Source organism: Weissella confusa (assembly GCF_004766315.1).
In the GTDB taxonomy this organism is placed as follows: Bacteria; Bacillota; Bacilli; order Lactobacillales; family Lactobacillaceae; genus Weissella; species Weissella confusa_A.
In genome coordinates this window covers 1-57,671 of the sequence record NZ_PVSN01000049.1, presented here as the reverse complement: position 1 = coordinate 57,671, position 57,671 = coordinate 1, and the positions used below count along the sequence as shown (strand labels likewise).

The following is a 57,671-nucleotide window of genomic DNA, read 5'->3' as shown; positions in this document are numbered from 1 at the left end:
GAGAATCCTAGCGAACCAGGTACGCCAGAGAACCCAACGTTACCTTACGTGCCAGGTTACACGCCGGAAGGACCAGATGGTGAGCCGCTAACACCGGCTGATCCAAGCAACCCATCTTCAGGCTACCTACCACCAAACCCAACAAATCCGGGTGAGGATACGGTGATTACCTATGTCCCAGCTGATCAAGTTGGTTCGGTAACGTATGTGGATCAGACAACTGGTACGACGTTATCAGTCGATCCATTGGCTGGTAAGTCAGATGAACCGGGCACATATGCAACCGCTGACCGTATTAAGCAATATGAGGCGATGGGATATGTACTGGTATCGGATGAATATACAACGGACTTTACGTTTGATAGTGACACAGCTAAGTCACAGTACTTCACGGTAACGTTGAAGCAAGTCACGGTGGTTGTGACGCCTGATGATCCAAAGAATCCAAGTGACCCAATCTTTACGCCGGGTGATCCGGTGGACCCAAGTGATCCATCAAGCCCAACGTATCCTGAGGAACCTGGTACGCCAGGTGATCCAATTAATCCAAACAACCCAAGCGGACCAACTTGGCCAGCGACGCCAACGTATCCAGATGGTGTGACGGCGCAAGATTTGAACAAGACGGTCACACGTACGATTACGTATGTTTACGAAGATGGTTCTGAAGCTGCGACAACAGTGACGGACAATGTCGTCTTCGAACTTACCGCTACGGTTAACGCCGTGACGGGTGAGGTCACATATGGTGAGTGGACGGCAGTCGGCGATGATGTCGATTGGCAACAAGTTGATTCACCGATGATTGTCGGCTACATGGCAGACAAGGCTTCGGTTGAATTTGTAGATGTTACCGGCGCAACTGAGTCAACATCAGTGGTTGTGACGTATACGGCGGTTGGTCAGTGGGTACCACATTTCCCACCGGGAACTGAAGATGTCCCAAGTGACCCAATCAACTATCCAAACAACCCAGATGATCCAACGAATCCAGCGGATCCTGGTCCGGATAATCCGGCCGACCCTGGAACGACGGATAATCCAACCTTGCCATACGTGCCTGGCTTTACGCCACAAGGACCGGATGGTGAGCCGTTGGAGCCAGTTAACCCAAGCAATCCAAGCGAGGGATACTGGCCACCGGTTATTCCGGATGATCCTAAGCAGAGTCAAGACATTACCTATACGGCTAATGAACAAACTGCGCGAATTGTCTTCATTGATGATACAACCGGCACGACATTGGCAACTGATGATATCGATTGTGTCTCGGATGAGAAGTCGACGTATACGACGGCGGACCGTTTGGCTGCTTACTACGCCCAAGGTTACACGTTGGTCAGTGACGATTATCCAGCCGACTTTGCGTTTGACCGTGTCGATGGTAATGTTGAGACGTTCGAGGTTCACTTGAAGCACGCTGCGATTACAGTGACGCCAGATGATCCAAAGAACCCATCAACGCCAATTTACACACCGGGTGACCCGGTTGATCCAAGTGACCCATCGAGTCCAACGTATCCAGCGGAACCAGGTACGCCTGGTGATCCAATTGATCCGGATAATCCAAGTGGTCCAACTTGGCCAGCGGTGCCAACGTACCCAGATGGCGTGACGACGACCGACTTGAATGAGACGGTCAACCGTACGATTACGTATGTCGACGAGGCAGGTAATAAGGTCTTTGATGATGCAACGGACAAAGTTAGCTTCACACGCACGGCGACAGTTGATGCGGTAACGGGTGAAGTCACATATGGTGAGTGGGTTGCAACTGGCGATGACACAACGTTTGACGCGGTGAACTCACCAGTTAAGACTGGCTACTACGCTGATAAGGAAGTGGTTGCTGAAACCACTGGTTTGACGGCAACGACGGGGGATGAAAACATCCAAGTTGTCTACAAGCCAATGGGACAATGGGTACCATCATTCCCAGCCGGTACGGAAAACGTGCCATCTGATCCAACGACGTATCCAAATGACCCAGCTCATGCGGATACACCACTTGAACCAGGTGGTACGAATCCAAATGTACCAGGCACGCCAGATAATCCAACCATGCCATATGTACCAGGCTTTACGCCACAAGGTCCAGATGGCACGCCACTTGAACCGGTAACGCCAGGTTCACCAGAAGGTGGTTATTGGCCACCAGCAACACCAACCGATAACCCAGGTGGTGATACGGTTGTGACTTATGTTGCGGATGAACAAAAGGCAACGATTACGTACCACGATGTGACGACTGATACTGATTTGTCGGTTGATACGATTGATGGTCATTCTGATGAAACCAGTTCATACACGACAGCACAACGTATTGCGATGTATGAGCAACAAGGTTACCGTTTGGTCGCTGATGGTTATCCAGGTACGAAATTCACGTTCGATCGTGATACGGCAACTGATCAAGCGTACATCGTACAACTTGAGCGTATCACGCAAACGATTACGCCAGATGATCCAAAGACGCCAAGTTCACCAATCTTTACGCCGGGTGATCCGGTGGACCCAAGTGATCCATCGAGCCCAACGTATCCTGAGCAACCTGGTACGCCAGGTGAACCAATTGATCCAGATAATCCAAGTGGCCCAACTTGGCCAGCAACGCCGACTTATCCAGCCGGTTTGGAGCATGATGATTTGAATCAAACGGTCACGCGTGAGGTAACTTATGTTTACGATCGTAATGGTGCGACCGCTGCGACGACGGCGACGGAAACGTTGACGTTTACCCGTACGGCGACACTTGATACGGTCAGTGGCGAAATCACATATGGTGATTGGATTGCAACTGATAGTGATACCACCTTTGATGAGGTGACATCACCAACGATTGCTGGTTACACGGCTAACCGTGCATCAGTTGCTGAAGCGACCGGCGTTGCAGCAATGGATGACGATACGTCAATCGAAGTCCGTTACGTTGCGAACGAGCAACATGCAACGATTACGTATATTGATGACAACACGCAACAAACGATTGTCATGGATGACATTACCGGACAATCTGATGGCACGACGAGCTACACGACGGCTGACCGGATTGCGGCTTTGCAAGCGCAAGGTTATAGCCTTGTGAGTGATGGTTGGCCAGCTGACTTCGTGTTCGACACGGATGATGAGACGACGCAAGCCTTCGAGGTGCACTTGAAGCACGCGACGATTACGGTTGATCCAGATGATCCGAAGACGCCAAGTTCACCGGTTTACACGCCAGGTGACCCGGTTGATCCGGATGACCCAGATGGCCCAACGTATCCAGCCGAACCTGGTACGCCAGGTGATCCGATTGATCCAAACAACCCAAGTGGCCCAACTTGGCTAGCAACACCAACTTATCCGGATGGTTTGAAGACGACTGATTTGAATGAGTCAGTTGACCGTACCATTACGTATGTTTACGAAGATAATAGTGAAGCTGCAAAGACGGTGACGGATAACGTTCAGTTCACCCGCACCGCCGAGTATGACGTGGTGACGGGAACTGTGACTTACGGTGATTGGGTTGCGACGAACGGCGATACAACCTTTGATGCGGTCGAATCACCAGTGATTCCCGGCTACTATGCTGATTTGACGCAAGTTGACGAAACAGCTGGTTTGACGGCGAATAGTGGGGATGAAAACGTTAAGGTCACGTATAAGCAAATGGGACAATGGGTACCATCATTCCCAGCTAATACACCAAGTGTGCCAACGGATCCAATCACGTATCCAAATGATCCGGACGATCCAACGAAGCCGCTTGAACCGGGTGCGCCAGATTATCCAGTGGTGCCATACGTGCCAGGCTTTACGCCAGAAGGACCGGATGGTCCATTGCAACCAGTTGATCCAACTGATCCAAGCAAGGGTTATGTGCCACCGGCAACGCCGACGGACAATCCAGGTGAAGATACAACGATTAATTACGTTGCCAATGAGCAAACGGCCACGATTACGTTTATCGATGACACGACGAAGACGAATTTGGCAGTCGACACAATTAAGGGTGTTTCTGATGCAACGTCAACGTATACCACGGCCGAGCGTATTCAAGCTTACTTGGCGCAAGGTTACACGTTCGTTTCTGATGGTTATCCAGGTACGGACTTCACGTTTGACCGTGATGACAGTGAGACGCAAGCGTATGAAGTGCACTTGAAGCACGCGAAGATTACGATTACACCAAATGATCCGAAGACGCCGAGTCAGCCGATTTACAACCCAGGCGATCCGGTTGATCCAAGTGACCCAGATAGCCCAACGTACCCAGAAGAACCAGGCAATCCAGGTGACCCAATTGATCCGGATAACCCAAGTGGTCCAACTTGGCCAGCAACGCCTACGTACCCAGCTGGTTTAACTGAAACTGATTTGAATGAATCAGTGACGCAAACTATCACGTACGTGTATGCTGATGGCCAAGAGGCAAGTAATCCAAAGACGGACACGGTAACGTTTAGCCGTACGGCAACGCTTGATCCGGTCACAGGTGCGGTAACGTATGGTGAGTGGATTGCAGCAAATAGCGATACCACGTTTGATGCGGTCGAGTCTCCAGTGATTACCGGGTATGTTGCGGATAAGCAAACGGTCGCTGAAGTGACGGGCATTCAGGCAACTGATGCTGACACTGATCCAGTTGTGACTTACACGGCGATGGGACAATGGGTACCATCATATCCAGCTGGTACCCCTGATGTACCAACGGATCCGATTACGTATCCAAATGACCCAGCTGACCCAACGCAACCAGCTGATCCAACGGCACCAAATTATCCGGTCATTCCGGATGTGCCAGGCTTTACGCCACAAGGACCAGATGGCCCATTGCAACCAGTTGATCCAAGTGACCTAAGTAAGGGTTACGTGCCACCAGCAACGCCAACTGATCCAACACAAGATACGACGATTACGTATGTTGCTAATGAGCAGCAAGCGACGATTACGTATATTGATAAGACGACTGGCAAGCAATTGGCAATGGATACGATTACGGGACACTCTGATGAGACGTCAACGTACACAACGGCAGACAAGCTTGCAGCCTACGAGGCAGCGGGTTATGTCTTGGTTTCAGATGGTTATCCAGGTACAAACTTTACCCTCGATCGTGAAGATGATTATGACCAAGCGTATGAGGTCTATTTGGAACACGCTGTGATTACAGTTGATCCAAATGATCCAAAGACGCCAAGTTCACCAATCTTCACGCCAGGTGGTCCAGTTGATCCGGATGACCCAACGAGCCCAACTTATCCAGTTAACCCTGGTGACACACCAACGCCAACGTACCCAGGTGGTTTGGAAGAAGCTGATTTGAATGAATCGGTTAAACAAACTATCACATACAAGTACGCTAACGGTGAAACAGCAGCTGATGATGCGACCGATACGGTCACGTTCAGCCGTACGGCCAAGGTTGATGCGGTAACGGGTGCAGTGACTTACGGTGATTGGGTTGCCGCTAATGGCGATACGACCTTTGATGCAGTGGACTCACCAGTGATTACGGGTTATGTGGCGGATAAGCAGACGGTTGCTACGGTGACGGGTATCGGTGCTAAGGATGCGGACACGACGGTTAATGTTGTGTACAACAAGATGGGACAATGGGTACCATCGTTCCCAGCCGATACAACAAATGTTCCGAGCGACCCAATGACGTATCCAAATGATCCAGATGACCCAACGAAGACGGCTGATCCAAATTCACCAGGTTATCCGGTCATCCCATATGTACCTGGCTTTACGCCACAAGGTCCAGATGGTACGCCACTGCAACCGGTTGATCCAAAGAACCCAAGCAAGGGTTACTTGCCGCCAGCTGTGCCAGGTGATCCAACGACTGATACGACCATTGTTTACAAGGTTGATCGTCAACACGCCAAGGTTAACTTCATTGATCAAAACACGAAGCAAGTGCTCCATGTTGAGCAGTTGTCTGGCGATAGTTACAGCAAGTCGACATACACGACGGCTGATCAAATCGCTTACTACGTGGCTCAAGGTTATGTCCTTGTGCGTGACGGTTATCCTGCTGGTGGTATGACATTCGATTCAGATTCAATGTTGAACCAAACGTTTGTGGTCACATTGGCGCACGGTACAAAGACGGTTGATCCAAATAACCCAGGTGTACCAGGTACGCCAATTGATCCAAACAATCCAGATGGTCCAAAGTGGCCAGCCGGTGTTGATGAAGATCACTTGAAGACGGCAACGACGCGTACGATTATCTTCCGCACAATCGTCGATACGAAGACACAAATTGTGACGTACACGCGTACGGCGACGGTCGATACGGTTACTGGCGAAGTGACGTATGGCCCATGGACGGCGCCAGATGGTTCACATGTACCGGACGTGGCTGTACCGGGTATGCCGGGCTACGTGGCTGATCGCAACCTCGTGCCAGGAGTGGATATTCCGGTCGGTACACCAGACTTCACTGAGTATGTCACGTACACGATTGTGCCGGAGCAACCGGCAGTTGAAGTTGAGCCAAATGAACCGGGCGGACCGGCACAAACTGTTCAAACAGTAACGCCTGAGACGCCGGCGATTGTACCTGAGGTATTGACGCCACATTCATTGGCCTACACGGCAGTTCAATCAGCAACGGCTGCACCTGAAAGTGCCGCTTCGTTGGCTTACACAGCTGAACAGAGCGCAGCTGAGTCGGTAACGGCCCAACATTCAGGCGTCTTGCCATACACTGGTTCGGACGAGCAAGAAGGTGCTAAGGCAACTGGTTTGGCCATGTTGTTTGGTTTGTTCCTTGGTTTGTTCAAGCGTCGTAAGCGCGAGGATGAAACTGAAGAAACAAGCAAGAAGCACGACGATAAGTAACGGAAACGCCTTCACGGGAAATGACCTGTGAAGGCGTTTTTGTATGATTAGTTCAAAAATTCCCCATGTTTACTTGGTATACTGTAAACAAAGCCTTTAGTAGGGGGAGTGTAATGCAACATTTATTTTTAATGGAGTTCTTTGGACGTGGTCAAAGTGGCCGATCATATGCTGTTACAGAGCGTGTGCGTCTATTTAAGAATCTAAACAAAGATGTCAAACTAGTCACATTTGACTACAATCCGCAGTATGAAGAAATTTGGCGTGAAGCTGCACCGGATGTTATGGCACACCACGTTAACATGATGGATTACTTTCAAGGGGAGGCCGTTGCAGGCGGTGTCCGTGTTGAACGATTGCATGATGCCCGTCAGGTGACGATTGTTGATAAGGTCTTTAATCAACATGATGAACTAGTGGGTGAAATCTATTATGGTCTCGATAACAAGAGTGTTTCACGACGTGGTGCCATTTTGTATAACCGTGATGGGTCAGAACGCATGCGTTTGCTGTACGTTCAAAACAAGGTTACCCAAGTCTTGTTGTGGGACGGCGGTATGCTTCATGTATTGTCGTTCGAAGCAATGGTGAAATATTTCTTGGATAAGTTGACCGCTGAAGAGCCAAGCATCATGTATGCTGATGTGTTAGAGGAAACGATGACGCAGGCGTATGGTAGTGTCGAAAATGCCGAAGTGAAGGTAGCGTATATTCACGCCGATCATCACGTGGCCCATCATCAAACTTTGGTTGGGTTCCGTAATTTATTACGTGCTAAGAAGTTCGATTGGATTGTGACGGGAACGCAGACCCAAGCAATCGATTTGCGAACAGAGTGGGGTGCCCAAACGGTTGATATTGCACCGGCTTCAGTGACGGTGCCGGATGCGGTGACTGATTTGGCTGATCGACGCGCAATGTCGTTTGTCGTCGTGACCCGTTTTGACCGTATTAAGCGCGTAGAAGATATGATTGCAGCAGCGGTTAAGGCACACAAACAAAATCGTGATATTAATTTGCAACTGTACGGTACGGTTTCTGACCAAGCTTATTACACGCAATTGCAACAACAAATTGCAGATGCCCACGCAGCTGGCTATATTACGTTTAACGGGGCCACAACTGATGCAATCGGCACATTTGCAACGGGGCAGGTTACAATTTTCACGTCACGAACAGAAGGTTTTGGTCGCACGATTTTGGAAGCCGAAGCAGCTGGTACGCCAGTGATTTCATATGACATTGATTATGGTCCGCGTGCAATTATTGGCAAAGCTGGTAAATTGGTTGCAGATGGGGATGTGAACGCACTGGCTAATGCGATTGTGATGGCGTTGGCGGATAAACGTTGGCGTGAAAAGGCGAGTGAAGCTGGCCGTGAACAAGCGCGTGAGTACGATGCGGAACATGTTCAGGCGAAGTGGTTAGATTTGATTACAAAATTGGAGGCGACGCATGAAAATCATGTTGATTGATGACAAGACTACTGATGTCGTCACAAAGTTAAAAGACCTCAAGCGTCGTTATCATCATGTTCAGGTAGTGAACATGACGGAGAATGAGTCATATCGGAATGGTTTTCCGGGTGAATATTTGATGTATCGTATTGCCGGAATTCGATTGCGCCCAGCGACGTATTTGAATGATTTGGCGTTTAATCCAGATTATGCGATGTCATACAACAAGTATGGTGAAATCAGTGTGACTGACATGGGTAATGAAGTTGCGACGTTACAACTGGTGGACTGGCAAAAGCAAACCGTACGTGCGGTGAAGTACATTGCGCGCGGCTTTAATTGGCAGTTTGATTTGGTTGGTGAAAAGGCGGATGTGGTGAAGCGTTGGATTCGTGATGATAAGCAACGCACGATTATGATCCGCATGCAATTGTCGAACGGCAAGTTGTTGAAGAAGCTATACAACTATGAAGGTGACAGCCAACAGCCGATTAGCATGACGTTCATGTATGATGGCAAGTTGTTTGACGATGAGAACAGTTGTTTGACGGCGTTCTTCGAAGATGTGTTTGACGATCAAAACATCGAGATTATTCGTTATACAGGTCAATAGAATACGCTAGCGTGGGAGATTTTTCCTGCGCTTTTATTTTGCGTTTAGTGTCGTCGCTTGCGCGCCGAGGCGTGGTGGTTGGTTAGGCTGGCGGTGCTCCGTCCTACAATATAAGCTGGTGGCGACGGAGTCCCATTCTCACTAAGCCTCAGTGTGTTTCATCGCCTTTCGGCTCGAAATCCACTGATGCTAAGTGATAATTGGTGCTCCTTCCTTCGCTTGGGCACCGGCTAATATCGCAGGAGCTCCGCACCACCAGTCTAACCAACCACCACGCCAGCAGTCGAGATATTCTAGTCTGTTGAAGATGATCATCTTGCTTTAAGTGAATGGTTGCTTTTAGATCGAAAGTATAACAAGATGGAGAAAGAGGCGCGTGAGTTATAAAGCGGGGGAATTTATGGGAAATACAGTTAAGCTGATGTTTGGGAAGATACCTGAAACTGTTGGGATGAGTTATCGGCGATTCATCGATTGGTAGCGTCAGAATAAACGACGGAACAGGTACGGTTTCTGCAAGCTATGACAGATGTGACATCTGATGGACAGACTGCAAACGTGATGAATATTCAGGAAGCGCTGGACTGGAATTTCAATGAAATCGTTGAGGTCCAACAATACCTGATTAAGATGCGGGTCATTCAGCCTGTTAACGCAGGTGAAGTCAGATTCGCTTTGCCGAATACAAAAGAATATTTTGCTCTCGTTGAACATCCAGAAGATTATGTGGATATTTGGCGTCGATGAAAACAAAACGACCACTAGGAGGATGCAGTAGTGCATTGCCTAGTGGTCTTTTTTTCTATTGATTGTCACGAACGAAGTCGGTGAAAATTTTGACGGCTGGATTTGGGTTTTGGTTGTTTGTGGCCAGCATGATTTCGTAGCGGTGTGAGGTGTTTTCGAGGGGCTTGAACACGACACCGTTGGTACTGAAGAGTGAGTTTTCAGGGAAGAAGGCGATTAGTTTATTCAAGCGAATCAACATTAGCAACAATTCCAAACTCTGAATACGGGTGATGCTATTGAATTCATAACCATCTTGACGGGCATTATCGGTTAAGCCATGGGGCTCAGTGATGCTGGCGTCGGATGATACGAATATGACATCGCGGTTGGCGAGTGCATCGTTGGGCACGACGTCATATTGACTAATATCGTCATCCTCGGCAACAGCAACCATCATATTACCTTCTTCAAGCGTTGTCGTTTCAATTTGCTCAAAGTCACTGATAGAGTTGAGCGCGTAATTACGCGAAAACAGAATATCAATGGTTTGAGACAACAAAGCTTGGTTATTATCACGGAAATTATCTTGCGAAATCGTGATATCAATTTCAGGATGTTCCGCCATAAACTGATGCAACAACGGTGACATGAGTTGCGTTTCGTAGTAAGTGGTGAAACCAATCGATAAGGTCTGCTTATCAGTCGAACCGATTGCGTACGCTAGCTGAACGGCTTGTTCATAGTTGTTCACGAGTTGCTTGGCGTGATTGTAAAACTGACGACCAGCTGACGTGACGGTGACGCGATTTTTCTGACGGATGAACAACGGGGTGCCGATTTCATCTTCCAGATTTTTCATTTGTTTACTAATGGCAGTTTGCGAAACGAAATTTTTTTGAGCCGCAGCAGTGAAACTGGCTAGATCAACGGCATCAACAAAGTAGGTAAGGCGTTCAAGACTCATATCAATCTCCTGGTGTAACTTTTGGTTGGGGTAACAAACTTTTTGACTGTGTTCATTTATTCACAAGCGTCTATACTTAATTGTGTTGATAAGTGATGTTTGTAACAAGCAGAACTTCTAGTTAGATTATTTTATACCGAAATTAAAGAGGTAACAACCATGAGTAAGGTTATTTTAGCAAGTGAAGCTGTAAACTTGATTAAAGATAATGACACACTTGCAGTAAGTGGATTTGGACTTGCTGGTGTCGCAGAGGAACTTTTAATCGCCCTTGAAGAGCGATATGCAACTGAGTCACACCCACAAGGTTTGACGGCAATGCACTCAAGTGCGGTTGGTAACCGTGACCAAAAGGGAATGAGCCACTTGGCCGCCCCTGGTTTGTTGAAGCGTTGGATTGGTGGTATTGCTGCGGCTTCTCCACGCATCGCTGAAGCTATTAACAACAATGAGTTGGAAGCTTACAACTTGCCACAAGGTGTCATCACCCGTATGTACCACGACATTGCAACGAAGGGTCCTGGTGTCATCACGAAGATTGGTTTGGGAACGTTCGTTGATCCAGATTTTGAAGGTGCCAAGATGAACGCCAAGACGACTGAAGATATCGTGAAGAAGATTTCTTTGGACGGTGACGAGTGGTTGCGTTACCCAACGTTCCCAATCAACGTTGCGTTGATTCGTGGTACGTACGCCGACGAAAACGGTAACTTGACGCTTGATAAGGAAGGTTTGGACATGGAAGTGCAAGCCATTGCGCAAGCAGCCCACAACTCAGGTGGTATTGTTATCGCCCAAGTTGAAGCGGTAACGGAAAACAACACGTTACACCCTAAGAAGGTTAAGGTGCCTGGTATCTTGGTTGACTACATTGTTGTGGCCCAACCAGAGAACCAATTCCAAACGGAAAACACGTTGTACAACCCAGCATTTTCTGGTGAAGTACGTGTGCCATTGAAGTCAGTACCAGCTTTGCCTTTGGATACAAAGAAGGTTATCGCGCGTCGTGCAGCGATGGAATTGCGTTCAGGTGCCATCTTGAACTTGGGTGTCGGTATTCCAGTTAACGTGTCAGCGGTTGCAGCTGAAGAAGGTGTAAGCAACGACTTCGTTTTGACAACTGAAGCTGGTTCAGTTGGTGGTGTGCCTGCCGGTTTGAAGGACTTTGGTCACGCCTACAACTCACAAGCAACGGTTGATATGGATGCTCAATTCGACTTCTACGATGGTGGTGGAATTGACCTATCAGTACTTGGTTTGGCACAAACTGATGCAATGGGTAACGTCAACGTTTCAAAGTTCAACGGTCGTGTGGCAGGTGCTGGTGGTTTCATCGACATCTCACAAACGGCTAAGAAGTTGGTCTTTGCAGGAACGTTCACGGCTGCTGGTTTGAAGGAACACGTTGAAGATGGCAAGTTGGTCATCGACGAAGAAGGTCGTTTCCCTAAGTTTGTGGCTAATGTTGAGCAAATCACATTCTCAGGTAAGTACGCGGCAGCCAACCAACAACCGGTTGTTTACGTGACTGAGCGTGCTGTCTTCGAATTGACGGCTTACGGTTTGATGTTGACTGAAATTGCACCAGGTATGGACTTGGACAAGGACATCTTGGCACACATGGACTTCAAGCCACTTATCAGTGAAGACTTGAAGCAAATGGACGCTGGTTTGTTTGCTGAAGAATGGGGCGGATTGTCAGCCCTAGTTAACCAATAAGAAAAAATACGAAAGAAAAAGAGGACTATTAATTATGGCTACTGTTGCAGAAATTCTAGGAACGAAGTACCCACTTATTCAAGGATCAATGGCGCGTATCTCACGTCACGAATTGGTTATCGCCGTATCAAACGCCGGTGGATTGGGTGTTTTGACGTCAGCTGGTTTTGACAAGGAAGGTTTGCGCGAGGAAATCCGCAAGGTTAAGGCCGGAACTGACAAGCCATTCGCTGTTAACTTGATGTTGATGATGAAGAACATCCCCGAGATGGTTGAAGTTATCATCGAAGAAGAAGTGCCATTCGTGATGACTGGTGCGGGTACGCCAAAGGCATACATGCCTGCTTTGACTGAAGCTGGTATCAAGGTTATCCCAGTTATCCCTTCAGTTAAGTTGGCTAAGAAGATGGAAGATTTGGGTGCCGTAGCCGTTGTTGCTGAAGGTATGGAATCAGGTGGTCACGTTGGTGAGACAACAACGATGGCATTGGTGCCACAAGTTGCGTCAGCTGTTAACATCCCAGTTATCGCTGCCGGTGGTATCGGTGACGGACGTGGTGTTGCCGCTGCTTACGCTTTGGGTGCCCAAGGTATCCAAGCTGGTACGATCTTCTTGACGGCTGACGAAACGCCAGTGCCAGATGCCTTCAAGCAAGCCGTTTTGGATGCCGATGACACGGCTACGACGGTTACGGGTCGTCGTTCAGGTGCCCCAGTTCGTTCAATCAAGAACCCTATGATTGCTAAGTACCTTGAGCTTGAGTACTCAGGTGCTTCACGTGACGCCTTGGAAGAGTTGTCATTGGGATCATTGTCAAAGGCTGTCTTTGAGGGTGACGTTGAAAACGGTTCAGTTATGGCCGGTGAGATTTCAGGTATGGTTAACAGCAAGCGTTCAGTAAAGGACATCATTGAAGGATTGTTCAACGAAGCTGAAGAAGTGGTTAACAACTTGAAGATTACTTACTAATTAAATATCAGGTTCCCTGGTTGGGAACTGAGGAGTTAGGAATATGACAAACAAAACAATTAATCGTTGGGCAGTGCTAATTGCCTCTGCAGTGGTTTTGCTATGTACAGGTGCTATTTATGCCTTCAGTGTGTTGGCTGGTCCACTAAGTGCCGAAAAGGGTTGGTCGATGGAAGCTATTATGACGGCTTTCGCAATCAACTCAGCAATTGGACCCATCCCAATGATCCTAGGTGGTTTCTTAACAGATAAAGGATTGGCTAAGTGGTCAATCGTCTTGGGTGGTGTCCTATTTGCAGTCGGCTTCTTCTTGACTGGCTTTGCGACGAGCACAACGATGCTTTACTTGTCATACGGTGTATTAGCAGGTCTTGGACAAGGGTTTGCATACTCAGGTGCGTTGAGTAACAGTATCAAGCTTTTCCCTGATAAGAAGGGCTTGGCTTCTGGTATTATCACGGCCGGCATGGGTGGTGCCGCAATTATCGCCGCACCGATTGCGAACGCAATTATCGAATCTTCAAATGTCATGAACGCTTTCCTTTACTTGGGATTGGCGTACGTTGTGATCATCATTTTGGCTGGTTTTTTCATTAAAACTGCGCCAAAGGATTACGCACCAGCCGGTTGGTCACCAGCTGAACAAGCCGGTGCACCAAAGATGGTAAACAAGAACTGGACACAAATGTTGGCCACGCCAGCGTTTTACTTGATTTTCTTCATGCTATTTACAGGTGCATTTGCTGGTTTGATGATTGCGTCAAACGCTTCAACAATCGGTCAACGCATGTTTGGTTTGACGGCTGCGACGGCCGCAGGTTATGTCAGCTTGTACTCATTGAGCAACACGCTTGGTCGTGTGTTGTGGGGCACGATTTCTGACAAGATTGGTCGTAACAGGACCCTTTACATCATTATGATTGTGGTTATCGCAGCCTTTGCGTTGATCCTTGGTATGAACTCACAAATTGGCTTCGCTATCGGTATCATCGCGCTAGGTTTGACGTTCGGTGGTGTGATGGGTGTCTTCCCACCAATGGTGATGGAAAACTTTGGTCCCATCAATCAAGGTGTTAACTACGGTATCACATTCGTGGGTTACTCAGTTGCAGCTTTCTTCGCACCAAAGGTTGCCGTTGGTATGGCTGGTCAATCAGGTGATTTCTCAAAGGCATTCTACGTTGCCATTGTGATTGCGCTGGTTGGTATCGTCTTGAACTTCGCTTACGTACAGCTTAAGAAGCGTGCAAACTAAATAATTATTTCGAAAAGGATCCTCGCTGGTTACGAGGGTCCTTTTTTGGTGCTCATCACACTTACTTATAGTCATAAATAAAAATCTTTTGTTTCGGTGTAAACTAATAAAAGGTAAAAAGTAGAAGGGGTTGGAGACATGAGTAAGGAACATGATAAGCAAACGCTGGCGCAGCGTAATAATTTGATTCGTGCCGCCGTGATGGGAGCCAACGATGGGATTCTGTCAGTATCAGGAATCGTTATTGGTGTGGCCGGCGCGACGACGAATTCATTCGCGATTTTCATTGCCGGTTTCGCTGGGGCGTTGGCGGGAACGGTGTCGATGGCAATGGGAGAATATACATCAGTTCACTCACAAAATGATGCGCAAGTGAAGGCGGAGAAGGTGCAAGAGGCAGCGCTTAAAACGCAATACGATACTGAATTTGAATTTGTAAAGAACAAGTATGCCGCGCAAGGAATTTCTGATGAATTGGCAACGCAAGCAACCAAAGAAATGATGGCTAACGATGCGTTGGGGACGACGGTACGTGAACGCTATGGCTTCAGTTTGCACCACGAGGTTTCGGCGATTGGGGCGGCAATGGCATCGATGATTGCCTTTCCGTTGGGATCATTGTTGCCAATGTTGGCAATTACGTTGTTCCCAGTAAAAGAGCGTGTCATTGCGACGGGGATTGCCGTGCTGATTGCGTTGGCGATTACCGGGTATTCAGCTGCTCATTTGTCTGGGGCCAACGAAAAGCGAGCGACGATTCGCAACATCGTGGCGGGTATTTTCACAATGGTCGTGACGTACTATATCGGAACGTTAATCGGACACTAAGGGGGATTGCATCATGAATAATAAGGTAAAAACCCATCAAACGATGGAAGAACGCTTGAATGCGATTCGTGCCGGTGTGCTTGGTTCGAACGACGGTATTTTGACAGTTGTTGGCGTGTTGTTCTCGGTTGGAGCAGCGACGAGCAATCAATTTACAATCTTTATTGCTGGTTTGGCTGACCTGTTGGCGTGTGCGTTGTCGATGGCGTCTGGCGAATATGCGTCAGTGTCATCACAAGCGGATGCTGAAAAGGTGGTTGTGGATCGTGAAACACAACGATTGCGCGTGAACCCAGCTGGGGTAGCGGAAGATATTCGCGCGTTTTACGTTTCACGTGGGGTAACGACTGAAACTGCCGGTAAGATTGCGGATGAGTTGATGGCCAAGGCGCCGTTGGAAACGATTTTGGCCACGAAGTACGATGTTCAATTGGGCCACTATGTGAGTCCATGGTCAGCGGCCGTTTCATCTTTGATTTGTGCGGCCATTGGTGGGGCGTTCCCATTGTTGGCGATGATTTTAGCCACACCGCGCTGGGAGTTCTTGGCCACGATTTGCGCGACGGTGGTTGCCGTTGCGTTGACTGGGTATCTAAGTGCCGTGATTGGGAAGGGATTTCCGATCAAAGCGATTAAGCGTAACGTCGTTATCGGACTTTTAACGATTGCTATACACTATGGCATTGGCATGTTCTTCTAAAGTTAGGTAAAATAAACATTAAGTAAGACTGAGTTTAGGCTCGGTCTTTTTTGTTAATTGGCTTTAATTTGGTAAGCTGGAAGGTAACAACAGGAGTGAGGAGCGCACTTGATATGGCAACGACACGATATGGACTTTTGGGCTACCCAGCCCGTCATTCAAAATCACCAGCAATGCATAATGCCGCGTTTAAACAGGCGGGCATTGATGCGCAATACGATGCCTATGAAGTCGCACCAAATGCGTTGGCGGCGACGTTTAAAAGCTTAATTGCATCCGGCGTGGCGGGCTTCAATGTGACGATGCCGTTTAAGGAAGCAATTATGTTGTACTTGGATGACCTGACGCCATTAGCTCGTCGCCTTTCAGCGGTCAACACCGTCGTGATTCGCGATGGCAAAACGATTGGTGATTCAACCGACGGCGCTGGCTTTTGGCGGACGTTACGTGAGCCAGCTGATCAAGTAATTTTGATTGGGACTGGTGGGGCAGCCCGCGCCATTATGGCGACGGCACCAAAGTCGGTAACGTTGCACGTGTTCAACCGTCAAAGCGACCGTTTCCCGGAAAAAGCTGCGATGGTCAATGATTTGGCAGGCGTTGAATTGCATGATTTGGATGAAATTGGGATGTATTTGCCATATGCTGATTTGATTGTGAACGCGACGAACGTGGGGATGCAGTCAGATATCTCGATTCTATCAACTGAACAATTCTATGAAACCCAACCAGATGTCCAAGTGGTTGATATTATCTATAAGAAAGAGCCAACGCCATTCGTGGCTGCAGCCCGTGCAGCCGGACGTCAAGCAGATGATGGCCTTGCCATGTTGATTGGTCAGGGTGCATTGAGTTTTGAACAATGGACCGGTCAATTACCTGATATCAACGTCATGAAGCAGGCGATTATGCCGGCTGAAGAAGGAGAAGAGTAACCATGATTTTAGTCATGAAGAATGTGCAAGCTGCGCAACAGGCTCTCGCAGCAGCGACAGCAGCCGGCTTGAAAAATGTGTACGCACACGAGGAACGCGTGGGCTTTGCGACGATTAAAACGTTGGCAGAAGTCCCATTTGTGAATGAGGCTGATGTTGCTGAAGTGATTGAAAAGCACCCAGCGGCGTTGAAAAGTTCGCGTCTTTTCCACCCGGCTGATACGGTCATTACGACTGCGCATTCAGTAATTGGTGGTGGCAATTTTGTCTTGATGGCGGGGCCAGATTCGATTGAGTCAGCTGACCACGTTTTGGCGATGGGCGCAGCTGTGCAAGAAGCAGGTGCAACGTTGCTTCGTGGTGGGTCATACAAGCCACGTACAAGTCCATATAGCTTCCAAGGATTAGGTGAGGCCGGGTTGCAAATGCACCGCCAAGCAGCTGATGCCTTGGGGATGGACATGATTACTGAAATTATGGATACGCGTGATGTTGAAATTGTTGGACAATATACCGATATTTTCCAAGTTGGCACGCGCAATATGCAGAATTTCAGCTTATTGAAGGCGCTTGGGCAACAAAGTAAGCCCGTCGCATTGAAGCGCGGTATGAGCGCCTTGATTGATGAGCTTTTAAGTGCGGCTGAATATATCGCGTCAGAAGGTAATGACCAAATTATCTTGATTGAGCGCGGCATTCGCACGTTTGATAACAAATACACGCGTAATACCATGGATGTGAGTGCCATTCCGGTTTTGCAAGAATTAACACATTATCCGGTTTTGGCCGATCCATCACACGCAGCCGGTGTTGCACACCACGTGACATCAGTTGGCTTGGCAGCGGTGGCGGCTGGCGCACAAGGGTTGATGGTCGAAATTCACAATCGCCCAGAAGCGGCCTTTGTTGATGGTGCGCAAGCTTTGACGCCAGCACAATTTGCTGAATTAGCCGACAAGGCGCGCGCGATTCACGAAATTGTAAGGGGATAATATGATTCAAGTAACATTACCTGACAAGCAATATCGCATTGAAATTCAAGCTGGTTTGCGCCATGCAATTGGTGAACAAGTTGCTCGGGTTTGGTCAAAGCGTAAGGTACTGTTGGTGTCAGATGAAAATGTCGCCACTTATTATTTGGCTGTGACGGCGCAAAATTTGACGTTGAATGGATTTGAGGTTGTACCAGCGGTCTTGCCGGCGGGTGAACAAACGAAATCCTTGGAGGCGGTCAACTATCTAGTTGGTGTGATGGCTGAAAATGGCTTTACGCGTCAAGATGGGGTGATTGCGCTCGGCGGTGGCGTCATCGGTGATGTGGCCGGTTTTGTGGCGTCAGTTTATATGCGTGGCATTGCCTTTATTCAAGTGGCGACGTCGCTGACGGCTCAAGTTGATTCAAGTGTTGGTGGCAAGAACGCCATTAACATGGATGATGTGAAAAATATTATGGGGACTTTTTACCAACCAGATTTGGTGATCATCGACCCAGAATATTTGGACACATTGGACGACCGTGACCTAGTTGAAGGTTATGCCGAAGTCGTCAAGACGTCAGCTTTGGCTGGTGGCGAGTTCTGGCAATGGACTGGTCGCATGAAGACGGTCGCCGACGTGCGTGCCAATGCACAATGGCTGATTGAACAATCCGTGCAATATAAGGCTGATATTGTGATGGCCGATGAAAAAGAGGGTGGCGTGCGCAAGGTGTTGAACTTCGGTCACACCTTTGGTCACGCCATCGAGTTGATGGCTCATGGGTCATTGCGCCACGGTGAAGCGGTCGCTGCTGGTATGGTCGCTATTTCGGACCGCTTTGAGCGTGACGGGATTACAGAACCAGGTTTGACTGATGCGTTGGTTGAGCGTTTGGCACCCGTTGGTCTACAAGTCTTTTCACCATTGATTGGTAAAGGTGACTTTTACGACCATTTGAAGAATGATAAGAAAAATCAATCTGGCACATTGCAGTTGGTCGCCATTGCGGCACCGGGCAAGCCAGTGATTGTTAAAAAAGAGTTAGCAGCAATGAAAGAATTCGTGGAAGGAAACCCAGAATAATGCGTTATATGACGGCGGGTGAGAGTCACGGCCCGGAAGAAGTGGCAATTATTGAGGGCATTCCAGCTGGTTTGCACTTGACCCAAGAAGATATTAATACGGAACTAGCACGACGCCAGCACGCAGCTGGTCGTGGGCAACGCCAAGTGATTGAGACTGATACGGTCACGATTATGGGTGGGGTACGCCACCAGGTGACATTGGGATCACCGATTGCGTTGAACGTGCACAATGATGACCACAATCACTGGACAAAGATTATGGATCCCAACACGCCAGCTGACGAAGAAAACAGCAAGCGTAAGGTGATGCGCCCACGCCCAGGTCACGCTGATTTGGTTGGGGGGATGAAGTATCGTCACTCGGCCGATTTGCGAAATGTGTTGGAGCGTTCATCAGCGCGTGAAACGGTCATGCGTGTTGCGGTTGGAGCGGTTGCAAAGCGTTTGTTGGCTGAATTAGGTATTGATGTGCACGGGTTTGTGTTAAACATCGGGCCAGTCCGCGCTGATGCGGGTCAAATTGCTCAGTATAAGACGTTGGCCGAATTGCGTGCCGTGACTGAGAGTTTCCCAACACGTACGTTGGACGCCGAAACGGATGAAAAGATGCGCACGTTGTTGGATGACACGAAGCGTGATTACAACACGGTTGGTGGTACAGTCCAAGTTATCGCAACCGGCGTACCAGTTGGCTTGGGGTCATATGTTTCCGCTGATACAAAGTTGGATGCCAAGATTGCGCGCGCCATTATTGGCATTAACGCGTTCAAGGGCGTTGAATTTGGTGGCGGGTTTGAGAACGCTGAAAAGTTCGGCTCAGAAGTGATGGACGAAATCTACTGGAGCGAAGAACGTGGTTTCTACCGCGGGTCTAACAACCTCGGCGGGTTCGAAGGTGGGATGACCAACGGTGAACCAGTGGTGGTGAAGGGCGTTGTGAAGCCAATTCCAACGCTTTATCGACCAATGCAAAGTGTCGATATCGATACCCACGAAGACCATCGTGCGTCAGTGGAACGCTCTGATACAACGGCGGTTACCGCAGCTGCCGTAATCGCGGAGCACATGGTTGCCATTGAGTTGGCCACTGCCATTTTGGATAAATTTGATACAGATAATATGGATCGTTTGAAGGAGCAATTAGCGGCGTACCGTGCCGAAATTAAAAACTTCTAAGTCGCCCCGAAAGGAGTAAGTTATGACTAACCGACAATTAAAAACTGCAGCAACCGGCATTAATGGCCAGTTAACGGTACCGGGGGACAAGAGTATTTCACACCGTGCGGTTATGTTGGGGAGTATTGCAACTGGGGAGACGACGATTTACGGACTGCTCGATTCGGATGATGTCCGAAATACATTGGGCGCCATGCAGCAGTTGGGGGTAACCGTCGATTGGTATGATGACCGTGTCGTTGTGCACGGCCGACCACTTACGACGTTGACGGAGCCCGACGAACCGCTTGATATGGGGAATTCAGGTACTAGTACGCGCTTGTTGATGGGATTGTTGGCGAATCAGCCATTCCCGATGACGTTTGTTGGGGATGCTAGTTTGAGCACTCGTCCATTGGCGCGCGTGATTGATCCATTGACGAAAATGGGGGCCCGTTTTGTGTCGACGAATCACCGTTTGCCGGTGACGACGATGCCTGGCTTTGGCTTGCATGGGATTCACTACCGTTTGCCAGTGGCATCTGCGCAAGTGAAGAGTGCTTTGATTTTAGCTGGCTTGCAAGCTGAAGGCGAAACGGTGATTACCGAACCGTTGGCGACGCGTGACCACACTGAACGGATGTTGCAAAAGTTTGGCGTAGCAGTTACCCGTGATGGCCAAGATATTATCGTGACGCCGAACACAACTTTGACTGGGACAACGATTAACGTGCCTGGTGATATTTCATCGGCTGCGTTTTGGATTGTGGCCGCATTGTTGGTGCCAAATAGTGAGTTGCGCTTGACCGGCGTCGGGATTAACCCAACGCGTGACGGCATTTTACGTTTGTTGCGTCGCATGGGTGCAGTGATTGAACTGGATAATGTGATTTCAGAAGGTGAACCAACCGCGGATTTGATTGTTCGTACACAAGCCTTGCAAGCGACAGCCATTACGTCAGAAGATATTCCGACAGCGGTCGATGAAATTCCGATGCTGGTGTTGGCGGCGACGCAAGCGCTTGGCGACACCTTGATTACAGGTGCCCAGGAACTTCACGTGAAAGAAACGGATCGCATTGCGACGGTGACCACGCAACTCAATAAGTTAGGGGCGAACATCGAGGCTCGCGAAGATGGGTTCTTGGTGCACGGTGGTACGCCGTTGCATGTTGAAGAGGCAACGGTGGTTGATTCATCAGGCGATCACCGAATTGGGATGATGCTGGCGATTGCGGCCTTGTTGACGGATGGTGAAGTTGCTTTGGCAAACGCTGATTCAGTCAGCGTGTCATATCCAAGCTTCTTTGCGGACCTAGAAAGATTGGTGGAAGCATAATGAAAACAGCGATTTTGATTGGTTTCATGGGGGCCGGCAAGACGACGGTTGGTCGTTTACTAGCTGAAATGTTGACCGTGCCATTAACCGATACCGATAAAATGATTATTCGTAAGACGGGACAAACGCCGGGTGAAATTTTTGCCGCAGAGGGTGAGCCGGCTTTTCGGGCGTTGGAGCATGATGTCTTGCAAGAAGTCATTAATAATGAGGGCATTATTGCAACAGGTGGCGGCATTATCGAGACGCCAGGTAATATTCAACTGTTGTCTGAAGCAAATGTGCCAGTGTTTTATCTATCAGGTTCGTTTGGTCAAACGATGGAACGATTGGCCGATGATGACACGCGCCCCATTTTGCGTTCAAAGACGTTGATGGAAGTGGCAGCCTTGTGGCGTAACCGCTTGCCGAAATATGACGCGGCTGCCAGTCACGTGATTGCGACGGATAATAAAACAGCAGCTGAAGTCGTAACTGAAATTCGCGAGTTACTAGGTGAATAAGATGACGAATTTGAAAATTGGGTCAGCCATTGCGAGGCCCGAGCGCCCGTTGATTGCGGTGCCAGTCATGGGTGAAACCGTGAATGATGTGTTGGTGATGTTGGAACAAGCCAACGAGAGTCAAGCCGACGTGATTGAATGGCGCGTGGATTATTTAGCTGATCCGGGTGAGTTACAAGCTAGCCAAATGCAAACCATTGCTTTTAATGCGGATAAGCCGTTAATTGTCACGTGGCGAACAACATTTGAAGGCGGGCAAGAAGACTTTGATAGCGTGGCTTATCACTGGGTATACCAGTTAGCGATTGCAAGTCGGGTTGCGGCGGTGGATGTCGAGGTGGCGTTACTTGAAGAAGTTGGGGATGTGGTCGAAGATGCGCAATCACAGGTCATTACCGTGATTGGTTCACGTCATTATTTTGACGAGACGCCCGCTGATTTAGCTGCAACGTTGCAAGAAATGATTGCGACACCAGCTGATGTTGTAAAACTGGCTGTGATGCCAAATGATGATGAGGATGTGCAACGATTGCTGGATGCAACTAAAGGAGCTGATCAAGCAAAGCCGTTAATCACAATGGCGATGGGCGAACTTGGTCAGCGGTCACGTTTCGACGGGTATCAATATGGTTCCCAATTAACATTCGCGAGCCTTGGTGAGTCATCAGCGCCAGGACAACCTGGTGTGACACAACTAAAAGCACATTTTGAATAAACTTTATAGTGCTGAACGGCAAAGCGTTCAGCACTATTTTTTTGTGTACAAGTTTTCAGACTAGAACTATTTAACTATCAGTTATTTTTGGTGTTTCAAAATAAGCTGTCTTTTGAATAATGAAAGGGCTTGCATTTGGAAATTATGCTCCTATAATGGGTGTTGTAAGTTGGTTGTCCGGACAAATCAACCCAACTGAGCTGACGAAGTTTTAGCTGCCAACGAAGATATTGTTCTAATTTTGGAGGAAAGCATTATGTCAGAACTGTTTGACTTCCCTAAGGTTGAGTGCCTTGGCGGAAAGAAGGGGATTAACTTTTTGGACGCCAAGGGATATAACTTCTATAACCCTGAGGAGCCTGTAACGATCAACGGAGAAACGAAGCCAATGAAGGATTGGTTGAAGTTCTCAGTTGCCTACTGGCACACGATGGACCAACGTTTGGTTGACCCATTTGGTGAAGGAACTGCCGTACGTCCTTGGGATGTTGATGGTGTTGATGATGTCACAAGCATGGAACAAGCCTTGAAGAAGGTTGATTACATGTTTGAGTTCATGGACAAGTTGGGCGTTGAATACTTCGCCTTCCACGACCGTGACTTGGCACCAGAAGGAAACACGTTGGCTGAGACGAACGCCAACTTGGATAAGGTTGTCGACAAGATTGAGCAAAAGATGCACGAAACTGGCAAGAAGTTGCTATGGAATACATCATCATTGTTCACGAACAAGCGTTTCTTGGCCGGGGGTGCCACGACGCCATTTGCTGATGTCTTTGCTTATGCTGCTGCCCAAATCAAGCACTCATTGGAAATCGCTAAGCGTTTGAACTCAGAATCATACGTATTTTGGGGTGGTCGTGAAGGTTACGAATCATTGTTGAACACGGATACGAAGCGTGAGTTGGATAACATCGCCAAGTTCTTCAAGTTGGCCAAGGATTACGCTAACGAAATTGGCTACACAGGTCAATTCTTGTTGGAGCCAAAGCCGAAGGGGCCAACGGCACACCAATACGATACTGACGTCCAAACGACGATTGCCTTCTTGAAGACATACGGTTTGGAAAACGACTTCAAGTTGAACTTGGAAGGAAATCACGCTTACTTGGCCGGTCACACTTACGAACACGAAGCTCGCTTCGCCCGTGAAGCTGGTTTGTTGGGATCATTGGATGCCAACATGGGTGACAAGCAAACTGGTTGGGACATCGACGAATTCCCTAATGACATTTATGAAGCAACATTGGTTATGTACGAGTTCGTTAAGAACGGTGGTTTGCCAACTGGTGGTTTGAACTTTGATTCAAAGGTTCGCCGTGCGTCATTCAAGCCTGATGACTTATTCTACGCCCACATGGCCGGTATGGATGTTTACGCCGCTGGTTTGCGTGTTGCGTTGAAGATGGTCGAGGATAACTTCTTGGAGAACATCTACAAGGAGCGTTATGCATCATTCGATTCAGGCATCGGTGCCGACTTCGAAGCTGACAAGGTAACCTTCAAGGACTTTGAAGATTACATCTTGAACAAGACGAACGATGAAATCTTCGCAACGATTCAATCTGGTCGTTTGGAAGCTATCAAGGCAACCTTGAACAACTACATCTACTCAGTATTGGGTACGACTTTCAACAAGTAATTAATTGAAATAACCTCACATTCTCAAAAAATAATCATCTGTTAAAAATAAAAAACGTGCCTAGCAGGCTCCTGTGAGAACCTGCTAGGCACGTTTTGTTTTAGTATGGTTTGATAATCCATGCCACAATGGCATAGCCAACAATCAAAATGACAGCAACAATCCAATGCCAGATTGGCAAAGGATCAGTCGCGGTTTGCGTTCGTGGAAAACCTTCCGTGAACCCGTGTGACGTCATCGCCATGGCTAAGTCATCAGACCAGTGCCAGGCACTGACAATCGCTTTGAAATACAATTGTGGGCTCCAAAAGTGATAGGTGATGCCACGCAATGAGGCGGCGTAACGAATCGTTTGAACTTGGCGTCGTACACGAGGTAACAAATTGAAGGCTGCCAACAAGCCATAGGTAAATGTTGATGACAACTTGGCATGCAAGTGCAAACTGATAAGCAAATCTTTCACGTGCGTGGTTAATGTCAGCGCTGCGCCAAGCAGTAGATAGGCGTAAAGACGTGAGGCATAAACCAACGCAATGCGATGCGTGTCACCAGTTCCAAAAGCAATGAATGACCACCATGTTCCAAAGACAAGTGGGGCAGCAACTAACAACATAATCACGATGACTTTACCGGAAACACGTTGTAGCAGTAGGTATAGTAGACCGATGACAGCAACAACGATATTCAGCGTAATTGATTGACTAAAGGCGGTTTGAAAACCAATCCCAATCAGAATAACGAGCAAAACGGTCGGATTCAACTTAAACATGTTGGGCACCTCCGATTAGCGTTAAGTGCTGGTCGGCAAAATGTAGTTCATAATCGACAAACCCAGTCAGACCTTGGCGTTGATGTGAAATCATCAAAACGGTTTGATTGGTCTGGTGAATCGTTTCTTGTAGCAAGTTCATCAACACATTGACGGATGTACTATCCAAACCAGCGAGCGGTTCATCGAGCAACAAAACAGGTTGGCCCATGATTAACATGGTCAGTAGTTGCAACTTCTTTTGTTGTCCGCCAGATAGTTGATAAACGACGTGGTCCTGCAAGTTGTTTAATTGCAACTTTTCAAGCGCATCTGCAACACGGTCATCCGTCCAGTAAGTTGCTTGCAAACTGAACTTTTTCGAGAGTGCAATTTCACTCGCAACGGTCATCGTCACGAATTGATCGATGGCTGATTGAAAGACTAGCGCAAGACGTTGTGACCAAATCTTTTGTTTAACTTTGCGACCATCAACGGTTTCCCAAAGAATTTGGCCATCATACGCGCATTGATGGGTGAGTCCCTTGAAGAATGTTGACTTGCCAATACCATTAGCACCTGAAATCAGCCCAATCTGACCAGCAGGTGCGGTAAAGGTTGCATCTTGCAACAATTGGCGGTCGCCAACTGCAACACCAAAATCTTGCCAACGCAATGGTCCATCCCCAACTGGTGCGCCACCAAAGTTTGGGGTAGGTGCGATGTTAGTTAGCATATCGCGACTCGCTTTATCCAACGTACCAGTTGCCGTATCGAGTTGGTAAAGGGTATCAACGAGGTTGGCGTATCCAGACAAGTCGTGGTCTGAAATCAAAATCGTCGTGCCATTTGTTTGTTGTAAATCTTTGAGATCTTGCAATAACAATTGGCGGGCAGCTGGATCGACATTAGCGAATGGTTCATCGAGCAAAATGATGTCACTTTGCATCGCAAAAATTGTCGCCAAGGCCACGCGTTGCTTTTCACCACCAGACAGCGTTAGTAGTTCTTGGTCGGCTAATCCATCCAAGTCCAATCGCGCAATCGCATCTGTGACACGACGTTCGATGTCGGCGATAGGTAACTGCAAGTTTTCCAATGCAAACGTGATTTGCTCACGGGCTGTGCGCATTGCAAATTGGCGGTCTGGGTTTTGAAACAGCATCGCAACCCGCTTTGCCTTTTCAAATGGTGCAATCGGACCGATAGATTGACCTTCTAACAAGACATCGCCATTTGTGACGACGCCACCAAATTTTGGTAGCAAGCCAGCCATCGCTTTGAGCAACGTTGACTTACCTGAGCCAGAAGGGCCCACCATCAAGTTGAAACTACCGGGCGTCAAATCCAAATTTATCTTATTCAAAATGCTTGGCTGATCAGCTTCATAAGCGAAACTGAAATCTACAACACGTAATGATGTCATAATTAACGCTTCATCAAACCTGACTTTGCAACCAAGGCGTTAATCAAGTAGACCAACACACCGGCAAACAAAGCAACTGAGATCAAACGAATCACGAACAACGTGATCAACATGCCGGGCTTGTAGGCCATGTAACCTGAGTTAACCAAGTCCCAGGCAAACGTCACAATCGTGCTCGTCAAAACTGATAGGCTCAAACCAAGCTTGCTCCAGTTCTTGTAACCTGTGAGGGCAAAACCAAGTTCTGAACCGATTCCTTGGACGAAACCGTAAATCAACGTTGCGGCACCCCAGCTTGAGAAAAGCAACATTTCAACAACGGCAGCCAATACTTCACCAATCGTCGTTGCACCAAACTTTTGCAACAACACACCGGCCAATGGACCAGCCATCAACCAAACGCCAATGGTCATATCATTAGCGTATGGCTTAAGTGGGGTCGCTGACAAGAAGTAGTATGAGGCACCCCATAATTGGTAGATAACCCCAAAGAAAATTGCAATAATGGCTAGGAAAATAACATCTCGAATCGCCCAACCGCGCTTGTTTTCAACAACTGTTTGCATGACGCAAACCTCCAAATAATATTCCGAATCGCCCAAAGCCATGGAAATAAAAAAGGACCCCAGCATCACTGCAAAACGCAGTCCGATACTGGGGTCCGTTTACTTCAATCGTAAACAAACCAAGCTCCCCGGCAGGCATTACCCTGCTTAGGTTCCATGGGTATTATCTCAGCCGTAACGGCACCCCAGCTTGTTTGATTCGTTAACACAAGTATAGGGGGTTAGGCGAGGGTTTGCAACTGTCCGCGGAATTCGTCGAGGTGGTTGTAACCTTTTTCGGCCATAATGGCGATCAATTCGTTGTTCAAGCGTTCGAAGATAGCGGGTCCTTCGAAGTAAAGTGACGTTCCAACTGAAACCAAGTCAGCACCGCAAAGGATGTGGTCGTACACATCACGGCCGTTCGTCACGCCGCCAGTGCCGATAATCTTGATTTCGGGGCGCAAACGTTGACGCAAGGCACGCACGTTAGCAAGGGCTGTTGGCTTAACGATTTCACCACCAAGACAACCGAAGCCCCCCTTAGGCGCGATAACAACTGTGTCCGTTTCAGGATCAACTACCAAACCGTTACCGATTGAATTAATCGTGTTCACGAAGGCCAATGGGAAGTCGTTCAAGATCTCAGCAATCATGTCGAAGTGGGCGATGTCGAAGTAAGGTGGCAACTTCACACCCAAAGGCTTCGTGTAGAAGCTGAAGACCTCAGTCAAAATCTCACGCGTTGTGTCGAAGTCGTAGGCCGTTTGGGGCTTACCTGGCACGTTTGGGCAAGACAAGTTCAATTCAACCAAACCGTTAAAGTCAGAAGCTTGAACGTCGCGCAACATCGCCAAGTTATCAGCCTTTGTCAGACCGGCGATTGAAAGGAACAATGGCTTTTCGTCTTGGTGCGTAATTGTGTAGTCCAAGTAGTAGTCCAAGCCAAGATTTGGCAAGCCCATTGAGTTGATTGAACCCAATGGCATTTCAGCAAAACGGATACCGGCGTTACCGTCGCGTTCAGCAGGTGTGGCACTCTTCGTAACCAATGAGCCAGCGCCACTGGCCTCTAGAATTTGGTCCAATTCAGATGCTGTTTGGCAATATACGCCAGCAGCGTTCAATAATACGTTGTCAAAATCAAAATCAGCAATGCTCGCGGTCAAAGTTGTCATGGCTTTTTGTCCCCCAAAAGTCTTCTTGTGAAATTAAATTTTTTTAAGTCTACCAGGTTTCAAGGCCTATGACTACACTGTTTTTTGGGTATAACGTTTTACTCATGAATTAATTCTCAAATACAGTTACCAGGCGAATTTATCACTGATATTTGGTAGAATAGAAGTAACCGTAAAGTAGCTTTTTAAGCTACCGCAAAAAAATGGAGGAATTCGTTCGTGGAGTGTGAAATTAAGTTATTCGGTATGTCAGCTAACAATAAGTTGGCGCGTGCAGTGGCCGAAGAGTTGCACCAACCGTTGAGTCAAATTGATATTCAACGTTTTGCTGATGGTGAAATTTATGAGCGAGTTTTGGAAAGCGTTCGTGGCGATGATGTTTACATCGTGGCACCAATCGCTGAAGAAGTGAACGACGCTTTCATGGAAATTATGATTGTGATTGATGCGTTGCGTCGTGCTTCTGCTGGGCAAATCAATGTGGTGATTCCATATTTGGGTTACGCCCGCCAAGACCGCAAGGCAAAGTCACGTGAGCCAATCACGGCTAAGATGGTTGCCTCAATGCTTGAAATGAATGGTGTTGACCGCGTGGTTGCAATCGATTTGCACGCTGATCAATTGCAAGGATTCTTTGATATCCCAGTTGATCACCTGCAAGCCGCACCATTGTTGTCAGACTACTTCTACAGCCGCAATATGACAGATGATTTGGTCGTTGTCTCACCTGATCACACGGGTGCTGGTCGTGCCCGCAAGTTTGCCGACTTGTTGCACTCACCATGGGGCGTGGTAAATGATCACGTCGCAATGACAACACCAGAGTCACCTGATGCTATTGTTGGTGAAGTGGCTGGTCGCCGTGCGATTATCGTTGACGATATTGTCGACACTGGTCGCCGTGTCCAAATGACAGCGCGTGCTTTGCGTGCAAATGGGGCAACGGATGTCTTTGTTGTGGCAACACACGCCGTTTTGTCTGGTGATGCTGCGCAACGTTTGGCTGGGGATGATAACATTTCGCGCCTTGTCTTTACGGACACGTTGACGCTACCAGCTGAAAAGCAAAGTGCTAAGTTCACAACGTTGTCAGTGGCACCTTTGTTGGCCGAGGCTATTCAACGTATTCACGATAACCGCGCTTTGGATGTTTTGTTGAAGTCACGCAATAATCCGGAAGCTAAGTTATAATGTTAACTAAGGTATATGAATTTTAATTAACTTGAGGGGTAATCACATGGTTTATGCAGCTGCAGATAATCGTTATGATATGATGCCATACCGTCGCGTGGCCGATTCTGGTTTGATTTTGCCAGCATTGTCTTTCGGACTATGGCGTAACTTGGGCGATCAAAAGCCACTTGCTAACTCACGTGAAGTGATGTTGAAGGCGTTTGATAATGGTATTTTCTCATTTGACAACGCATCAAACTACGGTCCATCAGATGGCTCTGCTGAAGAGACATTCGGTGCTGTGTTTGAGAAGGACTTGAAGCCATACCGTAATGAATTGGTTATTACGACAAAGGCCGGTTACCACATGTGGCCAGGTCCACTAGGGGAGTTTTCTGGTAAGAAGACGTTGACGGCCGCATTGGATATGTCATTGCAACGTATGCACTTGGACTACGTTGACATTTTCTATGCACACCGTTGGGATCCAAACACAAACTTGCGTGAAACGGCTGAAGCATTGGACTTGATGGTTCGCCAAGGTAAGGCTTTGTACGTTGGTGTTTCAAACTACACGACGGAACAAGTTGCTGAAATTGGGGCAATTTTTGATGAATTGCACACACCATTCATTGGTAACCAAATGTCATACAACATGTTTAACCGTGAAGCCGAAACGACGGATATGTTGGCAGAATTGGACAAGCACCACGCTGGTTTGATTGCCTACGGTCCTTTGGCTGAAGGGTTGTTGACGGATCGCTACCTAGATGGTTTCCCAGCGGACATGCCTTTGCACCGTACGAATGCTTTCATTAAGGAAGATCCAGAAGGTACGGTTGCTAAGTTGAACGCGTTGAACAAGGTGGCTGCAGACCGCGGTCAAACGTTGGCGCAATTGGCTATGGCTTGGTTGCTTCGTGACCGCCGTGTCCCATCAATCGTTATCGGTGCTTCATCAGTTGACCACTTGTTGGACAACGTGAAGGTCCGCGATAATATGGATTTGTCAGCTGAAGAGTTGGCAACCATTGATCAAATTTTGAAGAACAACTAATTGAAAGTGTCCTATTATCCAAGCGGGTAGTAGGGCACTTTTTCTGTTATACTAAGTTGATAAGTAGTAAGGGAGCGAACAACATGAAGAAGATTACAGTTTTGGGTTCTTTGAACGCTGACACAATTCTGCACATTCCACATTTGCCACAACAAGGTGAGACGATGGCGATGGACGATGCCTCAACTGCCCCTGGTGGTAAGGGTGCTAACCAAGCCGTTGCTGCAAAGCGCATGGGTGGGGATGTTAACTTTATCGGTGCCGTTGGCCAAGATGCAAATGGGCAATTGCTTTTGGATGCACTTAAGGCAGATGGTGTTGATACAACCCACGTGGCTGAACTTGAAGGTGTCGCAACTGGTGCGGCTTACATCATGTTGGAAGCTGACTCACACAACACAATTTTGATTTTGGGTGGGGCTAACCGCCAAGTTAACGAATCAAACGTTGAAGCTGCTGAGGATACCATCAAGGCATCAGATGTGTTGATTGCACAATTTGAAACGCCAATGGTTGCCACTTTGAATGCTTTCAAGAGTGCCAAGGAAGCTGACGTGATGACGGTTCTTAATCCAGCACCAGCAACGAAGGACATTCCAGCCGAGCTGTTTGCCGTGACTGATTTGGTGGTACCAAACGAAACGGAAGCTGAAATCATTACTGGCATTCCAGTGACGGATGATTTGTCGATGGAAAGTGCTGCTAAGCGTTTGCAAGAAATGGGTGCTAAGAACGTCATCATCACAGTTGGTGAGCGTGGTTCTTACTTCTACATGGCTGATGGCGAAAATGGTTTCGTGCCAGCTTTGAAGGTGAAGGCAGTTGATACGACGGCCGCTGGTGACACGTTTATCGGTGCATTGACGACTAAGTTGGACGCCGACATGCGTAACGTTGAAGAAGCCGTACGCTTTGCCAACGCAGCTGCCGCAATTACGGTGCAAGGGGCTGGTGCACAACCATCAATCCCAACGTTGGACCAAGTTAACGCTTCACGTGCATAATAAAGAATGAACGCAAACGTCGGACGCTTGTCCGGCGTTTTTTAACAGGAGAACAAGAATGAATAACAATGATATCGTGCGTCGCATTCGTTTTATCTACAATATTAAGAATGCTGACATGATTAAGATTTTTGAACTTGGTGGTTTGACGATTACCAAGGAGCAATACCAAGACATCATGACTAAGCAAGAACCAGATACACCTCGTGATGAAAAGTTGTCACGTCGCGATTTGGAGAAGTTCATGAATGGTTTGATCATTTCACAACGCGGTGTAAAGAAGGATGAGGATGGGCAACCAGTTGAACCTGACTACAGCATGCAACGTGATAATGACATCAACAATGTCGTAATTAAGAAGTTGAAAATTGCGATGACTTACAGCAATGAAGACTTGATTGAGTTCTGGGAAGCAGCTGGCTTCAAGGTGTCAAAGGGTGAAGTTGGGGCCATGTTGCGTCGTAAGGGTCACCCAAAGTATTTGGTTGCTGGTGATCAATTTATGCGTAAGTTGCTTGGTGGGTTGGCCATCACGTTCCACGATGGCGAGACGACTGAAATTGTCGATTAGAAAATTCTAATAAATTTCGCAGGTTACGCACTGAAAAAATACCGCTGGTTTGGTATACTTGCCTCATCATATAGATATGGGGGATATTAACATGGTAGCTGAATTGAATTTGGAAATTGAACCAATGCATTTTCAACGTATTTTGGTAGGTGTGGATGAATCACAACAAGGTCACGTGGCTTTGGCGAACGCGATTCACCAAGCTGTTGAGGACGACGCAAAGTTGATCATCGCATCAATTTTGGAATTGGGGGAGTTGTCAGCAGTTGATGTGTTGAGCTTGCCAACTGTTCAAGCGGTTGAAGACCAATTGGAAGCCAACTTGGCGCGTTACAAGGAATATGCAGAAGCACACGGTGTTAAAGATGTTGAAGTTGTCTTTGACAGCGGTCAACGTGCCGGTGAAGTGTTGGTTGAAGAAATCGCGCCACGCGTTAACGCTGACATGATCATTGTTGGTGCGCACTCAAAGAAGGGTTGGTGGGAATCATTGGGTTCTCAAGCCGTTTACGTTGCGCGTCACGCCAAGGTATCATCAATGATTGCTCGTTGCGATTTGGAAGAGCCTAAGAAGTAATAAATACGAAGCCCTGTGCCATTGGTATGGGGTTTTAATTTGGGGGATTTATGGTAATTAGAGAAGCGGATACACTAGCAGATTACGCTGGCATTTTGGCAATTGACGAGGTCGTTTGGAATGATACGAATGCGCCAGTTGCCATGCAAAAATGGTCGGATGCGAGCTCGTTTAAAGCGGCCATGACGGCAGAAGGACGCCGTCATGGCGTTGCAGTTGACGAGAATAATGCTGTATTGGGATACGTTGAATTTTCGTCTCGTTTTCCAAGTCATCGGTATAAGTGGGACATCGGCCTTGGTGTTGCACCGGCTGCGCAAGGGCAAGGTGTTGGTGGCCAATTGTTAGCGTGGCTACAAGAATTGGCACGCCAAGAGAAAATGCACAAAATCACATTACGGGTTTTGGGAACGAACCCCAAAGCAATGCACTTGTATAAACGAGCCGGCTTTAAACAAGTTGGTGAATTAAAAGATGAATTTTATTTAGATGGTCATTTTGTTGATGACTATTTAATGGATTGGTTCGTCGACTAATGAAAAGCACATGGCGACATGTGCTTTTCTTATTTTTTGAAAGTGAAAACCTAAAAAATATCATACGTATGAATAATTTTTGACTTATGTGAAAAAATACTATTGCTTAAAAAACATTCACCCTGTATACTAACTCTTGCGGGTGAGGAGCCCCGGTTAAGTGAAAGTCATAAGCCTTCAATCTGAAAAGATTGGACGAAATCCTTTATGAATTTTATTTAGCACTATGAACTAAGATAAAAGTTAATAGTACACTGGGGAAAACCTCGCTATGAGTTTTTAAAACATAGTAGGAGGGTTTGTCATGTCTGAAGAAATGACAAAGAAGCCAGGCTTCGTCGGCGATGCAACTGCTGACGCAAGTTTGGGCGATGTGAACGGTTCTGTGGAGGTACCAAAGAACGGTTCATTCTGGCGTAAGTTGTGGGCCTTTTCAGGTCCTGGGGCCTTGGTTGCCGTGGGTTATATGGATCCAGGTAACTGGGTAACGTCTGTTGCGGGTGGTGCGAACTATCACTACACGCTTTTGTCAGTCGTATTGGTGTCATCATTGATCGCAATGATGTTGCAATACATGGCTGGTAAGTTGGGAATGGTTAAGCGCGAAGACTTGGCCCAAGCCACACGTGCTCGTACGAGTAAGTCAGGTGGTTTCGTTCTTTGGATTATCACTGAGTTGGCGTTGATTGCCACTGATATTGCCGAAGTTATTGGAGGAGCAATTGCGTTGCACTTGCTGTTCGGTTGGTCAATGATTGCGTCTGTTTTGACGACAGCGTTTGACGTATTCTTGCTATTGTTGTTGATGCGTTTCGGTTTCCGTAAGATTGAAGCAATTGTTATTACATTGATTTTGACGATTTTGGTTATCTTCGGTTACTTGGTTATCTCATCAAACCCAGACATCGTTGCGATGTTGGGTGGATACGTACCACAATTGCAAGCTGTAAGCACGCACGCACCAAAGGGTGTTGATTCACCATTGTTGATGACGTTGGGTATTGTCGGTGCGACGGTTATGCCGCACAATTTGTACTTGCACTCATCAGTTTCACAAACACGTAAGATTAACCGTGAGAACAAGGCTGAATTGAAGGAAGCTGTTCGCTTCATGACATGGGATTCAAACATCCAATTGACGTTGGCCTTCGTTGTTAACTCAATGTTGTTGATCTTGGGAGCATCATTGTTCTTCGGTCACGCTGATTCAGTTGGAACGTTTGGTCAAATGTACTCAGCTTTGTCAGATAGCAAGGTTGCTGGTGCAATTGCGTCACCAATCTTGTCAACGTTGTTCGCCGTTGCGTTGTTGGCGTCAGGTCAAAACTCAACGATTACAGGAACGTTGACTGGTGAAGTTGTCATGGCTGGATTCTTGCGTTTGAAGATTCCAATGTGGGCACGTCGTGTGATTACACGTGGATTGGCATTGGCACCAGTTATCGCCTTTACATTGATTTACGGTGGTGATGAGTCAAAGTTGGACGTCCTATTGATTAACTCGCAAGTCTTTCTATCAATTGCTTTGCCATTTGCGATGGCACCATTGATTTTGTTCACATCATCAAAGAAGGTGATGGGTGAAGACTTCGTTAACCCTAAGTGGATGACAACGATTGCTTGGCTGGTATTTATCGTTTTGACTGGATTGAACATCCAATTGATCGTCGAAACGGTTCGTAACATGTTCTAATAGATATTTATCAAGACTTCGCAGTGTTTGCTGCGAAGTCTTTTTTGTTTCAAGTGCTTATGTTTGACATATCATTATATCTCGTATAATATATACTATATCGTAAATAGTGTTATATCACACGAAGGAGACAGGTATGAATATTCAAGTACCGACGACCGTATTGGACGGTTCGGTTCTCGCGATGCTAGCCAAGGAAGATACCTATGGCTATATCATCACGAAAACCATGCAAGACTTGCTGAACGTCAGTGAGTCGACGATGTATCCAGTGCTACGCCGCCTAAAGAAAGATGGCTATGTCGAAACATACGATCAGCCTTTTGAAGGTCGCATCCGACGTTATTACAAAATGACTGCTGAGGGGCAAGCACATTTGACAGAAATTAAAGATAGCTGGGGCGCTTTCCATGGCGCAGTTGACTCACTATTGGAGGAACAATAATGGTTAATGAGTATTTGGCAGACGTGAGAAGTTATATGGCTGGGGTGCCAGAAAACGAACGCGAAGAACTGCTACAGTTTTATGAGGAACAAATGATGGACGCTGGGTTAACGTCCGAACAAATCATTGAAAAATATGGCACGCCAAAGGAATTCGCCCGCAAGTTGAAGTTGGAGTACTTTATTCAAGTGGACGATGCGCCAGAAGCAACTGATATGCCAGCTGGTAAGCGGTAAGCGTACCAAGAATCGTGCAACGTTGATTTGGTTGATCATTCTAGGATTGTTTGCGTCACCAGTTTTGATTCCAGTTGCATTGGGGTTAATCGCAGCCTTGTTTGGTGTATTCGTTGCGTTCATTAGTGTTATCTTCGCAATTTATGCAACGATTATTGCTGCATTGGCAGTAGGCGTCTTTTCATTTATTTCAGGTATTATCTTGCTATTCCAATCAGTTGCAACGGGAATCTTCTTTATGGGAGTTGGAATTGTCGCAACGGCAGCCACGATTTTCTTTGCGCCACTAGTATGGCGCGCAACGAAGTGGTTGTTTGAGCAAGTCATTGTCTTTGCAAAGTGGATTGGTCGCAAGTTGGTTCGCAAGAATCGTGTCGAACCAGCACAGGAGGTGTAAGCGCATGGATTTGAAGAAAACTTTGATTATTGGCGCTGCCGGTATGGTGCTTGGTGGCTTGATGATTTTGGGTGGTTTGAGTGCCGGTGCGGAAACAAACATTGCTTGGGACAAGGGGCCTAAGATTGTTAACGTTTCAACGACACACAAAACATTTAAGGATGGCCAAGTACAAAACCTTGAGGTCGATGCTGGTAACAACTTGGTTGAAATCGTCCGTGGTACGGAATGGAGTGTGAAGGCGACTGGCACGTCAAACAAGGTACTAACTGATTTACAAGATAAGACGTTGCGTATTGATGCGCCAGATGACAATCACCACATGATTTTCTCGTTTGGTAATTATGATCCAAAGGTCACGGTTACGGTGCCGTTCTCAGCTAACTTGGATAGCTTGAAGATTACGACAACGAATGGTGGCATGATTGTTCAAGGACAAAACGTTAAGAACACGACGGTAAGCAACTCTAACGGTGGTGTCCGTTTTGAAAACTTACAAGGAGAGCAACTAAACATCACGACAACGAATGGTGCGATTGCACTTGAAGATACGAACTTGCATGCCGTGCATTCAAAGAGTCAAAACAGTGCATTCAAGGCTGAAAATTTGACGTTGACGGATGCGAGTGACATCACCTCAACGAACGGCATGATCAAGCTTGAGGATAGCCATTTCCCAGGTTTGGATGCATCAACACACAATGGTTATGTGCATGTTGAAGATGTACAAAACGGTGACGATGATAAGAGCTACCAAACTGGTGATGCAACGAAGGTTTTGAAGATTCAAACGACCAACGGTGTCATCTCAATTGAAAATTAATCGCAACGAAGTCGGGTTTAATATCCGGCTTTTTTTGCTGTCTCATAAAAATCTCATTTTTGGTATAATGAAACCAACAAATTGGGGGTCCAAATTAATGAAGATAAATCAATATGCGGTGGTGGAGACCCCGTTCGAACAGCAGGTGCATGAACTGACAGAAATCGGTTTTTACGATGAGACCGTGGCTGATGCAATGGGTGCTGGTGCAGCAGCCGTTTGGCAAGCATTGTTGCTTCAAGCCTTTCCAGAGTACCGGGACGCAACATCAAAATTACGTGAGTTAGCGGTTGATAACAATCGGGATGTTGCGACATTTTTGCAGAGTGGGGCGCCACTAACAACTGAGATTTTTGACGCCGTTGCACTGCAATTACTTGGTTTTACGGAAGCTGTTGATTACCAAATTGATCAACCAGTAGAAGCAGTTCATGAAATTGGCCTACCACTATACGAAAAGCGTGGCAAGTGGGACGTAGATGATGTTCTTACGGCTTGGTATGCTTTGCTGACAACGCACACAGCCGGCGGATTGCAATTTATCGATGATTTGGCCAGCCGTGGTTACTTTGCTAAGACGAATTTGCCACTGTTTTTCAACGGGAAAGCAATGGCGACTTTTGATACCAGTGCGCTAATTAAAGAAGTTGTGTATGTCGAAACGGATGTGGATACGGATGAAGATGGTGTTCGAGATTTGGTTCGCGTTGAAATTTTGCGACCTGATACGTCGGTTGATGTACCAGTCTTGTTTACGGCGTCACCTTACTATCAAGGATTGAACAACGAGGCGAATGATGCTAAATTGCACACGGTTGATGTGCCGCTAAGTCACAAGACACCTAACAATGTGCGCTATGAAGATATTGCATTCTCAGGGGTGACGATACCGGATTCGACACAACATGAGGTTATCGCTGAAGTTGATGAAACAACAGAAAGTTTCAAGGCAACGAGTCATGTCGACATCAACAATTACTTCTTGGCACGTGGTTTCGCGGTTGCATACTCTTCAGGTGTGGGTACGCGTCATTCAGATGGCATGCAAGACACCGGTTCGCCAGAACAAGTCCTTTCGATGAAGGCAGTCGTCGAATGGTTGGCAGGTAATCGTGTTGCTTTCACAGACCGCACTTCGGGTTATGCTATCAAGTCAAATTGGTCAAATGGCAAGGTTGCGATGACCGGAAAGTCGTATTTGGGAACCTTGGCGACAGCAGTAGCGACAACTGGCGTAGCTGGTTTGGAAACCGTGATTTCTGAAGCTGCCATCTCAGACTGGTACCAATACTATCGTGATAACGGTCTGGTCATTGCACCAGGTGGATTCCCGGGTGAGGACATGGATGTGTTGGCGGAATTAGTTTATTCACGCATGCACGATGCAGCCGACTGGCACCGCACGAAGGACCAATGGACAGCCTTCCAAGCCCAAACTGACCAGATGATGGATCGTGAGTCGGGCAACTACAATGCTTACTGGGATGCCCGTAATTATTTGCCACATGTTTCAGATATCAAAGCTGAAGTGGTGATGGTGCATGGCTTGAATGATTGGAACGTTAAGCCACGCCAGGTGTTCCGTTTGTGGCAAGCGTTGCAAGCAAGCGGGGTTGCTAAGAAGTTGTACTTGCACCAAGGGCAACACATCTACATCAACAACAATCGTTCGCTTGATTTCTCAGATCAAATGAATTTGTGGTTGTCACACAAGCTTTATGGTGTTGCTAATCAAGCCGAAACGCAATTGCCGGATGTGACTTGGCAGGCGAATGACCAAGCTGAGACTTGGGAAACACGGCAAAATTGGGGGCAAACAGAAACGGTGGCCTTCCCATTGGCTGGGGATGATGAGATGAGCTACGAAGATTGGCAAATCGATGCTGATTTTGAGGCCTACAAGCGTGACTTCAACAATTGGCGTGCTGAAATGTTGAAGCAAGAGAATGACCGTTTTGAAGTTAACCGTTTGGTATTCACGGAAGCGCCATTCGAAAATGACATGGTGATTGATGGTGAAGTGACGGTAAAGTTGCGTATCAAGTCATCTGAAAACTTTGGCTTGGTGAGCGCGATGTTGGTTGATTATGGTGAGGCACAACGTTTGGGTGCAACGCCAACGCCACTTGGTCAACAAATTGACCGTGGAACGGAGTGGCAGCCAACATCTTTGGTAGAGTTCAAATTGCAAAAGCCAACGACGGAAAAGATGATTAGCATCGGTCACATGAACTTTCAAAACCGTACCGCGCCTTGGCAAGTTGATGATTTGGCAGCTGATGAGTATGTGACGCTTAACTTGACGTTGCATCCAACGCTTTATCGTTTGAAGGCCGGCCGCCAATTGGGCGTTATTTTATACGGTACGGATTTTGAAATGACGGTGCGTGGTAACCAAGATATTCGCTACACGATTGATACGACTAACAGTCAATTGTTGGTCCCAATTGTGAACGACTAGGTCATCAGGAATTTCGGTTCTCTTTTGTCCGAAATGTGCTAACATAGTACCAATTGAGTCAAAAGAGGGGTCTAACGCATGGAACGCAAACTAATCGGAATTGATTTAGATAAGACAACATTGAATGATGCAGGTGAGGTTTCAGACCGTACCCGTCGTACGTTGCAAGCTGCACAAGCTGACGGGCACATTGTGTCAATTGTCACGGGACGTCCTGTGCGTTTGTCGATGGATATTTACGACACGTTGGGCTTGAAGTCACCGATGATTAACTTCAACGGATCATTGGGTCACAAGCCACGTCAACACTGGGAACACGAGTACTCATTTAATATTGATCGTGAAATTGCGTTTGACCTGCTTGAAAATGCACAAATGATGGGTATTGATACTGTCGTTGCGGAAAGCAAAAATGACGTGTGGGCAAATGGTAATGGCCCACAACGTAATACAGAAGATGCAATTTTCTTCCCACAAGACGAAGCTAACCGTAAGATGTTGGATCGTTTGAACTTGCAAACGGACGTGAATGCCATCTTGATTCACGCCGAAAATGCCTTGCATCAATCACAAATTCAACACTTTGTAACGGAGCGCTACGGTGCTGATCGCGTGAACGTGAAGACTTGGGGTGGTGAATCACCAGTTATTGAAGTGGCACCAGCTGGTGTGTCAAAGGATACTAGTTTGGACATCTTGCGTAAGGCTTACGACATTAAGAAGGATGATATCTATGCCTTTGGGGATGAGATGAACGACTTTGAGATGATTGGCTACGCAACCCACGGTGTCGTGATGAAGAACGGTAACCCTGAACTAAAGGCAATCGCCGACGATATGACCGAATACACCAACGAAGAAGACGGCTTGGCTCGCTATCTTGAGAAGTTGTTGAAGTTGTCACTTTAATTATTGATTGAAAGTTCCAAGTGAATAGGGACTGTGTTATACTTTGGGTATAGAAAAAGCCTAGCGAAGCTGCCACTTCGCTAGGCCGACAGGTTCCTAGGTTTGGATAATGGGGCGTCTACTGCTTACGCGGTGGGCGCTTTTTTCGTGTCTCGAAGTTCACACGTTTCACCATAACATAGGCCATAGCTAGCATGTAAATGATTCGAGGCGTAACGATTATCGCGACGACAGCTACAGTCAAGGGACTGAATACATCGAAGTTAACCATTGCCAAACCATTTCAGGATAGTCTTGGGAAGCATTTTGTTTGTCCACCTCGGTTCCCAGAAAATTTAAGGGTAGACAGTGACAAATATGCAAACCTAAACACGCTGTCACAGTAAGAAATGGTGGCCAAACCGTTCCTTGCTGCACTCACTAGTATGTGGGAATGTAGTTTGTTTTTCAACCCTTATAATATTTTAAATCTGAGTTAAAAACCAGCTGCTTATACCGCAACAGGTCAGGTTTTTAAAATACATGAAAAACGTGTAAAATAAATAAGAATACTTAGATTTAAGGAGATACCGAATGGCGGAGTTACCAGAAGGATTTGAAGAAAAATACCGTCAATTACTTGGCGATGAGGCAGATGCTTTTATTGAATCGTTCGATAAGCCTGTCGTGAAGGCGTTCCGTCAAAACCCTTTGAAGGCCAACATGAATCTGCACGATACCAAGGCCGATGGCAAGGTGCCATGGGGTAAGTGGGGAAACTTTGGTGCCGTAAAGGGCCACTCTGTTGATCACACAACGGGTGTCATTTACTCACAAGAGCCATCAGCCCAATTGGTTGGTGAACTTGCTCACCCCAAGCCAGGCGAGCGCGTGCTAGATTTGGCCGCTGCACCTGGTGGAAAGACCACGCACTTGGCATCATTTATGGAACAAAAGGGACTGTTGGTCTCAAATGAAATCTTCCGTAAGCGTGCGGCTATTTTGAGTGAAAACGTGGAGCGCTTTGGTATCCAAAATGCGATTGTGACGAACCACTCACCACAAGAGTTGTCACCAAAGTTCCCACAATACTTCGACAAAATTGTGTTGGATGCACCATGTTCTGGTGAAGGAATGTTCCGTAAAGATCCAGCTGCAATCAAGTACTGGCACGAACACTACCCAGAAGAAAGCGCTGCACGCCAACGTGAAATTTTGGAAGAAGCCGTTAAGATGTTGAAGCCGGGTGGTCAATTGGTTTACTCAACTTGCACGTTCGCACCAGAAGAAGATGAGCGCATCATTGCTTGGTTGATTAACGAACGTCCTGATTTGGAAATTGTTGATGCCGACAAGTACGAAGGTATGGATGATGGAAAGCCAGAATGGGCCGATGGTAACCCTGATTTGAAGAAGACGGCGCGTTTGTTCCCACACCACTCAGATGGTGAAGGACACTTTATGGCCAAATTGATTTCAAATCAAACGGATGAAGATTACGTTTCAAAGGAACCTAAGTTGGCTAAGTCTAACTTGACCAAGGACCAACGCGAATTGTGGCAAGTATTCCGTGCAGACTTCATGCCGGATTACGACCCAGAATTGTTGATTGCCTTTGGTGACCAAATTTACGCAGCCCCAGAAGGAACGCCTGATTTGACGGGACTTCAAGTGATGCGTGTTGGGGTTCACTTGGGAACTTTGAAGAAGAAGCGCTTTGAACCAAGTTTGGCCTTGGCGTTGGCTCTTCACCCAGACCAATTTACGCGTCGTTACGAATTGACTGACGAAGAGTGGGCGCAATACGTTCACGGCGACACGTTTATGATTCGTGACCGCGACCAGTATAAGAACGGTTGGTACTTGCTTGAAATCGGTGGCAACGGAACTGGTTTCGGTAAGTTGGTTGATGGCCAAATGAAGAATTTCTATCCAAAGGGATTGCGCTTTTTGGTTCGTGAAGACAAAGCAGAAGAATTGTCAGACGATATGTACTAATAGTGCGGTTTTTTGGTAAAATAAACCTATTACAGCTTGAAAGGAATACACATGGCAAACAAGCAAATTACACGTGAAGAAGTTGAACACGTTGCCAACTTGGCAAAGTTGACTTTGACGGACGCTGAAGCCGACATGTTTACAGATCACTTGGAGAAGATTTTCGAAGTGGTAACGACTTTGGCTGAAGTTGATACGGAGGGCGTAAAGCCAACGTATTCAGTGACAGAAATGCACACAGTTTTGCGCGATGACGTTGCGGTTAACGCACACCAATCAGCAGAATTGTTGGCAAATGCACCAGAACACACGGATACCTTGATTAAGGTGCCAGCTATTCTTGATGAAGGAGCAGAGGGCTAATGGATTTCTTGCACACAGATTTGGAAACCTTGCACGAGCAACTCGTTAACAAGGAAATTACGGCTGTTGAATTGGCACAAGCAACGTTGGATAACATTGCTGCCACAGACGATACGTATGAAGCTTTCATCACGGTGATGAAGGACGAAGCATTGGCAGAAGCTGCTGCAATTGATGAAGCTGGTATCGACCCAGACAACATCTTGTCAGGTATCCCATACGGTATCAAGGATAACTTGGTAACCAAGGGTGTGACGACGACGGCTGCCTCAAAGATTTTGCAAAACTTCAAGCCAATTTATGACGCAACGGTCGTTGAAAAGTTGCGTGATAACGGTGCGGTTGGTGTTGGTAAGTTGAACATGGACGAATTTGCCATGGGTTCAACGACTGAAACGTCATACTACAAGAAGACGAAGAACGCTTGGGACCAAACAAAGGTTCCTGGTGGTTCATCAGGTGGTTCTGCCGTTGCTGTTGCAGCTGGTCAAGTGCCATTTGCATTGGGAACTGATACGGGTGGTTCAATCCGTCAACCAGCAGCCTTCAACGGTATTGTTGGTATGAAGCCAACGTACGGTCGTGTATCACGTTGGGGTGTTATCGCCTTCGCGTCATCATTGGACCAAGTTGGTGTCTTCACACGTACGGTTAAGGACAACGCCCGCGTTTTGTCAGCTATGGCTGGTCAAGATGAGAAGGACCAAACGTCTTCAGACCAAGCGGTTCCTGATTTTGCTGCTAACTTGAACGGCGACATCAAGGGCATGAAGATTGCTGTGCCAGCTGAATACTTTGGTGCCGGAATCAACGAAGATGTTAAGGCAACAATCAAGGCTGGTATCGCCAAGCTTGAAGAGTTGGGTGCTGAAGTTGAAGAAGTATCATTGCCACACACCAAGTACGGTGTTGCTGCATACTACATCTTGGGTTCTGCTGAGGCTTCATCAAACTTGCAACGTTTCGATGGTATTCGTTACGGCTTCCGTCCTGAAGGTGTGAAGAACTTGGACGACTTGTACGTTCAAACACGTTCACAAGGCTTCGGTGACGAAGTTAAGCGTCGTATCATGTTGGGAACGTACTCATTGTCAGCGGGAACTTACGATGCATTCTTCAAGAAGGCTGCCCAAGTTCGTACGTTGATGAACGAGGACTTCCAAAACGTCTTTGCTAAGTATGATTTGATTATCGCGCCAACGACACCAAACGTTGCTTACAACTTCGGTGCTAACGAAGATGACCCAGAAGTAACTTACATGAACGACGTATTGACGATTCCGGTTAATATGGCTGGTTTGCCAGGTATGTCAGTACCTGCCGGCTTCGTTGATGGTTTGCCAGTTGGTATGCAATTTATCGCAAACCGTTTCCAAGAAGAGACGATTTACCGTGCTGCATACGCATACGAGCAAGCAACACGTTTGTTTGAACAAGTACCAGGAGGTAACAAGTAATGGCTGTGCCTAACTTTGAAACGACAATCGGACTTGAAGTCCACGTTGAGTTGAAGACCAACTCAAAGGCAATGTCACCTTCACCAGTCCAATACGGTGCTGAGCCTAACGCCAACACGAACGTTATTGACTGGGGTTACCCTGGTGTTTTGCCACAAGCTAACAAGGGTGCGTTGGAATACGGTATGATGGCCGCTTTGGCTTTGAATGCTGATGTGACACGCGATTTGCACTGGGATCGTAAGAACTACTTCTACCCAGACAACCCAAAGGCTTACCAAATCACGCAACAACAAGAGCCAATTGGCCGTAACGGTTGGTTGGAAATCGAGTTCGAGGGTGAGAAGAAGCGCGTTGGTATTACTGAGCTTCACGTTGAAGAAGACGCTGGTAAGAATACCCACGGGACTGATGGTTACTCATACGTTGACTTGAACCGTCAAGGAACACCATTGATTGAAATCGTTGGTGCACCTGACATTTCATCACCAGACGAGGCTTACGCATACCTTGAAGCTTTGCGCCAAGCTATCCAATTTACGGGTATCTCAGACGTTAAGATGCAAGAAGGTTCAATGCGTGTTGACGCCAACATCTCAATTCGTCCAGTTGGTTCTAAGGAATACGGAACTAAGGTCGAGTTGAAGAACTTGAACTCATTCAACTATGTTCGTAAGGCTTTGGCGTTCGAAGAAGAGCGTCACGCTAAGATTTACATGGCTGGTGGCACAATCAAGCAACAAACACGTCGTTTCGATGAAGCAACGGGTGAGACTGTCTTGATGCGTGAGAAGGAAACGGCTGACGATTACCGTTACTTCCCAGAGCCAGATTTGACGCCAGTTCACATCACGGACGAATGGGTTGAAGAAGTGCGTGCTAAGTTGCCAGAATCAGCAACTGAACGTAAGGCTCGTTACGTTGATGAACTTGGTTTGGAAGTGTACAACTCAGAAGTGTTGACGCAAACGTTGGCTATGGCTAACTTCTTTGACGCAACGGTTGCTGAGGGTGCTGATCCAAAGCGTTCAGCTAACTACTTGATGGGTGACGTTAACGCCTTCTTGAACGAGAAGCAAGTTGATTTGGAAGAGACTGCTTTGACCCCAGCTCACTTGGCCGGCATGATCAAGTTGATCGATGACGGTACGATTTCAACGAAGATGGCTAAGAAGGTCTTTGCAGCAATTACGCAAGGTGAAGACCCAGTCGAATACGTTGAAGCTAACGGCTTGAAGCAATTGTCAGACCCAGCTATTTTGACGCCAATTATTGACGGCATTTTGGATGACAACGAGCAATCAATCATTGACTTCTACAACGGTAAGGACCGTGCTGTTGGTTTCTTGGTCGGAAAGATCATGAAGGAAACCAAGGGGAACGCCAACCCTAACGTGGTTAACGAGTTGTTGATGGCTGGTCTAAATGCACGTAAGCCACAATAAGAGCATAGACATCTGCGTTTACAAAACATAAGATTAATTTATGCAGACATCGATATACTTGGTGTCTGCAATACATATATTGAAAACTTGAGGAGAGAACACCATGAAGCGTGCGCGTATCATTTACAATCCAACGTCTGGTCGCGAAGCCATTCGTCGCGACTTGGTTGATATTTTGAATGTCTATGAGAAGGCTGGTTATGAAACGAGTGCTTTTGCGACGACTGCTGAACCAAATTCTGCATTGAATGAGGCGCGTCGTGCTGCTGAAGCTGGTTTTGAGTTGTTGGTTGCTGCCGGTGGTGACGGTACTATTAACGAAGTTGTGAACGGTATTGCACCATTGGAGAAGCGTCCAATGTTGGCAATTATTCCAGCTGGTACAACGAATGACTACGCACGTGCTTTGCGTATCCCACGTGAAGATCCTTTGGAAGCCGCTAAGGTGATTTTGAAGGGTAAGGCAGCGCAAATGGACGTTGGACAAGCCAACGACACCTACTTTATCAACATTGCAGCTGGTGGTTCTTTGTCAGAATTGACTTATTCAGTGCCATCAAAGTTGAAGTCAATGTACGGTTACTTGGCCTATGTCGTTAAGGGTGCCGAAATGTTGACGCGTGTCGCACCAATGAACTTGCGTGTTGAATACGATAATGGTGTCTTTGAAGGTCGTTCATCAATGTTCTTCTTGGCGTTGACGAACTCAGTTGGTGGTTTCGAACAAATCGTACCGGATGCGCAATTGGATGATGGTAAGTTTACGTTGCTGGTTGTTAAGACGACAAAGTTTGCTGAAATCTTGCAATTGATTTCTGAAGTGTTGACTGGAAAGCACGTTGATAATTCAAACTTGCTTTACGTGAAGTCAGAAAACGTCACAATCAAGCCGTTGGATGAGAATGCTAAGGTAATGATTAATTTGGACGGTGAATATGGTGGGGATGCACCCGTTGTATTCAAGGATCACAAGGCGCACATTGCAATGGTTGCCAACGTGGATGAAATGCCAGATGATAGCCTAATTGATTTGCCTTTGTACTTACATGAAGATTAATTAGTAGACAAGAGCTTGCCGAACGAAGGTAGGCTCTTTTCTGGAGATGGAATGATGTTTGGGAAAACTAAAAAAGTCGAGCAACCGGCGAATTCAAAGCAAACGTATTATAAACAGTTGGCGCACCATATAAAGCGTGCCTGGGATATGCAAGTCGCCATTAGCCAAATTGCTGCCCAAGAAAAGGATGCGTTAACACCACAAAGTTTATATGTCTCAGTGCAACAACCAAATGCTAAGCAGCAGAATGGGGTAACGCCGTTCACCATGTACGTTGAGGCGGCAGATATGGTGCCACTACTTGAGAAAAAGTTGAATGACCAGTTGTCAGTCGCTGATGAATATCTGGAATCATTAGAACTAAGCGATTCATTAACCAATCATGATCAAGCGTTGGTAGCGGAGCTTCGTGAAATGCAACAAGCTGGTAAATTAGCGGACATGCTAAAGACGTTGTTGAACCATAATGTGGTCACGCGTCATGATTTGCATTAAATTCATGAAATTAACATACAACCATCGAGCGTAAATAGTTGTTTTTCCACAGAATTGGACTATTATAAATATACAGCGTAATCTTAAACGGCATCCTGCACCAGGGATGCCGTTTTTTAGTGAAAGGGAAAGCGCCATGAATAAAACAGATAAACTCCAACCATTACAAGAGATGGCAATCGCGTATGCAAATTCATTGCCAGGGGCTAAGGCGTATTGGCGTGATGACTGGGAAACTTACTATTTCGATATCATGGGAAAGATGTTTGGCATTGTGCATGACAATGTCATCACACTAAAGAATGATCCATATATCAATACCGAGTTGCGCGAACAGTTTCCATTCATCATTCCGGGCTATCACATGAATAAGCAACACTGGAATAGTATTGTTGTTGATAAAAACGAATTTCCAGATGATGGGGTCAAGAAGCTGATTCATGATTCCTATGATTTGGTCGTTAAGAACATGAGTAAGAAACAACAAGCTGAATTACAATTACGCATTGATTTAGGGCAGCTATGACGACACATAAAAACGCCTTGGACGTCGAAAATGACATCCAAGGCGTTTAATTGTTTACTTATCGTTACCAGTCAATCCGTTGTAGATTGTCTCAGCATTGTGGTTCAACAAATCGTAGTACGTTGGCACAACACCAGACTTCTTTGAAACTGAGTCCGTCCACAATTCACCAGCGATGTGTGAATCAATTTGTGAAATAACAGTTTGCATTGGCTTGTCTGACTCACCTTGCTCAACGAAGGTTGCAGGAACCTTTTCGCCTTGCAATGATTCAACTAGCGTACGGATTTGTGAAGGCGTACCGTTTGATTCTGTATCGATTTCCCAAATGAAGTATGGCTTCAAACCAAAGTCACGAGCGAAGTATGCCATGGCACCTTCTTGCGTCACCAACTTCTTGTCATCAGCAGGTAGGGCAGAGAACTTAGCGTCCCACTTCTCGTAAAGAGCTTGCAACTTAGCTTCGTAAGCTGCAGCGCGCTTTGCGTAGTCAGCCTTGTGCTCAGGATCCTTCTTCTCAAGCACCTTGGCAATGTTAGCAGCATAAGTCTTACCTTCCAAGATACCGTTCCAAGCGTGAGGGTTATCTTGACCAGCAACACCGGCCGTCGTCAACTTGATTGTGTCAATACCGTCAGTCACGTTGAAAATTTGCTTTCCGTAGTGCTTGTCAGTTGTCTTCATCAACTTGTCAAACCAACCTGAACCACCTTTTTCAAGGTTCAAACCGTTTGCAAAGACGATGGCTGCGTCTTGCGTACGCTTAACGTCAGTAGGCGTAGGGTCGTAATCGTGTTGGTCAGCGCCAATCGCTGTAATCGTGTGTGCATTAACGTACTTACCACCAACTTCTTGGCTAATTTCGTTAATGATTGAAAAAGAAGACACAACATTCAAACGACCGTCGCTTGAACGACCGTCAGAAGCTGAATTGCGGTGCGTCAACCCAAAGGCAACACCGGCAATAACAGCAATCGCAACAATAATCCCAATAACTCGCTTCATAATAAAACTCCTATTTAGTAGCTTGGTCATGCATGCGACGACGCGTAACCAAGTGAATCAAAAACGAAATAATAAAAATAACCGCACCGGTTACAACAATAGCTGGACCAGAAGGCCAGTCAAAGGTGTAACTGAGGAACAAGCCAACAAAAGCGCTTATCAAACCGAAGAATGATGATAGCCAAATCATTGGTTGGAATCGCTTAACCACCAAACGTGCACTGGCAGCGGGGGTGATGAGCAATGCCGTCACCAAGATAACCCCAACCGCACGCAACGCAACAATGATAACCAACGTAATCAAGACCACTAAGATGTTGCGGAATAGATTAGCGTGAATCCCTTGTGCTTGGGCATATGAACGATCAAATGTTGTTAAGTACAATTCGCGATAGAAAGTCGTCACAACCGCAATGACAATCAAGCCGATGACCAAACTAGAAATCAAATCACCGCTTGAAACGGCCAAAATATTTCCAAATAGAATATCGGTTAGCTTGGTTGTTGAATGCCCGGCCGTCATAATGATGGTTCCTAAAGCGAAGAAAGTACTGAACGTTAAACCAATCGCAGCATCTGTCTTCAATGGTGTGTGTTCAGAAATGAAGTTAATCACTAATGCGGCTAGTAGGCCGAACACACCAGCACCCCAGTAGTAGGGAATACCCATCAATGCTGCGATGGCGATTCCAGGCAACACCGCATGGGATATCGCGTCACCAATCAAAGCGGTACCTTGCAAGATACTGAACGCACCGATAATACCAGCGATTAGACCAATCATGGCGCCGGCAATCAGCGCGTTTTGGAGAAAGGTATATTCGCCGAGTGCGTGAAAGAAATTCATAAACGCAGACATATTAACCTCCCTGTACGATGTGATTATGACGATCCATGATAATTAAGTGATCACCATAGGCTTCGGAAAAAGTGGCGGCATCCATCACGTCTTCGGGCTTGCCTTGACGGAGCAGACCGTGGTTGAGCAGAATGACTGAATCAAAGTAGTTTGCAACCTTACTCAAGTCATGATGCACAATGATGATTGTCTTGCCTGCATCACGTAAATCACGCAACGCATCCATAATTTGTGCTTCAGAGGCCACGTCGATACCGACGAACGGCTCATCTAATAGGTAGACATCTGCATCTTGTACAAGTGCACGGGCTACCAAGGCACGTTGACGTTGCCCACCGGAAAGTTCATTTAGCGAACGATTAGCCAAGTGGGCAATGTCCATTTTCTCAAGGGCGTTTTGAACAATTGCTTCTTCAGCTTTACCGACCGAATGTCAACGAGAGATTTGCGATAGCACGCCCATTATCACCAAATCGAAAACGTTCACTGGAAAATCTAAGTCCAGATCGCTTCGTTGAGGAACGTAGGCGAATTTATCGCGACGAACACGGCCAGTAACAGGCGAGTCGTCATAAGTGATTGTGCCGGCGGTTGGTTGAATAATTCCTAGAATCGCTTTAATAAGCGTCGACTTACCAGCACCATTAGGACCGATAATACCGATGAGCTCATTTGGATTAAAAGAAAGGGACAAATCTGTAAAAACAGGTCCGTATTCATAGCCAACCGTCAAGTGATCAACGCTTAACATATGCCATTCCTTTCATGCGTACTTACTTATCCAAAGTAAAAATAGAATAACGAGTAACAATGTAACAGTTTTCGTCCGGAATGACAAATGAAATTGTCATCATATTATATATGAAATAAATAACATGTTTTATATATCCGAACATTGCTTGTTTAAAAGGACAATCGCAGAAAAGATTCGTCCAATTGTTCCGAGGGTCGCTTTATATGGTAGAATTAACCATTAGGAAAGCGAGTTTGTTGGCATTATTATAGCGAAAGCCAACACGTAATGTGTGTTTGTACACTTCAAAAGCTACTATATATAGTAAGGACAGGGAAATATGGGTACAGCTGAGACTTATCAACAGATTACAAAGAAGATGGACGGTCCCTGGCGAGTTCGACCAGAAACAGGTAATCGCGTTGGCATGTTACAAGAAATTTTGCGCTGGATGGGACATCCTGAAAGCAAGCTGCGTGTGATTCACATCGTCGGAACGAATGGTAAGGGTTCAACTGGTGTGATGTTGGCCAAAATTTTGGTTACAGCAGGGTACAAGGTTGGTCACTTTTCAACGCCAGCAATTTTGAATGATCGTGAAGTTATCACGACTAACGGCGAGATGATTAGTGAAGCTGATTTTGTCAGCAGCTACAAGCGCATTCTAGAAGAAGTCACAGCACACGGTGGGGATGAAGATACGCTATCAAAGTTTGAGTGGTGGACACTTGTGGCTTTGGATTACTTCGCCCGTAAAGAGATGGATTTCGTGATTCTTGAAGCCGGCGTAGGTGGAGCACGTGATGCAACCAATGTAATTGAAAAGCCATTAGTCGTGGCCTTTACCAAGATTTCATATGACCACGTTGGCTTGTTGGGTAACGACCTGCTCGAAATTGCACAGGATAAGGCTGGTGCTATCAAGTCAGGTGCAAGTATCGTCAATTACCCAGGCCAAGATATTGAAGTGTACCACTTGTTGCACGATAAGGCAGAAGAAGTGGGTGCAATTTGGAATCCAAACCCTAAGCCAGTGATTACGATTGTACAATCATCACCAAGCGGCTTGGTCTTGAATGCTGACCAATTCGAAGGTCTGAAGTTGTCATTGACTGGTGCGTACCAAGCGAATAACTTGAGTACGGTTTTGCAAATTGTCACGGTGCTTAAGAGTCGTGGCTTTGAAATCAAGGATGTGGATGTCGCTGAAGCATTGGCCCACGTTAAGATTCAAGGCCGTATGGAATTTGATGCGGAACGCAACATTTTGTATGATGGTGCGCACAACCCAGACGGTATTATCAGTTTGGTTGCGTCAATTCGTTCATGGCACTTGCCATTTAAGCCAGTCGTTGTTTTGGGCTTGCTAAAGGGTAAGAACTACCACGACATGTTGGAAGAATTATTGCCACACGTCGATACGGTGATTGCTGTTACGCCTGATTCTGATCGTGCCATGTCAGCTGATGAGTTGGCCGCTAAGATTGTGATGATGAGTAACGTTGACGTTGAAATCGCGGACGATCCAAGTGCCGCGATAACGTTGGCGCGTCGTGTTCGTGAATCATCAGAAGCCTTGATTCTGGTTACCGGTTCATTCTACACACTACGCGCGATTGAATCTGAAGGGATGTAAGACATGTTAAAGCGATTGGTAATTGCCTCGAACAATTCATATAAGACAGCAGAAATGGTTGATTATCTGGCAGTTTTGGGTGTTGAAGCGATTAATTATCGTGACCTACATGAGCAAATTGCATTTCCAGATGAGACCACTGATGATATGGCTCAAAACGCACGTGTAAAGGCCCAAACAATCCATGAGATTTTGCCAGACGAATATATTTTGGCAGATGATTCAGCGTTGTTTGTACCAGCGATTCCGGATCATTTTGGTGTGACGACGATGCGCGAGTTTCAAGCGCACCAATTACGTGGGGATGCGGAAATTAACGCGTATGTATTAGCGCAGTTGCCAGATGATGCTGACCGAACGGCTTATTTGCAAGCTGATTTTGTCGTCATCGCACCATCAGGCAAGACGTATTTCAGTCAAGCGCGTGGAGGTATCACGTCGGCAACTGAACCGCGTGGTGGGCGCAACGGCTTGGATGAATTAATGGTCACGGAAAATGGCATGACGTTGTCAGAAATCGATATGCCAGAGCGTGTTCATTATGCACACCGCGGTCGCGCTGCCATCATGATTTTGCAACAGCTTAAAGCAGCTGGTGAATGGCAATAATAATATAGATAATGAAGAGGAGAGATAGGATAAATGGAACTCACAGCACAACAAATTACTGAGTTGTTGGCCGATCAAGATTTATTGATTTCAGCGCCGGACTTTGATGGTGAGGTCAAGCATTTAGCCTATAATTCAAATGATGTTGAACCTGAAACGTTGCTTTTTATTAAGGGACGTTTTAAGGCTGAATATTTGACTGACGCCATCCAAAAGGGAGTTAAAGCGTTGGTCGCCCCAGAAACTTTTGTTCACGACACAACGCTACCAACGTGGGTAGTTGATGATGTGCCGGCGGCCATGAGTATTTTGAGTATGGCGTTTTACGGCTATCCACAAAACGACCTTGCTTTGATTGGTATCACGGGTACCAAGGGTAAGACATCTGCAACGTACATGGCTTACGAAATGCTACGCGTTGCAACGGACGACAAGGTTGCGTTGTCATCAACGTTGCAAGTGATTACGGGGGCTGACCCAAAGTTCCACTATCGCGCGCACTTGACGACGCCCGAGTCATTGGACTTGTTCCGTTGGATGCGTGAGGCCGTTGATAACGGTATGACGCACATGGTAATGGAAGTGTCATCACAAGCCTACAAGATGGAACGTGTTTACGGTTTGCGTTATAACGTGGGTATTTTCTTGAACATTAGTCCAGATCACGTTGGTGAAAACGAACACCCAACGTTCGAGGATTATTTGGAACACAAGATGATGTTGTTCGATCACTCAGAACAAATCATCTTGAACGCTGATTCAGACCACTTTAGCGAATTGATTGAACATGCTGAAATGGCCGTGCCACGTGATGGTATTTGGCTATATGGTCGCGAAGATGAGGATTCACCAAAGGCTGACGTTTATTACGAAACGGTCGAAGCCGACTTGCAAGGTAGCACGTTTGCGGTTCGCCAAGCTGGTCAACAAGCTGACCGTCTGGGCATTGCCGGTGAATACCACTTGGACATGCCAGGTGATTTTAACCAAGGAAACGCGGTCGCAGCGATGATTGCAGCGCGTTTGACGGGTGCTGATCCGGATGCCATGCGTGAAGGACTAGAAGTTGTCAAGATTCCTGGTCGCATGCAAGTGTTGACGTCAGCTAACCACGGTACGATTTACGTGGATTATGCGCACAACTATGCATCAATCGCTGCTTTGTTGAACTTTGTTCGACAAAACGAAACGGCCGAAAAGTTGACGATTGTCGTTGGTGCACCTGGAAACAAGGGTGTGTCACGTCGACCTGGTATTGGTCAAGCGGTCAGCGAAGGAGCCGATGTGGTTTACCTAACCAGTGATGATCCACAATTCGAAGATCCAAATGCAATTGCGGATGAAATCCAAGCGGCTATCACTAACAAGGATGTGGTGATTAACCGCGAAATGGATCGTACAATCGCCATTACCGAAGCAATTACTGCTGCCGGACCAAACGATGTGGTTGTGTTGGCAGCTAAGGGATTGGACGAATACCAAAAGATTGGTGGCGTAGATACACCATATGAAAACGACTGGGCAGTTGCACAACGCGTTGTTAACGAATTGGAAGCCTAGTTTTTAATCATAAAATTTGGTATAATATACAGAATTGCCGATAGTATCGGTGATTTTTTATGTTTAAAACAGTGAATAAATGCATTAAATGTGCAGAGATTAAAAGGGGATAGTGCCATGGCTAAGGAACCTGCAGAAAATACGTCAGAGTTCGACTTGGGTGACTTCGTTGAAGGTAAGAAGTTTGCCAACTTCGAACACGACTTTAAGGGTATCGTTGAAAAGATTTACGAGCACTCATTGTTGGTCTTGATTACTGAAAACGACCCAGAAGATACAGCGACGGTTAACGAATACAACCACCGCGCTGTTGTCCGCATGTCAGAAACTAAGATTTTGGTGAAGACGGACAATCCAGCACCACGTAAGGCTGATGAAACTGAAGAGGAAGACGAAGAAGAAATACCTGAAGACATCAAGCTTGAAGATGATGATGCTGAAGAAGAGGAAGAAGAAGAGGAGTAACCGATGGACTACAAGAATCAAGTGGCTCAAGCCGTCGCTGCGGTTGTGCCTGAACTAGATGAAGCAACGATTTTGTCAAAGGTTGAAGTGCCTAAGGATTCATCAATGGGTGATTTTGCCTTTCCAACGTTCTTGTTGGCAAAGGAACGCCACATGGCGCCTAACCAAATTGCAGCTGAAGTAGCTGAGACAATCGATGCGTCAAACTTTAAGCAAGTTGAAGCTGCCGGACCTTACGTTAACTTCTTCTTGAACCAAGAAAACTTTGGTGCTGATGTGTTGCACGCTATCTTGGAAAACCAAGAATACGGTCACAACACGGATGGTGAAGCAGGACACGTCACAATCGACATGTCGTCACCTAACATTGCTAAGCCAATGTCAATGGGTCACTTGCGTTCAACGGTTATCGGAAACTCTTTGGCTGAAATTTCAAAGGCCAACGGTTACCAACCAATCAAGATTAACCACTTGGGTGACTGGGGTACGCAATTCGGTAAGTTGATGGTTGCCTACAAGATGTGGGGATCAGAAGCTGAAGTTAAGGCTGACCCAATCAACACGTTGGTTAAGTACTACGTGCGTTTCCACGAAGAAGCTAAGGAAAACCCAGCATTGGATGATGAGGGTCGCGCTTGGTTTAAGAAGTTGGAAGACGGTGATGAGGAAGCTCGTCAATTGTGGTCATGGTTCCGTGAAGAGTCATTGAAGGAATTCATGGAGCTTTACGAGACGTTGGATATCGAGTTTGACTCATTCAACGGTGAAGCTTTCTACAACGACAAGATGGACGGCGTTATCGACAAGTTGAAGGAAGAAGGCTTGTTGGTTGAGTCTCAAGGTGCACAAGTTGTTAACTTGGATAAGTACAACTTGAACGTTGCCATGATTCAACGTACTGACGGTGCCACTTTGTACATGACGCGTGATTTGGCTGCTGCCATCTTCCGTAAGAAGAACTACAACTTCGTGAAGTCATTGTACGTCGTTGGTGGTGAGCAACGTGAGCACTTCATGCAAATGAAGGCCGTGTTGAAGGAAATGGGTTACGAGTGGTCAGATGACGTTGAGCACATCCCATTTGGTTTGATTACTGTCGATGGAAAGAAGCTTTCAACGCGTTCAGGACGCATCATCTTGTTGAAGGATGTTTTGAAGGATTCTGTTGAATTGGCTTTGGAGCAAATCGAAGAGAAGAACCCAACTTTGGCAAACAAGGAATTGGTTGCCCACGAAGTTGGAACGGGAGCCGTTGTGTTCCACGACTTGATGAACGAACGTATCGGAAACTTCGACTTTAAGTTGGAAGAAGTGGTTCGTTTCGAAGGTGATACTGGTCCATACGTCCAATACGCAAACGCCCGTGCACAATCAATCTTGCGTAAGGCGGGTAACCCTGAACTTGATTTGTCAGATGTTGTCATCACTGATGAGAACGTTTGGGAGACTGAAAAGTTGTTGGGTGACTTTAACGATGTTGTTCGTCGCGCATGGCGTGATCGCGAACCATCAGTTATCGCAAAGTACGCTTTGAACTTGGCTCGTACGTTCAACAAGTACTACGCTAACTCAAAGATTTTGGCAGACGACGGTCAATTGAACGCGCGTTTGGCTTTGGTTACGGCTGTTTCACAAGTCTTGACTGAGTCATTGCGTTTGTTGGGTGTTAAGGCGCCAAAGGAAATGTAATTATGATTAAGGCAGTTGATTTCATTTATGAAGTCGACTGCCTTTTTTCATGTATGATGGGTATTAATGAAACGAAGCGGGGGAGTTTATGACAGATATACAACGATGTGCGTGGGTAGATAACTATCCGCCAAATGAAGCAATGCGTGTGTACCATGATACTGAATGGGGCAAGCCGCAATATGACGATGATAAATTATTTGAATTGCTTTCTTTGGAAACGTACCAAACAGGACTAAACTGGCAAACGGTTATCGATAAGCGCGAACGATTCAATGAACGTTTCGAAGGTTATGTGATTGAGAGCGTCGCGCAGTACGATGAGTCTTACGTTGAAGAGCTACTGCAGGATGCTGGCATTATTCGAAATCGGGCAAAGTTACTGGCGACAATTAATAATGCGAAAGCGATACAACGTGTGCAACATGAGTACGGTAGCTTCTCAAAATGGCTATGGGAATTTGTGGATAATACGCCGATTGATCATCAGATTGTGCATAGTGGGGATGTACCAGCCCAAGATGCTTTATCACAACAAGTTTCAAAGGCTATGAAAAAACTCGGCTTCAAATTTGTTGGTCCGGTTACCGTTTATTCCTTTTTGCAAGGTGCCGGATTAATCAATGATCACGAAGTTACGTGTGCCTTCCATGATGTATACTGAAATAATCAAATAGTTGGGGGATAAGTATGACTACAAAGGCTGTTGTGTCGTTTAGCGGGGGTAAGGACTGTACTTTAGCGCTCTATCGTGCTTTGCAATCCGGGTATGAAGTACAACGACTTTTTACAACGATGAATGCAGAAAATAATCGGTCGTGGGTTCATGGTACACATCGAAATGTGTTGACCAAGATTGGTGATGCATTGGGGCTACCAATCGATGTTGTGCCCACAAATTTTTGGACGGCTGACTACGCGGCTGATTTCGAAAAGCAATTGGCAACATATAAGGCGGCAGGCATTACCACGGTTATTTTTGGTGATATTGACTTTGAACAGAATCGCCGTTGGTGTGAAGAGCGATGCGAACATGTTGGTTTAGCTTCAGTATTTCCGCTTTGGCAAACTAATCGTGAAACGTTAGCGTATGAGTTTGTGGATGCTGGGTTTAAAAGTTTAGTGACAGTTGTTGATACGAAACAATTACCTAGTAAGTTTCTAGCAACCACACTTTCAAATCAAACGTTAGACGAAATTGCTGCAACCGGGGCTGATATGTGTGGTGAAACTGGTGAATATCATACCGTGATATTTGATGGGCCACTCTTTAAGCACTCAGTAGAATTGATTCTTGGTAAACAAAAGGAAATACATAATGGATATTTGGTTCAGGATGTTTCATAGTTAAAGTTACATTTTAGTAAGGTATATCACACCATAAACCGGCAGTGTAAATTTTGTTACAAAATCCGAGAAAGCGCGTTTTTACTGATATAATTATTTTTGTTGTTTTTTAGCAAATAAAACCCGGATTATTCATGCACTAAATTTTTAACCACAGCTAAATCAGTAAAATACGATAAATCACCTTGAAACTGCCAGTACCTTGGCACGGTTTCAGGGTGTTTTTTTCGATTGGGCGTTTT

At 46.6% G+C, this 57,671-nt stretch carries 51 protein-coding genes, 1 pseudogene and 1 riboswitch (1 of these 53 running past the window's edge); of the genes and pseudogenes, 44 read left to right on the top strand and 8 right to left on the bottom strand.

Going from position 1 to position 57,671, the window contains the following annotated elements:
* The 4 genes from C6P11_RS11270 to C6P11_RS07285 form a co-directional block, all read left to right on the top strand.
* Positions 1 to 6,840, top strand: the 3' portion of a protein-coding gene (locus C6P11_RS11270; protein ID WP_280950205.1) for a mucin-binding protein. Its footprint begins 339 nt before the window's first position; the window shows 6,840 of its 7,179 coding nt (coding positions 340–7,179); its start codon lies beyond the left edge, outside the window; the stop codon is at positions 6,838 to 6,840.
* A 113-nt stretch (positions 6,841 to 6,953) separates the two neighbouring features.
* The gene (locus tag C6P11_RS07295) at positions 6,954 to 8,315 is read left to right on the top strand and encodes a glycosyltransferase (RefSeq protein ID WP_135519930.1); all 1,362 of its coding nucleotides are present in this window, start codon (positions 6,954 to 6,956) and stop codon (positions 8,313 to 8,315) included.
* Positions 8,296 to 8,910 (top strand): hypothetical protein, encoded by a 615-nt coding sequence (locus C6P11_RS07290; RefSeq protein ID WP_135519928.1) that lies wholly within the window; start codon positions 8,296 to 8,298, stop codon positions 8,908 to 8,910. The genes C6P11_RS07295 and C6P11_RS07290 overlap by 20 nt, the downstream gene beginning before the upstream one ends.
* Before the next feature lie 522 nt (positions 8,911 to 9,432).
* Positions 9,433 to 9,657 (top strand): hypothetical protein, encoded by a 225-nt coding sequence (locus C6P11_RS07285; protein ID WP_135519926.1) that lies wholly within the window; start codon positions 9,433 to 9,435, stop codon positions 9,655 to 9,657.
* 55 nt (positions 9,658 to 9,712) lie between these two features.
* Here the strand turns inward: C6P11_RS07285 and C6P11_RS07280 are convergent, their stop codons facing one another.
* The gene (locus C6P11_RS07280; protein WP_135519924.1) at positions 9,713 to 10,603 is read right to left on the bottom strand and encodes a LysR family transcriptional regulator; all 891 of its coding nucleotides are present in this window, start codon (positions 10,601 to 10,603) and stop codon (positions 9,713 to 9,715) included.
* 159 nt (positions 10,604 to 10,762) lie between these two features.
* On the opposite strand from C6P11_RS07280, the gene C6P11_RS07275 reads away from it, so the two are divergent.
* From C6P11_RS07275 to xylA, 13 genes are all read left to right on the top strand, one after another.
* Positions 10,763 to 12,322: an acyl CoA:acetate/3-ketoacid CoA transferase gene (locus C6P11_RS07275; RefSeq protein ID WP_135519922.1), complete on the top strand. Its 1,560-nt coding sequence runs from the start codon at positions 10,763 to 10,765 to the stop codon at positions 12,320 to 12,322.
* A 34-nt stretch (positions 12,323 to 12,356) separates the two neighbouring features.
* Positions 12,357 to 13,292 (top strand): nitronate monooxygenase, encoded by a 936-nt coding sequence (locus C6P11_RS07270; protein WP_135519920.1) that lies wholly within the window; start codon positions 12,357 to 12,359, stop codon positions 13,290 to 13,292.
* A gap of 43 nt (positions 13,293 to 13,335) precedes the next feature.
* Positions 13,336 to 14,547, top strand: a complete 1,212-nt coding sequence (locus tag C6P11_RS07265) for an L-lactate MFS transporter (protein WP_135519918.1) — start codon at positions 13,336 to 13,338, stop codon at positions 14,545 to 14,547.
* 138 nt (positions 14,548 to 14,685) lie between these two features.
* The gene (locus C6P11_RS07260) at positions 14,686 to 15,375 is read left to right on the top strand and encodes a VIT1/CCC1 transporter family protein (RefSeq protein WP_135519916.1); all 690 of its coding nucleotides are present in this window, start codon (positions 14,686 to 14,688) and stop codon (positions 15,373 to 15,375) included.
* Positions 15,376 to 15,388: 13 nt separating this feature from the next.
* Positions 15,389 to 16,075, top strand: a complete 687-nt coding sequence (locus C6P11_RS07255; RefSeq protein WP_135519913.1) for a VIT1/CCC1 transporter family protein — start codon at positions 15,389 to 15,391, stop codon at positions 16,073 to 16,075.
* Between the two features lie 113 nt (positions 16,076 to 16,188).
* Positions 16,189 to 17,010: a shikimate dehydrogenase gene (gene aroE, locus C6P11_RS07250; protein WP_135519912.1), complete on the top strand. Its 822-nt coding sequence runs from the start codon at positions 16,189 to 16,191 to the stop codon at positions 17,008 to 17,010.
* Between the two features lie 2 nt (positions 17,011 to 17,012).
* Positions 17,013 to 18,002: a 3-deoxy-7-phosphoheptulonate synthase gene (gene aroF / locus C6P11_RS07245; protein ID WP_135519911.1), complete on the top strand. Its 990-nt coding sequence runs from the start codon at positions 17,013 to 17,015 to the stop codon at positions 18,000 to 18,002.
* A gap of 1 nt (position 18,003) precedes the next feature.
* Positions 18,004 to 19,071, top strand: a complete 1,068-nt coding sequence (aroB, locus tag C6P11_RS07240) for a 3-dehydroquinate synthase (RefSeq protein ID WP_135519909.1) — start codon at positions 18,004 to 18,006, stop codon at positions 19,069 to 19,071.
* Positions 19,071 to 20,249, top strand: coding sequence for a chorismate synthase (gene aroC, locus C6P11_RS07235; RefSeq protein ID WP_056973592.1), 1,179 nt, complete (start codon positions 19,071 to 19,073; stop codon positions 20,247 to 20,249). The genes aroB and aroC overlap by 1 nt, the downstream gene beginning before the upstream one ends.
* A gap of 22 nt (positions 20,250 to 20,271) precedes the next feature.
* Positions 20,272 to 21,567: a 3-phosphoshikimate 1-carboxyvinyltransferase gene (gene aroA / locus C6P11_RS07230; RefSeq protein ID WP_135519907.1), complete on the top strand. Its 1,296-nt coding sequence runs from the start codon at positions 20,272 to 20,274 to the stop codon at positions 21,565 to 21,567.
* A complete protein-coding gene (locus C6P11_RS07225; RefSeq protein WP_135519904.1) occupies positions 21,567 to 22,070 on the top strand; it encodes a shikimate kinase in 504 nt (167 codons plus the stop codon). Before aroA ends, C6P11_RS07225 begins: the two co-directional genes overlap by 1 nt.
* Before the next feature lies 1 nt (position 22,071).
* Complete coding sequence (gene aroD, locus C6P11_RS07220; protein WP_135519902.1) at positions 22,072 to 22,785, top strand: type I 3-dehydroquinate dehydratase; 714 nt, start codon at positions 22,072 to 22,074, stop codon at positions 22,783 to 22,785.
* Between the two features lie 256 nt (positions 22,786 to 23,041).
* Positions 23,042 to 24,427, top strand: coding sequence for a xylose isomerase (gene xylA, locus C6P11_RS07215; protein ID WP_135519900.1), 1,386 nt, complete (start codon positions 23,042 to 23,044; stop codon positions 24,425 to 24,427).
* A gap of 100 nt (positions 24,428 to 24,527) precedes the next feature.
* On the opposite strand, the gene C6P11_RS07210 is transcribed toward xylA, so the two are convergent.
* From C6P11_RS07210 to C6P11_RS07195, 4 genes are all read right to left on the bottom strand, one after another.
* Positions 24,528 to 25,196, bottom strand: a complete 669-nt coding sequence (locus C6P11_RS07210; RefSeq protein WP_135519898.1) for an energy-coupling factor transporter transmembrane component T family protein — start codon at positions 25,194 to 25,196, stop codon at positions 24,528 to 24,530.
* Positions 25,189 to 26,601, bottom strand: coding sequence for an ATP-binding cassette domain-containing protein (locus C6P11_RS07205; protein WP_135519895.1), 1,413 nt, complete (start codon positions 26,599 to 26,601; stop codon positions 25,189 to 25,191). Before C6P11_RS07205 ends, C6P11_RS07210 begins: the two co-directional genes overlap by 8 nt.
* A 2-nt stretch (positions 26,602 to 26,603) precedes the next feature.
* A complete protein-coding gene (locus C6P11_RS07200) occupies positions 26,604 to 27,167 on the bottom strand; it encodes an ECF transporter S component (protein WP_135519893.1) in 564 nt (187 codons plus the stop codon).
* Positions 27,168 to 27,275: 108 nt separating this feature from the next.
* Positions 27,276 to 27,365, bottom strand: a riboswitch (TPP riboswitch).
* Between the two features lie 23 nt (positions 27,366 to 27,388).
* On the bottom strand, positions 27,389 to 28,324 hold the full coding sequence (locus C6P11_RS07195) for a dihydroorotate oxidase (protein WP_135519891.1): 936 nt from the start codon (positions 28,322 to 28,324) through the stop codon (positions 27,389 to 27,391).
* Between the two features lie 219 nt (positions 28,325 to 28,543).
* Between C6P11_RS07195 and C6P11_RS07190 the strand changes: the two genes are divergently transcribed.
* The 20 genes from C6P11_RS07190 (at position 28,544) to C6P11_RS07100 (ending at position 47,526) form a co-directional block, all read left to right on the top strand.
* A complete protein-coding gene (locus C6P11_RS07190; protein ID WP_135519889.1) occupies positions 28,544 to 29,515 on the top strand; it encodes a ribose-phosphate diphosphokinase in 972 nt (323 codons plus the stop codon).
* A 46-nt stretch (positions 29,516 to 29,561) separates the two neighbouring features.
* Positions 29,562 to 30,554 (top strand): aldo/keto reductase, encoded by a 993-nt coding sequence (locus C6P11_RS07185; RefSeq protein ID WP_004560377.1) that lies wholly within the window; start codon positions 29,562 to 29,564, stop codon positions 30,552 to 30,554.
* An 83-nt stretch (positions 30,555 to 30,637) separates the two neighbouring features.
* Positions 30,638 to 31,558 carry a ribokinase gene (gene rbsK / locus C6P11_RS07180; RefSeq protein ID WP_004560376.1) on the top strand — a complete coding sequence of 307 codons (921 nt, stop codon included), beginning with the start codon at positions 30,638 to 30,640 and terminating at the stop codon, positions 31,556 to 31,558.
* Positions 31,559 to 31,616: 58 nt separating this feature from the next.
* Positions 31,617 to 32,129, top strand: a complete 513-nt coding sequence (locus tag C6P11_RS07175) for a DUF1456 family protein (RefSeq protein WP_135519887.1) — start codon at positions 31,617 to 31,619, stop codon at positions 32,127 to 32,129.
* Positions 32,130 to 32,220: 91 nt separating this feature from the next.
* Positions 32,221 to 32,706 carry a universal stress protein gene (locus C6P11_RS07170; protein WP_004560371.1) on the top strand — a complete coding sequence of 162 codons (486 nt, stop codon included), beginning with the start codon at positions 32,221 to 32,223 and terminating at the stop codon, positions 32,704 to 32,706.
* A gap of 50 nt (positions 32,707 to 32,756) precedes the next feature.
* Entirely contained in the window at positions 32,757 to 33,242 is a 486-nt protein-coding gene (locus tag C6P11_RS07165; RefSeq protein ID WP_135519885.1) for a GNAT family N-acetyltransferase, read from the top strand.
* A gap of 304 nt (positions 33,243 to 33,546) precedes the next feature.
* Positions 33,547 to 34,935 carry an Nramp family divalent metal transporter gene (locus C6P11_RS07160; RefSeq protein WP_135386608.1) on the top strand — a complete coding sequence of 463 codons (1,389 nt, stop codon included), beginning with the start codon at positions 33,547 to 33,549 and terminating at the stop codon, positions 34,933 to 34,935.
* Between the two features lie 136 nt (positions 34,936 to 35,071).
* The gene (locus tag C6P11_RS07155; RefSeq protein ID WP_135519882.1) at positions 35,072 to 35,380 is read left to right on the top strand and encodes a PadR family transcriptional regulator; all 309 of its coding nucleotides are present in this window, start codon (positions 35,072 to 35,074) and stop codon (positions 35,378 to 35,380) included.
* Positions 35,380 to 35,616 carry a DUF1700 domain-containing protein gene (locus C6P11_RS11265; RefSeq protein WP_245299827.1) on the top strand — a complete coding sequence of 79 codons (237 nt, stop codon included), beginning with the start codon at positions 35,380 to 35,382 and terminating at the stop codon, positions 35,614 to 35,616. Before C6P11_RS07155 ends, C6P11_RS11265 begins: the two co-directional genes overlap by 1 nt.
* Positions 35,576 to 36,013: a hypothetical protein gene (locus C6P11_RS07150; RefSeq protein WP_245299825.1), complete on the top strand. Its 438-nt coding sequence runs from the start codon at positions 35,576 to 35,578 to the stop codon at positions 36,011 to 36,013. Before C6P11_RS11265 ends, C6P11_RS07150 begins: the two co-directional genes overlap by 41 nt.
* 4 nt (positions 36,014 to 36,017) lie before the next feature.
* A complete protein-coding gene (locus tag C6P11_RS07145) occupies positions 36,018 to 36,836 on the top strand; it encodes a DUF4097 family beta strand repeat-containing protein (protein WP_135519880.1) in 819 nt (272 codons plus the stop codon).
* Between the two features lie 97 nt (positions 36,837 to 36,933).
* Complete coding sequence (locus C6P11_RS07140) at positions 36,934 to 39,297, top strand: Xaa-Pro dipeptidyl-peptidase (RefSeq protein ID WP_135519878.1); 2,364 nt, start codon at positions 36,934 to 36,936, stop codon at positions 39,295 to 39,297.
* 78 nt (positions 39,298 to 39,375) lie between these two features.
* Complete coding sequence (locus C6P11_RS07135) at positions 39,376 to 40,206, top strand: Cof-type HAD-IIB family hydrolase (protein WP_135519876.1); 831 nt, start codon at positions 39,376 to 39,378, stop codon at positions 40,204 to 40,206.
* Between the two features lie 573 nt (positions 40,207 to 40,779).
* Positions 40,780 to 42,183 (top strand): RsmF rRNA methyltransferase first C-terminal domain-containing protein, encoded by a 1,404-nt coding sequence (locus tag C6P11_RS07130; protein WP_135519874.1) that lies wholly within the window; start codon positions 40,780 to 40,782, stop codon positions 42,181 to 42,183.
* A 51-nt stretch (positions 42,184 to 42,234) separates the two neighbouring features.
* A complete protein-coding gene (gatC, locus tag C6P11_RS07125; protein WP_135519872.1) occupies positions 42,235 to 42,546 on the top strand; it encodes an Asp-tRNA(Asn)/Glu-tRNA(Gln) amidotransferase subunit GatC in 312 nt (103 codons plus the stop codon).
* On the top strand, positions 42,546 to 44,003 hold the full coding sequence (gatA, locus tag C6P11_RS07120; protein WP_003609637.1) for an Asp-tRNA(Asn)/Glu-tRNA(Gln) amidotransferase subunit GatA: 1,458 nt from the start codon (positions 42,546 to 42,548) through the stop codon (positions 44,001 to 44,003). The genes gatC and gatA overlap by 1 nt, the downstream gene beginning before the upstream one ends.
* Positions 44,003 to 45,448, top strand: a complete 1,446-nt coding sequence (gatB, locus tag C6P11_RS07115) for an Asp-tRNA(Asn)/Glu-tRNA(Gln) amidotransferase subunit GatB (RefSeq protein WP_135519870.1) — start codon at positions 44,003 to 44,005, stop codon at positions 45,446 to 45,448. Before gatA ends, gatB begins: the two co-directional genes overlap by 1 nt.
* A 103-nt stretch (positions 45,449 to 45,551) precedes the next feature.
* Positions 45,552 to 46,505 (top strand): diacylglycerol kinase, encoded by a 954-nt coding sequence (locus tag C6P11_RS07110; protein WP_135519868.1) that lies wholly within the window; start codon positions 45,552 to 45,554, stop codon positions 46,503 to 46,505.
* Positions 46,506 to 46,559: 54 nt separating this feature from the next.
* Positions 46,560 to 47,000: a hypothetical protein gene (locus C6P11_RS07105; RefSeq protein ID WP_135519866.1), complete on the top strand. Its 441-nt coding sequence runs from the start codon at positions 46,560 to 46,562 to the stop codon at positions 46,998 to 47,000.
* 136 nt (positions 47,001 to 47,136) lie between these two features.
* Positions 47,137 to 47,526, top strand: coding sequence for an MmcQ/YjbR family DNA-binding protein (locus tag C6P11_RS07100; RefSeq protein WP_135519864.1), 390 nt, complete (start codon positions 47,137 to 47,139; stop codon positions 47,524 to 47,526).
* Positions 47,527 to 47,580: 54 nt separating this feature from the next.
* Here C6P11_RS07100 and C6P11_RS07095 read toward each other — a convergent pair whose 3' ends face one another.
* The 3 genes and pseudogenes from C6P11_RS07095 to C6P11_RS07085 all read right to left on the bottom strand — a co-directional run bounded on the left by C6P11_RS07095 (position 47,581) and on the right by C6P11_RS07085 (position 50,141).
* On the bottom strand, positions 47,581 to 48,531 hold the full coding sequence (locus C6P11_RS07095; protein ID WP_245299823.1) for a metal ABC transporter solute-binding protein, Zn/Mn family: 951 nt from the start codon (positions 48,529 to 48,531) through the stop codon (positions 47,581 to 47,583).
* 10 nt (positions 48,532 to 48,541) lie between these two features.
* Entirely contained in the window at positions 48,542 to 49,390 is an 849-nt protein-coding gene (locus C6P11_RS07090; RefSeq protein WP_135519860.1) for a metal ABC transporter permease, read from the bottom strand.
* Position 49,391: 1 nt separating this feature from the next.
* Positions 49,392 to 50,141 (bottom strand): annotated as a pseudogene (locus C6P11_RS07085) (metal ABC transporter ATP-binding protein).
* A gap of 322 nt (positions 50,142 to 50,463) precedes the next feature.
* On the opposite strand from C6P11_RS07085, the gene C6P11_RS07080 reads away from it, so the two are divergent.
* The 7 genes from C6P11_RS07080 (at position 50,464) to C6P11_RS07050 (ending at position 57,429) form a co-directional block, all read left to right on the top strand.
* Positions 50,464 to 51,759 (top strand): bifunctional folylpolyglutamate synthase/dihydrofolate synthase, encoded by a 1,296-nt coding sequence (locus tag C6P11_RS07080; RefSeq protein WP_135519858.1) that lies wholly within the window; start codon positions 50,464 to 50,466, stop codon positions 51,757 to 51,759.
* A 3-nt stretch (positions 51,760 to 51,762) separates the two neighbouring features.
* Complete coding sequence (locus tag C6P11_RS07075; protein ID WP_135519856.1) at positions 51,763 to 52,368, top strand: non-canonical purine NTP pyrophosphatase; 606 nt, start codon at positions 51,763 to 51,765, stop codon at positions 52,366 to 52,368.
* Between the two features lie 33 nt (positions 52,369 to 52,401).
* Positions 52,402 to 53,928 carry a UDP-N-acetylmuramoyl-L-alanyl-D-glutamate--2,6-diaminopimelate ligase gene (locus C6P11_RS07070; protein ID WP_135519854.1) on the top strand — a complete coding sequence of 509 codons (1,527 nt, stop codon included), beginning with the start codon at positions 52,402 to 52,404 and terminating at the stop codon, positions 53,926 to 53,928.
* 117 nt (positions 53,929 to 54,045) lie between these two features.
* Entirely contained in the window at positions 54,046 to 54,393 is a 348-nt protein-coding gene (locus C6P11_RS07065; RefSeq protein WP_003609610.1) for a hypothetical protein, read from the top strand.
* A 3-nt stretch (positions 54,394 to 54,396) separates the two neighbouring features.
* Positions 54,397 to 56,082, top strand: a complete 1,686-nt coding sequence (argS, locus tag C6P11_RS07060) for an arginine--tRNA ligase (RefSeq protein ID WP_135519852.1) — start codon at positions 54,397 to 54,399, stop codon at positions 56,080 to 56,082.
* Between the two features lie 88 nt (positions 56,083 to 56,170).
* Positions 56,171 to 56,746, top strand: a complete 576-nt coding sequence (locus tag C6P11_RS07055; RefSeq protein WP_135519850.1) for a DNA-3-methyladenine glycosylase I — start codon at positions 56,171 to 56,173, stop codon at positions 56,744 to 56,746.
* Positions 56,747 to 56,772: 26 nt separating this feature from the next.
* Entirely contained in the window at positions 56,773 to 57,429 is a 657-nt protein-coding gene (locus tag C6P11_RS07050; RefSeq protein ID WP_135519848.1) for a diphthine--ammonia ligase, read from the top strand.
* Positions 57,430 to 57,671 lie beyond the last annotated feature (242 nt).

Coding starts and splice junctions, on each gene's coding strand:
- C6P11_RS07290 (WP_135519928.1), top strand. CDS start 8,296: ATGAAAATCATGTTGATTGATGACAAGACTACTGATGTCGTCACAAAG.
- C6P11_RS07175 (WP_135519887.1), top strand. CDS start 31,617: ATGAATAACAATGATATCGTGCGTCGCATTCGTTTTATCTACAATATT.
- aroA (WP_135519907.1), top strand. CDS start 20,272: ATGACTAACCGACAATTAAAAACTGCAGCAACCGGCATTAATGGCCAG.
- C6P11_RS07090 (WP_135519860.1), bottom strand. CDS start 49,390: ATGTCTGCGTTTATGAATTTCTTTCACGCACTCGGCGAATATACCTTT.
- gatB (WP_135519870.1), top strand. CDS start 44,003: ATGGCTGTGCCTAACTTTGAAACGACAATCGGACTTGAAGTCCACGTT.
- argS (WP_135519852.1), top strand. CDS start 54,397: ATGGACTACAAGAATCAAGTGGCTCAAGCCGTCGCTGCGGTTGTGCCT.
- C6P11_RS07145 (WP_135519880.1), top strand. CDS start 36,018: ATGGATTTGAAGAAAACTTTGATTATTGGCGCTGCCGGTATGGTGCTT.
- C6P11_RS07275 (WP_135519922.1), top strand. CDS start 10,763: ATGAGTAAGGTTATTTTAGCAAGTGAAGCTGTAAACTTGATTAAAGAT.
- C6P11_RS07155 (WP_135519882.1), top strand. CDS start 35,072: ATGAATATTCAAGTACCGACGACCGTATTGGACGGTTCGGTTCTCGCG.
- C6P11_RS07130 (WP_135519874.1), top strand. CDS start 40,780: ATGGCGGAGTTACCAGAAGGATTTGAAGAAAAATACCGTCAATTACTT.
- C6P11_RS07265 (WP_135519918.1), top strand. CDS start 13,336: ATGACAAACAAAACAATTAATCGTTGGGCAGTGCTAATTGCCTCTGCA.
- C6P11_RS07050 (WP_135519848.1), top strand. CDS start 56,773: ATGACTACAAAGGCTGTTGTGTCGTTTAGCGGGGGTAAGGACTGTACT.
- C6P11_RS07210 (WP_135519898.1), bottom strand. CDS start 25,196: ATGTTTAAGTTGAATCCGACCGTTTTGCTCGTTATTCTGATTGGGATT.
- C6P11_RS07110 (WP_135519868.1), top strand. CDS start 45,552: ATGAAGCGTGCGCGTATCATTTACAATCCAACGTCTGGTCGCGAAGCC.
- C6P11_RS07185 (WP_004560377.1), top strand. CDS start 29,562: ATGGTTTATGCAGCTGCAGATAATCGTTATGATATGATGCCATACCGT.
- xylA (WP_135519900.1), top strand. CDS start 23,042: ATGTCAGAACTGTTTGACTTCCCTAAGGTTGAGTGCCTTGGCGGAAAG.
- C6P11_RS07075 (WP_135519856.1), top strand. CDS start 51,763: ATGTTAAAGCGATTGGTAATTGCCTCGAACAATTCATATAAGACAGCA.
- C6P11_RS07295 (WP_135519930.1), top strand. CDS start 6,954: ATGCAACATTTATTTTTAATGGAGTTCTTTGGACGTGGTCAAAGTGGC.
- C6P11_RS07140 (WP_135519878.1), top strand. CDS start 36,934: ATGAAGATAAATCAATATGCGGTGGTGGAGACCCCGTTCGAACAGCAG.
- rbsK (WP_004560376.1), top strand. CDS start 30,638: ATGAAGAAGATTACAGTTTTGGGTTCTTTGAACGCTGACACAATTCTG.
- C6P11_RS07170 (WP_004560371.1), top strand. CDS start 32,221: ATGGTAGCTGAATTGAATTTGGAAATTGAACCAATGCATTTTCAACGT.
- C6P11_RS07095 (WP_245299823.1), bottom strand. CDS start 48,531: ATGAAGCGAGTTATTGGGATTATTGTTGCGATTGCTGTTATTGCCGGT.
- aroB (WP_135519909.1), top strand. CDS start 18,004: ATGATTCAAGTAACATTACCTGACAAGCAATATCGCATTGAAATTCAA.
- C6P11_RS07065 (WP_003609610.1), top strand. CDS start 54,046: ATGGCTAAGGAACCTGCAGAAAATACGTCAGAGTTCGACTTGGGTGAC.
- aroC (WP_056973592.1), top strand. CDS start 19,071: ATGCGTTATATGACGGCGGGTGAGAGTCACGGCCCGGAAGAAGTGGCA.
- C6P11_RS07080 (WP_135519858.1), top strand. CDS start 50,464: ATGGGTACAGCTGAGACTTATCAACAGATTACAAAGAAGATGGACGGT.
- aroD (WP_135519902.1), top strand. CDS start 22,072: ATGACGAATTTGAAAATTGGGTCAGCCATTGCGAGGCCCGAGCGCCCG.
- C6P11_RS07255 (WP_135519913.1), top strand. CDS start 15,389: ATGAATAATAAGGTAAAAACCCATCAAACGATGGAAGAACGCTTGAAT.
- C6P11_RS07195 (WP_135519891.1), bottom strand. CDS start 28,324: ATGACAACTTTGACCGCGAGCATTGCTGATTTTGATTTTGACAACGTA.
- C6P11_RS07135 (WP_135519876.1), top strand. CDS start 39,376: ATGGAACGCAAACTAATCGGAATTGATTTAGATAAGACAACATTGAAT.
- C6P11_RS07055 (WP_135519850.1), top strand. CDS start 56,171: ATGACAGATATACAACGATGTGCGTGGGTAGATAACTATCCGCCAAAT.
- C6P11_RS07285 (WP_135519926.1), top strand. CDS start 9,433: ATGACAGATGTGACATCTGATGGACAGACTGCAAACGTGATGAATATT.
- C6P11_RS07165 (WP_135519885.1), top strand. CDS start 32,757: ATGGTAATTAGAGAAGCGGATACACTAGCAGATTACGCTGGCATTTTG.
- C6P11_RS07225 (WP_135519904.1), top strand. CDS start 21,567: ATGAAAACAGCGATTTTGATTGGTTTCATGGGGGCCGGCAAGACGACG.
- aroE (WP_135519912.1), top strand. CDS start 16,189: ATGGCAACGACACGATATGGACTTTTGGGCTACCCAGCCCGTCATTCA.
- C6P11_RS07260 (WP_135519916.1), top strand. CDS start 14,686: ATGAGTAAGGAACATGATAAGCAAACGCTGGCGCAGCGTAATAATTTG.
- aroF (WP_135519911.1), top strand. CDS start 17,013: ATGATTTTAGTCATGAAGAATGTGCAAGCTGCGCAACAGGCTCTCGCA.
- C6P11_RS07270 (WP_135519920.1), top strand. CDS start 12,357: ATGGCTACTGTTGCAGAAATTCTAGGAACGAAGTACCCACTTATTCAA.
- C6P11_RS07070 (WP_135519854.1), top strand. CDS start 52,402: ATGGAACTCACAGCACAACAAATTACTGAGTTGTTGGCCGATCAAGAT.
- gatC (WP_135519872.1), top strand. CDS start 42,235: ATGGCAAACAAGCAAATTACACGTGAAGAAGTTGAACACGTTGCCAAC.
- gatA (WP_003609637.1), top strand. CDS start 42,546: ATGGATTTCTTGCACACAGATTTGGAAACCTTGCACGAGCAACTCGTT.
- C6P11_RS07150 (WP_245299825.1), top strand. CDS start 35,576: ATGCGCCAGAAGCAACTGATATGCCAGCTGGTAAGCGGTAAGCGTACC.
- C6P11_RS07280 (WP_135519924.1), bottom strand. CDS start 10,603: ATGAGTCTTGAACGCCTTACCTACTTTGTTGATGCCGTTGATCTAGCC.
- C6P11_RS11265 (WP_245299827.1), top strand. CDS start 35,380: ATGGTTAATGAGTATTTGGCAGACGTGAGAAGTTATATGGCTGGGGTG.
- C6P11_RS07205 (WP_135519895.1), bottom strand. CDS start 26,601: ATGACATCATTACGTGTTGTAGATTTCAGTTTCGCTTATGAAGCTGAT.
- C6P11_RS07160 (WP_135386608.1), top strand. CDS start 33,547: ATGTCTGAAGAAATGACAAAGAAGCCAGGCTTCGTCGGCGATGCAACT.
- C6P11_RS07200 (WP_135519893.1), bottom strand. CDS start 27,167: ATGCAAACAGTTGTTGAAAACAAGCGCGGTTGGGCGATTCGAGATGTT.
- C6P11_RS07105 (WP_135519866.1), top strand. CDS start 46,560: ATGTTTGGGAAAACTAAAAAAGTCGAGCAACCGGCGAATTCAAAGCAA.
- C6P11_RS07100 (WP_135519864.1), top strand. CDS start 47,137: ATGAATAAAACAGATAAACTCCAACCATTACAAGAGATGGCAATCGCG.